The organism is Enterobacter cloacae complex sp. 6730903 (genome assembly GCF_048283985.1).
Lineage (GTDB): Bacteria > Pseudomonadota > Gammaproteobacteria > Enterobacterales > Enterobacteriaceae > Enterobacter > Enterobacter hormaechei_C.
Genome location: NZ_JBLVXX010000010.1, coordinates 95,798 through 143,622 on the forward strand (window position 1 = coordinate 95,798; position 47,825 = coordinate 143,622).

The 47,825-nt window shown below is 56.4% G+C and carries 43 protein-coding genes and 2 pseudogenes; 18 read left to right on the plus strand and 27 right to left on the minus strand.

The features are described 5' to 3' along the window. Nucleotides 1-102: 102 nt before the first annotated feature. On the minus strand, nt 103-948 hold the full coding sequence (nhoA, locus tag ACNQ0W_RS07630; protein ID WP_062933003.1) for an N-hydroxyarylamine O-acetyltransferase: 846 nt from the start codon (nt 946-948) through the stop codon (nt 103-105). Nucleotides 949-1,053: 105 nt separating this feature from the next. Here nhoA and ACNQ0W_RS07635 point away from each other — a divergent pair, with 105 nt between their 5' ends. Further along, nucleotides 1,054-1,626 carry a flavin reductase family protein gene (locus tag ACNQ0W_RS07635; protein ID WP_015570464.1) on the plus strand — a complete coding sequence of 191 codons (573 nt, stop codon included), beginning with the start codon at nt 1,054-1,056 and terminating at the stop codon, nt 1,624-1,626. 48 nt (nt 1,627-1,674) lie between these two features. Here ACNQ0W_RS07635 and fusA read toward each other — a convergent pair whose 3' ends face one another. Beyond that, nucleotides 1,675-3,774, minus strand: coding sequence for an elongation factor G (fusA, locus tag ACNQ0W_RS07640; protein ID WP_032671178.1), 2,100 nt, complete (start codon nt 3,772-3,774; stop codon nt 1,675-1,677). Between the two features lie 161 nt (nt 3,775-3,935). Here fusA and ACNQ0W_RS07645 point away from each other — a divergent pair, with 161 nt between their 5' ends. Then, on the plus strand, nt 3,936-4,235 hold the full coding sequence (locus ACNQ0W_RS07645) for an ArsR/SmtB family transcription factor (protein ID WP_062933002.1): 300 nt from the start codon (nt 3,936-3,938) through the stop codon (nt 4,233-4,235). Here the strand turns inward: ACNQ0W_RS07645 and ACNQ0W_RS07650 are convergent. The 13 genes and pseudogenes from ACNQ0W_RS07650 to ACNQ0W_RS07710 all read right to left on the minus strand — a co-directional run bounded on the left by ACNQ0W_RS07650 (nt 4,228) and on the right by ACNQ0W_RS07710 (nt 15,702). After that, on the minus strand, nt 4,228-4,869 hold the full coding sequence (locus tag ACNQ0W_RS07650; RefSeq protein WP_023296669.1) for a hypothetical protein: 642 nt from the start codon (nt 4,867-4,869) through the stop codon (nt 4,228-4,230). The genes ACNQ0W_RS07645 and ACNQ0W_RS07650 overlap by 8 nt on opposite strands. Before the next feature lie 90 nt (nt 4,870-4,959). Then, nucleotides 4,960-5,961, minus strand: coding sequence for a Kdo(2)-lipid IV(A) acyltransferase (locus tag ACNQ0W_RS07655; RefSeq protein ID WP_062933001.1), 1,002 nt, complete (start codon nt 5,959-5,961; stop codon nt 4,960-4,962). 186 nt (nt 5,962-6,147) lie between these two features. Further along, nucleotides 6,148-6,378 (minus strand): tautomerase PptA, encoded by a 231-nt coding sequence (gene pptA, locus ACNQ0W_RS07660; RefSeq protein WP_003857012.1) that lies wholly within the window; start codon nt 6,376-6,378, stop codon nt 6,148-6,150. A 37-nt stretch (nt 6,379-6,415) separates the two neighbouring features. After that, nucleotides 6,416-7,033 (minus strand): glutathione S-transferase family protein, encoded by a 618-nt coding sequence (locus ACNQ0W_RS07665; protein ID WP_062933000.1) that lies wholly within the window; start codon nt 7,031-7,033, stop codon nt 6,416-6,418. A 41-nt stretch (nt 7,034-7,074) separates the two neighbouring features. Beyond that, nucleotides 7,075-7,962, minus strand: coding sequence for a transporter substrate-binding domain-containing protein (locus ACNQ0W_RS07670; protein WP_062932999.1), 888 nt, complete (start codon nt 7,960-7,962; stop codon nt 7,075-7,077). Between the two features lie 9 nt (nt 7,963-7,971). Next, nucleotides 7,972-8,745, minus strand: a complete 774-nt coding sequence (locus ACNQ0W_RS07675) for an amino acid ABC transporter ATP-binding protein (protein ID WP_045334928.1) — start codon at nt 8,743-8,745, stop codon at nt 7,972-7,974. After that, nucleotides 8,729-9,655, minus strand: coding sequence for an amino acid ABC transporter permease (locus tag ACNQ0W_RS07680; RefSeq protein ID WP_047728456.1), 927 nt, complete (start codon nt 9,653-9,655; stop codon nt 8,729-8,731). The genes ACNQ0W_RS07675 and ACNQ0W_RS07680 overlap by 17 nt, the downstream gene beginning before the upstream one ends. A gap of 9 nt (nt 9,656-9,664) precedes the next feature. Then, nucleotides 9,665-10,174: a GNAT family N-acetyltransferase gene (locus ACNQ0W_RS07685; protein ID WP_062932998.1), complete on the minus strand. Its 510-nt coding sequence runs from the start codon at nt 10,172-10,174 to the stop codon at nt 9,665-9,667. A 9-nt stretch (nt 10,175-10,183) separates the two neighbouring features. Then, a pseudogene (locus tag ACNQ0W_RS07690) lies at nt 10,184-12,447 on the minus strand (NtaA/DmoA family FMN-dependent monooxygenase). Nucleotides 12,448-12,463: 16 nt separating this feature from the next. After that, the gene (locus ACNQ0W_RS07695) at nt 12,464-13,585 is read right to left on the minus strand and encodes an amidohydrolase (protein ID WP_017382285.1); all 1,122 of its coding nucleotides are present in this window, start codon (nt 13,583-13,585) and stop codon (nt 12,464-12,466) included. After that, nucleotides 13,582-14,583: an MsnO8 family LLM class oxidoreductase gene (locus tag ACNQ0W_RS07700; RefSeq protein ID WP_017693372.1), complete on the minus strand. Its 1,002-nt coding sequence runs from the start codon at nt 14,581-14,583 to the stop codon at nt 13,582-13,584. Before ACNQ0W_RS07700 ends, ACNQ0W_RS07695 begins: the two co-directional genes overlap by 4 nt. Nucleotides 14,584-14,692: 109 nt before the next feature. Further along, nucleotides 14,693-15,232: a shikimate kinase gene (locus tag ACNQ0W_RS07705; RefSeq protein WP_062932996.1), complete on the minus strand. Its 540-nt coding sequence runs from the start codon at nt 15,230-15,232 to the stop codon at nt 14,693-14,695. 71 nt (nt 15,233-15,303) lie between these two features. Beyond that, nucleotides 15,304-15,702 carry a cupin domain-containing protein gene (locus ACNQ0W_RS07710; RefSeq protein WP_062932995.1) on the minus strand — a complete coding sequence of 133 codons (399 nt, stop codon included), beginning with the start codon at nt 15,700-15,702 and terminating at the stop codon, nt 15,304-15,306. 112 nt (nt 15,703-15,814) lie between these two features. Here ACNQ0W_RS07710 and ACNQ0W_RS07715 point away from each other — a divergent pair, with 112 nt between their 5' ends. Together ACNQ0W_RS07715 and ansP are read left to right on the plus strand one after the other, a co-directional pair. Beyond that, entirely contained in the window at nt 15,815-16,705 is an 891-nt protein-coding gene (locus ACNQ0W_RS07715; protein WP_062932994.1) for a LysR family transcriptional regulator, read from the plus strand. A 327-nt stretch (nt 16,706-17,032) separates the two neighbouring features. Beyond that, nucleotides 17,033-18,529, plus strand: a complete 1,497-nt coding sequence (gene ansP / locus ACNQ0W_RS07720; protein ID WP_062932993.1) for an L-asparagine permease — start codon at nt 17,033-17,035, stop codon at nt 18,527-18,529. 92 nt (nt 18,530-18,621) lie between these two features. Here ansP and ACNQ0W_RS07725 read toward each other — a convergent pair whose 3' ends face one another. Beyond that, nucleotides 18,622-19,683 (minus strand): YncE family protein, encoded by a 1,062-nt coding sequence (locus ACNQ0W_RS07725; protein WP_062932992.1) that lies wholly within the window; start codon nt 19,681-19,683, stop codon nt 18,622-18,624. Between the two features lie 246 nt (nt 19,684-19,929). Between ACNQ0W_RS07725 and pqqU the strand changes: the two genes are divergently transcribed. Continuing rightward, complete coding sequence (pqqU, locus tag ACNQ0W_RS07730; RefSeq protein ID WP_062932991.1) at nt 19,930-22,047, plus strand: TonB-dependent receptor PqqU; 2,118 nt, start codon at nt 19,930-19,932, stop codon at nt 22,045-22,047. A gap of 122 nt (nt 22,048-22,169) precedes the next feature. Here the strand turns inward: pqqU and ACNQ0W_RS07735 are convergent, their stop codons facing one another. The 3 genes from ACNQ0W_RS07735 to ACNQ0W_RS07745 all read right to left on the minus strand — a co-directional run bounded on the left by ACNQ0W_RS07735 (nt 22,170) and on the right by ACNQ0W_RS07745 (nt 24,774). After that, complete coding sequence (locus ACNQ0W_RS07735) at nt 22,170-22,838, minus strand: GntR family transcriptional regulator (protein WP_047051057.1); 669 nt, start codon at nt 22,836-22,838, stop codon at nt 22,170-22,172. A gap of 259 nt (nt 22,839-23,097) precedes the next feature. After that, nucleotides 23,098-24,132 (minus strand): NADP-dependent oxidoreductase, encoded by a 1,035-nt coding sequence (locus ACNQ0W_RS07740; RefSeq protein ID WP_047051056.1) that lies wholly within the window; start codon nt 24,130-24,132, stop codon nt 23,098-23,100. A gap of 66 nt (nt 24,133-24,198) precedes the next feature. Continuing rightward, nucleotides 24,199-24,774 (minus strand): helix-turn-helix domain-containing protein, encoded by a 576-nt coding sequence (locus ACNQ0W_RS07745; RefSeq protein ID WP_062932990.1) that lies wholly within the window; start codon nt 24,772-24,774, stop codon nt 24,199-24,201. Nucleotides 24,775-24,921: 147 nt separating this feature from the next. Between ACNQ0W_RS07745 and ACNQ0W_RS07750 the strand changes: the two genes are divergently transcribed. Both ACNQ0W_RS07750 and ACNQ0W_RS07755 read left to right on the plus strand, forming a co-directional pair. Beyond that, complete coding sequence (locus ACNQ0W_RS07750) at nt 24,922-25,440, plus strand: GNAT family N-acetyltransferase (RefSeq protein ID WP_047051054.1); 519 nt, start codon at nt 24,922-24,924, stop codon at nt 25,438-25,440. After that, nucleotides 25,437-25,886, plus strand: coding sequence for a DMT family transporter (locus ACNQ0W_RS07755; RefSeq protein WP_045334946.1), 450 nt, complete (start codon nt 25,437-25,439; stop codon nt 25,884-25,886). Before ACNQ0W_RS07750 ends, ACNQ0W_RS07755 begins: the two co-directional genes overlap by 4 nt. A 3-nt stretch (nt 25,887-25,889) precedes the next feature. Here the strand turns inward: ACNQ0W_RS07755 and ACNQ0W_RS07760 are convergent, their stop codons facing one another. Continuing rightward, nucleotides 25,890-26,123, minus strand: a complete 234-nt coding sequence (locus ACNQ0W_RS07760; protein ID WP_047051052.1) for a YdcY family protein — start codon at nt 26,121-26,123, stop codon at nt 25,890-25,892. A gap of 101 nt (nt 26,124-26,224) precedes the next feature. Then, a pseudogene (locus ACNQ0W_RS07765) lies at nt 26,225-27,822 on the minus strand (ABC transporter substrate-binding protein). Nucleotides 27,823-28,103: 281 nt separating this feature from the next. On the opposite strand from ACNQ0W_RS07765, the gene ACNQ0W_RS07770 reads away from it, so the two are divergent. Genes ACNQ0W_RS07770 through ACNQ0W_RS07780 form a run of 3 tightly spaced genes read left to right on the plus strand, consistent with a single transcriptional unit; the run spans nt 28,104 to nt 34,598 of the window. Next, the gene (locus ACNQ0W_RS07770; protein WP_062932988.1) at nt 28,104-29,441 is read left to right on the plus strand and encodes an SrfA family protein; all 1,338 of its coding nucleotides are present in this window, start codon (nt 28,104-28,106) and stop codon (nt 29,439-29,441) included. A 4-nt stretch (nt 29,442-29,445) separates the two neighbouring features. Next, entirely contained in the window at nt 29,446-32,427 is a 2,982-nt protein-coding gene (locus tag ACNQ0W_RS07775; protein WP_062932987.1) for a virulence factor SrfB, read from the plus strand. Next, nucleotides 32,424-34,598 (plus strand): virulence factor SrfC family protein, encoded by a 2,175-nt coding sequence (locus ACNQ0W_RS07780; protein WP_062932986.1) that lies wholly within the window; start codon nt 32,424-32,426, stop codon nt 34,596-34,598. The genes ACNQ0W_RS07775 and ACNQ0W_RS07780 overlap by 4 nt, the downstream gene beginning before the upstream one ends. Nucleotides 34,599-34,631: 33 nt before the next feature. Here the strand turns inward: ACNQ0W_RS07780 and ACNQ0W_RS07785 are convergent, their stop codons facing one another. Together ACNQ0W_RS07785 and ACNQ0W_RS07790 are read right to left on the minus strand one after the other, a co-directional pair. Then, entirely contained in the window at nt 34,632-35,390 is a 759-nt protein-coding gene (locus tag ACNQ0W_RS07785; protein ID WP_062932985.1) for an alpha/beta fold hydrolase, read from the minus strand. Between the two features lie 86 nt (nt 35,391-35,476). After that, a complete protein-coding gene (locus tag ACNQ0W_RS07790) occupies nt 35,477-35,650 on the minus strand; it encodes a GhoT/OrtT family toxin (RefSeq protein ID WP_003856960.1) in 174 nt (57 codons plus the stop codon). A gap of 243 nt (nt 35,651-35,893) precedes the next feature. Here ACNQ0W_RS07790 and ACNQ0W_RS07795 point away from each other — a divergent pair, with 243 nt between their 5' ends. From ACNQ0W_RS07795 to ACNQ0W_RS07805, 3 genes are read left to right on the plus strand one after another with little or no spacing between them, the layout of a single operon-like run. Beyond that, nucleotides 35,894-36,220 carry a DUF1971 domain-containing protein gene (locus ACNQ0W_RS07795; protein ID WP_015570441.1) on the plus strand — a complete coding sequence of 109 codons (327 nt, stop codon included), beginning with the start codon at nt 35,894-35,896 and terminating at the stop codon, nt 36,218-36,220. A 27-nt stretch (nt 36,221-36,247) separates the two neighbouring features. After that, nucleotides 36,248-36,601 (plus strand): DUF1971 domain-containing protein, encoded by a 354-nt coding sequence (locus ACNQ0W_RS07800; RefSeq protein ID WP_003856958.1) that lies wholly within the window; start codon nt 36,248-36,250, stop codon nt 36,599-36,601. Between the two features lie 3 nt (nt 36,602-36,604). Next, nucleotides 36,605-36,787, plus strand: a complete 183-nt coding sequence (locus tag ACNQ0W_RS07805; protein WP_003856955.1) for a DUF1869 domain-containing protein — start codon at nt 36,605-36,607, stop codon at nt 36,785-36,787. A gap of 35 nt (nt 36,788-36,822) precedes the next feature. On the opposite strand, the gene patD is transcribed toward ACNQ0W_RS07805, so the two are convergent. The 3 genes from patD to ACNQ0W_RS07820 form a co-directional block, all read right to left on the minus strand. Beyond that, nucleotides 36,823-38,247 carry an aminobutyraldehyde dehydrogenase gene (gene patD / locus ACNQ0W_RS07810; RefSeq protein WP_062932984.1) on the minus strand — a complete coding sequence of 475 codons (1,425 nt, stop codon included), beginning with the start codon at nt 38,245-38,247 and terminating at the stop codon, nt 36,823-36,825. A gap of 139 nt (nt 38,248-38,386) precedes the next feature. Continuing rightward, nucleotides 38,387-39,811 carry a PLP-dependent aminotransferase family protein gene (locus ACNQ0W_RS07815; RefSeq protein WP_017693361.1) on the minus strand — a complete coding sequence of 475 codons (1,425 nt, stop codon included), beginning with the start codon at nt 39,809-39,811 and terminating at the stop codon, nt 38,387-38,389. Between the two features lie 82 nt (nt 39,812-39,893). Next, nucleotides 39,894-40,082, minus strand: coding sequence for a hypothetical protein (locus ACNQ0W_RS07820; RefSeq protein ID WP_017693360.1), 189 nt, complete (start codon nt 40,080-40,082; stop codon nt 39,894-39,896). 393 nt (nt 40,083-40,475) lie between these two features. Here ACNQ0W_RS07820 and ACNQ0W_RS07825 point away from each other — a divergent pair, with 393 nt between their 5' ends. From ACNQ0W_RS07825 to hslJ, 4 genes are all read left to right on the plus strand, one after another. After that, the gene (locus tag ACNQ0W_RS07825; RefSeq protein ID WP_062932982.1) at nt 40,476-41,870 is read left to right on the plus strand and encodes a cytochrome ubiquinol oxidase subunit I; all 1,395 of its coding nucleotides are present in this window, start codon (nt 40,476-40,478) and stop codon (nt 41,868-41,870) included. Nucleotides 41,871-41,875: 5 nt separating this feature from the next. Continuing rightward, entirely contained in the window at nt 41,876-42,886 is a 1,011-nt protein-coding gene (gene cydB / locus ACNQ0W_RS07830) for a cytochrome d ubiquinol oxidase subunit II (protein WP_062932981.1), read from the plus strand. Beyond that, nucleotides 42,886-43,014, plus strand: coding sequence for a DUF2474 domain-containing protein (locus tag ACNQ0W_RS07835; RefSeq protein WP_017693358.1), 129 nt, complete (start codon nt 42,886-42,888; stop codon nt 43,012-43,014). Before cydB ends, ACNQ0W_RS07835 begins: the two co-directional genes overlap by 1 nt. A gap of 123 nt (nt 43,015-43,137) precedes the next feature. Continuing rightward, entirely contained in the window at nt 43,138-43,575 is a 438-nt protein-coding gene (hslJ, locus tag ACNQ0W_RS07840) for a heat shock protein HslJ (protein ID WP_062932980.1), read from the plus strand. A 1-nt stretch (nt 43,576) separates the two neighbouring features. Here the strand turns inward: hslJ and ACNQ0W_RS07845 are convergent, their stop codons facing one another. Beyond that, on the minus strand, nt 43,577-43,843 hold the full coding sequence (locus ACNQ0W_RS07845) for a DUF333 domain-containing protein (RefSeq protein ID WP_003856935.1): 267 nt from the start codon (nt 43,841-43,843) through the stop codon (nt 43,577-43,579). A gap of 270 nt (nt 43,844-44,113) precedes the next feature. On the opposite strand from ACNQ0W_RS07845, the gene nifJ reads away from it, so the two are divergent. Further along, nucleotides 44,114-47,638, plus strand: a complete 3,525-nt coding sequence (nifJ, locus tag ACNQ0W_RS07850; RefSeq protein WP_062932979.1) for a pyruvate:ferredoxin (flavodoxin) oxidoreductase — start codon at nt 44,114-44,116, stop codon at nt 47,636-47,638. Nucleotides 47,639-47,825 lie beyond the last annotated feature (187 nt).

The following is a 47,825-nucleotide window of genomic DNA, read 5'->3' on the forward strand; positions in this document are numbered from 1 at the left end:
TGTGTGTGCCAGGGGGGTTTTTTTTTGGGGGGGGGCGCCGACGCCCAGCCCCCACCACCCCCCCCCGCCCGCCGCGGCCCCCCCCCCCCCCCCCCCACCGGGCTATTTCCCTGCCTGCGGATGCGTATCAAACCCCGCCATCACCGCCGTCAGCTCGGCCAGGGTAAAGCCGTGCTTCGGGTCATCAACGCCCAGGCCAAACCGCGCCTGCATCAGCTTATACAGCGCCTCCGCATCCGGCAAATGGATCTGCTCCTCCACATGACCGTTCTGCCAGTGGGTAAAATTAAAGTTGGTCAGCGTCAGCTTGCCCCCGTCCGGTAGGTGGCGACACATCAGCAGATGATGACGGAAATGGGACTGCGGCCAGTGCGCCGACCAGAAGTTTCCCATCACGTAATCGTTGAAATACTGGGTCGCCAGGTCGAAATGGTACATCGACTGCCAGTGCTCGTGATGGCGGAATTGCAGTACCCAGTCGTTACCCTCGCTTAGCAAACGATAACTCCCGTGCGGGGTGTCCTGCTCCTCGTTGGCGATCAAACGAATCGGCGCCGTCAGCGTTTGTCCGCCAAATCCCACATCGGCGATCCAGCGCTCGCCGTTCAGTTCAACCAGCAGCAACCGGTGCGTGCGTGGCGGCATCTGCGACGGATTAGCCAGCACAACCCGCCCCAGCACGCTGCGCACCGTAAACCCGACTTCGCGCAACACCCGCTCAAACAGGCCGTTTTGCTCGAAGCAATATCCCCCCCGACGCGCGGTGACCAGTTTATCCACCAGACACGCGTCATCCAGATGGATTTCACGCGGCAAAACGACATCGATATTTTCGAAAGGGATGGCGCAGTTATGGTGTAAATGCAGCCCCCGCAGGGTATCGATATCAACCTGTACGGGCTGCTGCCAGCCCGTGCGGGCGAAATAAGCACTCAGAAATGGGGACATGATTTGCTCCAGGATGTGATATCCCCTGTTTATAAACTATTTTCCCTTATGCATATGCGTAAAAGTGCTTTTTCGTCATACTCATCGTGTACATGAGGAGATCCTATGAGCCACTTTCGCCCTGTTGAATTACGTCACGCCAGCCGCCTTCTGAATCACGGTCCAACCGTGCTCATCACCAGCCGGGATGAGACCATCGATCGTCGCAACGTCATGGCCGCCGCATGGTCTATGCCGGTGGAATTCGAACCCCCGCGTATTGCGATTGTGGTAGACAAAAGCGCGTGGTCACGGGAGTTGATCGAACGCAGCGGGAAATTCGGCATTGTGATCCCCGGCGTGGCGGCAGCCAACTGGACCTGGGCGGTCGGCAGCGTCAGCGGGCGCGACGAGGATAAATTTAACTGCTACGGGATCCCGGTTATTTATGGCCCTGAGCTTGGCCTGCCGGTTATAGAAGAGAAATGTCTGGCGTGGATGGAGTGCCGGTTATTACCTGTAACCTCTGCGGCAGAGAAATATGACACTCTGTTTGGCGAAGTGGTTTCCGCCGCGGCGGATGAACGCGCATTTGTCGCCGGACGCTGGCAGTTTGACGGGGATAAACTGAATACGCTGCATCATCTGGGAGCGGGCACGTTTGTCGCGAGCGGGAAAATGGTGAAGGCGCTGGATTAACGCTTCTCAAAAAAGAAAAGCCCTCTTCCTGAGGAAGAGGGCTTTTTATTACTTCACACGCTTCGCAATGATCTCATCCGCCACATTCCTCGGAGCTTCCGCAAAATGATGGAACTCCATCGTATACGTCGCGCGCCCCTGGGACATCGAGCGCAGCGTGGTGGCGTAGCCAAACATCTCAGCCAGCGGGACGTCAGCGCGAATAATCTGGCTGCCGTACTGTTCTGCCATTCCCTGCACCAGGCCGCGACGGGAGGAGAGATCGCCCATAATGTTCCCGGCGTACTCTTCCGGCGTTTCCACCTCAACGTGCATCACCGGCTCAAGAATAACCGGATCCGCCCGCCTGGCGCCCTCTTTGAAGCCGAGGATCGCCGCCATGCGGAAGGCCATCTCCGAGGAGTCAACGTCATGGTAGGAACCAAACGTCAGGGTCGCTTTCACATCCACCACCGGATAGCCCGCCAGCACACCCGTATTCATGGCTTCTCGCAAGCCTTTTTCCACCGACGGGATGTACTCCCGCGGCACCACCCCGCCTTTGGTGGCATCTTCAAACACAAAACCACTCCCGGCGGCTAACGGCTCAAGGCTCAGGACCACATGACCGTACTGCCCTTTCCCGCCGGACTGTCGGACAAATTTACCTTCTATATCCTTCACCGCTTTACGCAGGGTTTCACGGTAGGTGACCTGCGGACGACCAATGTTCGCCTCAACGCCAAATTCACGCTTCATGCGGTCAACGATGATCTCCAGATGCAACTCGCCCATCCCGGAGATGATGGTCTGTCCGGACTCTTCGTCCGTGTGCAGGCGAAACGACGGATCCTCCGCAGCCAGGCGCTGTAGGGCGATCCCCATTTTCTCCTGATCGGCCTTGGTTTTCGGCTCAATCGCCAGCGAAATAACCGGGTCCGGGAACTCCATCCGTTCAAGGGTGATCACCGCATTCGGGTCGGTCAGCGTGTCACCGGTGGTAACGTCTTTCAGCCCGACACAGGCTGCGATATCCCCTGCGCGCAGCTCGTCCACCTCATGGCGATCGTTGGCATGCATCAGCACGATGCGCCCGATACGTTCTTTCTTACCCTTCACCGGGTTGTACACCGCGTCGCCTTTACGCAGTATGCCGGAATAGACGCGGATAAAGGTCAGCTGGCCAACGTACGGATCGCTCATCAGCTTGAAGGCCAGCGCCGAGAACGGTTCATCATCGCTTGGGTGGCGCTCAGCATGCTGTCCGTCTTCGTCTACCCCATCAATAGCGGGCACGTCCAGTGGAGAGGGCATCAATTCAATCACCGCGTCGAGCATGCGCTGCACGCCCTTGTTCTTGAAGGCGCTGCCGCACAGCATGGGCTGTATTTCGCCGGAGATAGTCCGGATCCGCAGCCCTTTGATGATTTCCGCTTCATCCAGTTCGCCCGTCTCAAGGTACTTATCCATAAGCTCATCGCTGGCTTCTGCCGCAGCCGAAACCATTTTTTCTCGCCACGCCTGGGCGGTGCTCAGCAGATCGTCAGGCACTGGCGCATAGCTAAACGCCATGCCCTGCGTCGCATCATCCCAAAGAATAGTGCGCATCCTGATGAGATCCACCACGCCGGTGAAGTGTTCTTCTGCCCCCACGGGGATCACAATCGGGACCGGATTGGCTTTCAGCCGCTCCTGCATCATCCGCACCACGCGGAAGAAATCCGCACCCGGGCGGTCCATTTTGTTGACGAATGCCAGGCGCGGGACGTGATATTTATTCGCCTGACGCCAGACGGTTTCCGACTGCGGCTGCACGCCGCCGACGGAGTCATAGACCATCACCGCGCCGTCGAGCACACGCATGGAACGTTCCACCTCAATGGTGAAATCCACGTGCCCGGGGGTGTCGATAATATTGATGCGGTGCGGTTCAAAGCCTCTGTCCATACCGGGCCAGAAACAGCTTACCGCCGCCGACGTAATGGTGATCCCGCGCTCCTGCTCCTGCGCCATCCAGTCGGTGGTTGCCGCGCCATCGTGTACTTCACCCAGCTTGTGGCTCATCCCGGTGTAAAACAGGATGCGCTCAGTGGTGGTTGTTTTGCCGGCATCGATATGCGCGGAGATACCGATGTTGCGATAACGTTCGAGTGGAATGGGTCGGGGCATGTTATTTCCTTAAGTCTTCATGACTGGTTTGTGACGACCGGGATGGTCGCGTGTTCGTTCGTTTGTTATAATAGTCCTATTGTACGAGTATTATCGAACTATTTTTTAACGGTTGACCTATTGTTGATATAGCTCAATCTCACGCGAGACGCAGGAAAACGATGATCCCAAACCACCCGGAACCTGAACAAATAGTGTTGGAAAATGTGCTGTTCGCCCTCGGCAACCCGCTGCGATTAGCGATTATCCGCAGGCTGGCCGACGGCAGCGAACTGAGCTGTAACGCGCTGCGCCCGGAAGAGGTGGTGAAATCTACTATGACTCACCACTGGCGCGTGCTGCGCGACAGCGGTGTGATCTGGCAGCGCCCGCAGGGGCGCGAGAATATGATCTCACTGAGAAGAGAGGATCTGGACGCCCGCTTTCCTGGGCTGCTGGCGATCTTGCTCGAGGCTAAGTAGCGGCAGCGTCCTCAAGACGATATACCGGAATACGCCGTGTTGTTCCGGTAAGGGTGTCGAACACCTCCGTATCGGACGTCACTATTCTCATCCCGGTCTTCCTTAACCGCTGCACGTCGGCGGCTATGCGCTGGAGGCCAAACCAGAAAAGCCCGTCAAGCGCGGTGACCGCAAGCCCCTGCTCCAGCGCCAGCTGGAGGCGCTCGCGGGGGGCTTTCACCTGCTGAGCGATTTGCCGGTAAGGCACTTCCGATCCGCCGGACGCATCGATTCGCTGAATACGGGTCTTCAGGTGGTAGGTAAATTCATCGGGAATGCCGTTCAAATCCTGTTTAAGGCTGTAGACGCAGCCAAACCGCTTGCCGTTGAACAGGACATTTTTTTGACTGAGCTGAAACTCATTTCTGATGCCATCAATCAGCTGCGGTGCGCGGGTAAGAAGTAACCGGAAGGGAAGCTCAAAGCTGGTCACATAATCCACGTTCAGCAGCGCGAGACGCAGCCGCTCTTCTGCCCCGGATTTCTGGTCATGACACTCGCGCATCACCTCCGCCCACTGACGCGTCAGACGTTCCGGCTCGCCGGCTTCGGTGAGGAGGTATTTTTCAAGATGATAATCGACTCTTCCGGTCATGGGGGCATCCCGTCAATGTGGATGCGGTAATTCTATCCAGCGCGGCCGGATTTATAAAGGGCGGAGCGCACCGGCATCCGCCCTGCCGGGCTACTGCTGGATACTCGACCGGTCCGAAATATCGCTGGCAGATAAGGTTCTTGCAGAAGATACGACCTGTTTTTTGCGTTTATACCGGTCCGGCTGGCCTTCTGGGCGGGTTTTGAACCGGCGATGCAGCCACATATATTGCTCAGGCGCCATCATCACGGCGCGCTCAATTGCTCTGTTCATCTGCGTGGCTACCGACGCTTTATCCCCTCCCTGCAAGGTATCGCTGATATCTTCCAGAATAATCAGCTCATACCCTGTGCCGTCTGCTTTTCGGCGCGGTACAAACGGGATCACGGCCGGTCTGGCACTTTTCACCAGCATGTAGCTCCCGGCAGTTGTCGCGGCGTCCGGGACGGCAAAAAACGGCACAAACACGCTATTCGTTTTGCCATAGTCGTGATCCGGGGCATACCACAGGATCTCGTTTTGCTTCAGCGCGCGGATCATGCCCTTCAGGTCATAGCGGTCAAGCATGGTTTTATTGGAACGCAGACGACCGCGCGTTTGCAGCCAGTCGAGCAACGCATTATTGTTGGGACGATACACACCAATACCCGCGTTGAGCATGCCAAAGATGCGTGCGCCTAATTCCAGCGTGAGAAAATGCATGCCAATGAGCACCACGCCCCTTCCTTGCGCCCGCGCCTGTTCCATATGTTCGTAGCCGGTCACGCTGAAGTGTTTCCGCACGCGCCAGTCAGGCCAGAACCACGCTATGCCGGTTTCGATGACGCCCATTCCAACCGATTCAAAATTACGCTCGAGTAAACGCTCGCGCTCGTCCTCTTTCATATCAGGAAAACAAAGCTCAAGATTTCGTCTGGCGATCTCCACGCGGCGTGGAAGCAGGCGCATGGCCAGACGCCCAAGCCCGTGACCTGTTTTTAACAGCAGCGGATACGGAAGCTGAACCGTGCACCAGAGTGCGGCAATGCCTGCCCAGCTGAGCCAGTAACGAGGATGAATAAACGCGAGTGAAAACTGAGGTAATTTTGTCATGGAAAAATTATCCTTTTACTAATTTGTACTTTATCTGGTGCAGTTGCAGTGTTTACCTGCTGATTTAACGGATATTGTTCGGATGGATGAATTGTAGCGGAATCGTTATGGTTTTTATTATCGATTTTTGCGAAAGGGAATAAAAGTGGGGATCGCCGGGTGATATTGCACCACCCGGCAGGCAAGTTACATCGAATAGCCGGGCTTCTTAATCAGTTCATCCAGTTTCGGGCCGATCTCGGTATCCCAGACCTGCGCCTTCCAGTCAGCTTCCTGAACCTCCTGAAGCGCCACGGAGATTGAACGATCTTTACTGTTCAGGTGACGGGCGATCGCTTCGGCGATATCCGCCGCCAGGGCCGTTTTTTGTTCGTCAGTCAGATCGCGTGGAAAACATTTGATGTCAACGTGTGGCATGGGCAGGGCTCCTTTTATAGATGAGCGCTCCACGTTATCAGATTATATCGTTAGCTTTTAGCACCTTGTGCAGTTCCGGCAGCGCACAGACGGCATCCGCGACGGCGGTAATATTAGGCGTGTTGGTGGCAAACCACTCATGACGTGGCCCCCAGGTACGCGCAACGGCAATATAGACGTCAAGCAGCGTCAGCTGTTTGCCAAACGCAAACGGCGAGGCGCTGAGCTGGCTGTCGAACCACAGATAGAGCGATTTTCGGTACTCAATGCAATTTTTCTTCAGCTGTTCCGGGGCATCAGGCACCCAGCGTTCCGGGTAGTCTGCATACGTAAAGGTGGGATAGACATTAGCCACAAACCAGATGAGCAGGCGCTGAAACTGCTGGCGCTCGGCCTGCCCAACGGGCGGCGCGAGGTCGGGACGTCTGTCGAGCACCATCAGGGCGATCGCCGCGGTTTCCGTCACGATCGCCCCGTTTTCCAGCTCCAGCGTCGGCACCTGGCACAGCGGGTTCAGTTTCAACAGCAATTCGCGCTGCGGGCCGGGCTGGTCAAACCCGTCCACGTTGACGAACTGATACGGGATGTCTGCCAGAGTCAGCATCACTTCACTGATTGCCGATCCCCAGCCGGGTATGCCATAGAGTTTGATCATGTTGCCCCCTCAGGGATGAAAACCCTAAGTGTAGAGCACCATTAGTAGGTTATCCCGGGCGGATTAACGTCTGAATACGTCACCGCTTCGCCCGCCTCCCCCCAGCGCGCCAGCACCTTTTGATACTCTCCGCGCTTAATCGCACCGTTCAGCGCAGCCTGCAACGCATACACCAGCCCATTGCCTTTTTTGGTTGTGGTGGCGACATAGGCTTTCTTCGGTCCTAATCCCACGACGCGGGTTTTGCCGGTTAACGCGGCTTTATAGGCAGAAACGGACTGCGGTCCAAAGAACACATCCGCCCTGCCGGACTGAATATAGAGATTGCCTGAGGCGTCGTCGGTCAGATAAACCGGCAACGTAGGCTCACGCCCGGCCTTTTTATTCTCTTCGTTCCAGCCCAGCAGAATACGCTCCTGATTGGTGCCTGACCCGACAATCACCTTTTTACCGGCCAGATCTTTCGCACGGGTGATCGACTGTACGTTGCTGGTGGATTTCACCGAGAAGGCCAGGGAATCGACGCGATAGGTCGCAAAATCGAACTTCGCCTTACGTTGCTCGGTGACGGCGATATTCACCAACGCCACGTCATAGCGCCCGGAAGTGATCCCCAGCGGCCAGTCTTCCCACGCCGTTGGCACCAGCTTCAGCTTCAGCCCCAGGCTGCCCGCCAGCAATCGGGCGATATCCGGGTCGCTGCCAATACGGGTGCGGTTATCACTGGCCAGCAGCGCCAGCGGCGGAGAATTCAGGGCTGAAATCGCCACCGTGAGGGTACCCGGCTCAACAAATTTATAGTTCGCCGGGATTTTCGCCACTGCCTGTTGATCAACCGTCACCGGCAGCGGCTGTTCGTTGGCCTTTAAATCAATGCTGGCGTGGCTCGCCGTCGTGAAGACCAGCCCCGCCAGGAGTCCATATTTCATCTGCGCTCCTTACAGCACTTTTGAGAGGAACTGGCGCGTTCGCGGATGCGACGGTCGGTTTAAGACGTCGTCGCTGCTGCCCTGCTCCACAATTTTACCGTCGACCATAAATACCACCTGGTCCGCCACTTCCCGGGCAAAGCCGATCTCATGGGTGACCACCACCAGCGTAGTGCCGGAACGGGCGAGCTTTTTAATCACGTCCAGCACTTCGCCAACCAGTTCCGGATCCAGCGCCGAGGTGGGTTCATCAAACAGCATTACGCGGGGGCGCAGCGCCAGCGCGCGGGCAATGGCGATACGCTGTTGCTGGCCACCGGAGAGATGACGCGACCAGGCATCGGCTTTATCGCGCAGTCCTACCACATCCAGCAGGCTGTAGGCGTTTTCAACAGCCTCTTTTTTAGTGAATTTTTTATGCGCGATGGGTGCTTCAATCAGGTTTTCCAGCACCGTGAGATGCGGAAAAAGATTGAAGTTCTGAAACACGTATCCAACGTTGACGCGCTGTTTCAGGATCTCTTTCTCTTTTAGCTCGTAGAGTTTGTCACCCTGACGGCGATAGCCGATGTAATCCCCGTCAATCTGAATAAAGCCTTCGTCTACGCGCTCCAGATGGTTAATGGTGCGCAGCAGCGTCGATTTTCCCGATCCAGAGGGACCGAGGATCACCGTCACGGAGCCCGGCGGGATCTCAAGCGTGACGTTATCGAGCGCTTTATGTCGGCCAAAAAACTTACTGACGCCGGTAATGGAAATGTGTCCTTCAGGAGAGGCTTGCATGAACGGGCTCCTGTGCTGGCGAAGTGGTGACGGAACGCGCGCGACTGGTCGCCCGGTTGTGGTTTACGGCGGAGCGGCGCTCGCTGCGGGCGAGTCCACGCTCAATAACATGCTGGATGGCAGACAGTACGGTGGTGATCACCAGATACCAGACGGCGCCCACCATCAACAGCGGGATCACCTCCTGGGTGCGGTTGTAGATCATCTGGATCGTGTAGAACAGTTCCGGCATCGCCAGCACGTAAACCATCGCCGTCCCTTTGGCGAGGCTGATGATTTCGTTAAACCCGGACGGCAGAATGGTGCGCAGCGCCTGGGGGAGAATGATGCGCACCGTGCGACGCCATGCCGGCAGACCCAGCGCAGCGGCCGCCTCATACTGACCGTGGTCGACCCCAAGGAAGCCCCCGCGAATGATCTCCGCAGTATAGGCGCTCTGCACCAGCGTCAGCCCCACGATGGCGGTAGAAAACTGCCCGAGAACGTTGATGGTTTCAAAGCTGCCCCAGGTAATGCCGGTAAAAGGCACGCCGAGAGAGAGCGTGTCGTAGAGATAGGAGAAGTTATAGAGGATAATCAGCACCACGATCAGCGGCAGGGAACGGAACAGCCAGATGTAACCCCACGCCAGGCTGCTCAACAGCCATGATGACGAGAGCCTCGCCAGCGCCAGCATGCCGCCAATCACCACGCTCAGTACGGTGCTTATCAACGTCAGCAGCAGCGTCTGGCCGACGCCTTCGAGGATCACCGGGTCGAAGAACCAGCGGGCAAATACCGCCCATTCCCAGCGCGGATTAAAGGCCACGGACTGGATCACGACCGCCAGCACAAACAGCGCCACCACGGCGCCAGCAGCGCGCAGCGGATAACGTGCCGGGACCACTTTTATGGTTTCAACGTTGCTCATCGTCGCTCCTTATGCGGTTTTGCTGAGCGCTTCGCGGATCAGCGTCTTGGTGAAACGCAGCCGACCGTCGAACGGCGGCTGGCTATACTCTTCCGGATCACGGTTAAGATCGAACTGCGGCTGATACCCCTGGCTGAGATAGAGCCGCACCGCCTCCGGCTGGCGAAACCCCGTGGTCAGGTAGATGTGGCTGTAGCCCGCCAGCACCGCCCGGCGCTCCAGCTCCTGTACCACGCGCGCGGCCAGCCCCTGCTGGCGCAGCGTTTTATTCGTCCAGATGCGTTTGATCTCTGCGGTATGTTCGTCGAAGGGCTTGTACGCACCGGTGGCGATGATCTCGCCATCGCGCTCCAGGACGATAAACAGCCCCTGCGGCGCCAGGTACCACTCTGTCAGCTCGACTTCCGCATCTTTTGAAAAGTAGTCGCCGTAAAGAGCGGCGTATTCACCGAACAGCCCCTCGATAATGGGCTGAAGATCGGCATCTTCCGGCGAAACGTCACGAAATTGTTCGCGCATAGCGCCTCCTCAATCGCCCAGACCCGCCGGGTTAACTTCGGAACTGGGGATACGCTCCACGCCTTCTCCCCAGCGGTTCAGCACTTTGTCGTAATCGCCGTTCTTGATCGCGCCGTTCAGCGCGGTCTGAACCGGTTCGACCAGGCCGCTGCCTTTTTTCAGCGTCACCGCGATATGCGCCGCCTTCGGCCAGCCGCCGTCGACGCTGCCGACCAGTTTGGTTTTACCGTTAAGCGCCGCTTTCCAGGCGCCGATCACGTTCGGACCAAAGTAGGCGTCCGCACGTCCGGACTGAAGCGCCAGCGTTTGGGCCGCGTCGTCTTTGGTGTAGATCGGCGTAAAGGGTTTAAGCCCTTTTTTGAGGTTCTCTTCGTTCCATGCCAGCAGGATGGCCTCCTGGTTGGTGCCGGAACCCACGATGATGCGCAGCCCGGCGATATCCTCTGCCTTCACAAGCGAGTTGATCGGGCTGGTGGATTTCACGTAGAAGCCAAGAGAATCCTTGCGGTAGGTGGCGAAGTCGAACTTCTCTTTGCGCGCTTTGGTGACGGTGATGTTGCTGATAGCCGCGTCGTATTTACCGGAGGCAACCCCCAGCGGCCAGTCCTCCCAGGAGGTGGGAACCACGTTCAGCTCCAGTCCGAGGCTGTCCGCCACCAGACGCGCAATGTCGACCTCACTTCCCAGCAGAGTTTTGTTGTCGTCGGAAAAGACCGTCAGCGGCGGTTGATTCAGTCCCGCCACCGCCACGGTAAATTTCCCCGGCACGGCAAAGCGATAGTCTTTCGGCAGTTGCGCGATCGCATCGCTGTTTTTGGCGGTATTGATCGGCGTTTTATTGGCCTCAATGCTCACGCCGGTGCCGTTAATATTGACGTTCTCTGCCCAGACGGCAGGGGTAAAGGCCAGCGCAAGCGCCAGAATAAGCGATGATTTCTGCATAGCATTTTTCTCTTTTATTGTTGTATGAACTGATTTTTGGGCTCGTCTAAGCCCAGACTTTCGCGCAGCGTGGTGCCGGGATAGTCGGTGCGGAACAGGCCGCGCGCCTGTAAAACGGGCACCACCTGGTCGACAAAGCGCGGGAAAGTGTCCGGCGTGCCGCCCTGAATGATGAAGCCATCCGCCGCCTTCTCTTCGAACCAGGCCTGTAAACCATCGGCCACCTGCTCCGGTGTGCCGGAAAAACGCGGGCGCGGCGATGCGGCTTCCAGCGCGACCTGACGCAAAGTTAAGTTGCGCTCACGGGCGTTACGCTTGATTTCATCGGTGGTGCTGCGGAAGCTGTTTTTGCCCAAGTCGCCAATATCCGGGAACGGCGCGTCGAGGGGATACTGGCTGAAGTCGTGATGCTCGAAATAACGTCCGAGGTAATTCAGCGCATCATTTATGGAGACCAGTGCCGCCGTAGTTTGATACTGGTTTTCTACGTCATCGGCGTCGTTTCCGACAATCACGCTGACGCCCTGGAATATATGTAAATCCCCTGCGCGACGGCCGTGACTTTCCAGCTGCTGTTTAACATCGCGGTAAAAAGCCTGGGCTTCTTCCCGCGTGTCATGGTGGGTAAAGATGGCGTCAGCATGTTTTGCCGCCAGCTTTTTACCGTCGTCGGACGCGCCAGCCTGAAAGACAATCGGACGTCCCTGCGGCGTGCGGCCAATATTCAGCGGGCCGGAAACCTGGAAGAAATCACCGTGGTGATCCAGCGTATGCAGTTTCGACGCATCAAAGAACTGTCCGCTCTCTTTATTGCGGATAAAGGCATCCCCTTCCCAGGAGTCCCACAGCCCTTTCACCACGTCGAGATACTCATCGGCAATGCGGTAGCGCAGCGCATGCTCCGGGTGTTTTTCGCGGGAGAAGTTCTTCGCTGACCCTTCCAGCGGCGACGTCACCACGTTCCAGCCCGCGCGTCCGTTGCTCAGGTGATCGAGGCTGGCGAACTGACGTGCAACGGTGAAAGGCTCGCTGTACGAGGTGGATAACGTGCCGACCAGCCCCAGGCGCGAGGTGATACTCGCCAGCGCGGACAACACCGTCAGCGGCTCAAAGCGGTTTAAAAAATGCGGAATGGATTTCTCGTTAATATAAAGACCGTCAGCCACAAATATAAAGTCGAGCTTGCCCGCTTCTGCTTTTAAAGCCGTTTCTTTGACGAAATCAAAATTAATGCTGGCATCCGCGACCGCCGCGGGATGGCGCCAGGCAGACATATTTCCGGATGCACCATGCAAAATGGTCCCCAGCCGCAATTGACGATGTGCAGACATATTCACCTCAAATTAATTAAACGTGTTGCAGGGCTTTTTCCGCGAGCTGTGCAAAATAGCGGGCAGCGGGTTCGATTAATGCTTCGTCCGGGTTAAATGCCGGGTGATGTAACCCAAACGGACTGTTGCTGCCAATGCTGACAAACGCGCCGGGTATGTTTTGCAGATAGACCGCGAAATCCTCCCCGCCCATGTGCAGTTCCGCATGCCGGGTTTCATATCCCGCTTCGCGCGCGACCGAGGTGGCAAACCCGGCCCAGTGCTCATCGTTCACCAGCGCGGTGGGCCCGGCGTACCAGGTGATGTTGATCTGCGCGCTAAAGGCGCTGGCAAATCCGGCGGCGATTTCACCGACGCGCGCTTTTACGTTCTGCTGCACTTCCGTGCGGTGCGTGCGCAGCGTGCCCTCCAGCTCAACGCTTTCCGGCAGCACGTTCCAGGTATTTCCCCCGGCGATGCGCGTCACGCTCAGAACAACCGAATCCAGCGTGTTGACGTTACGGCTGGCAACGCTTTGCAGCGCGGTCACCAGCTGGCTTGCCAGCACGATGGCGTCGTTGCCTTCATGGGGACGTGCGGCATGCGCGCCTTTGCCGGTTACGTGAATAACGAAGCGATCGACGTTGGCATAGAACGGGCCGCCGCGCGTGGCAAACTCGCCGACCGGCAGTGAAGGCTCGTTATGCATCCCGAAAATCGCGCGTACGTCGCGTAACGCCCCGGCCCGCACCATGCTTTTCGCTCCGCCGAAATTTTCTTCCGCAGGCTGGAACAGGATCCGCACGCGACCGTTGAGCGAGGCTTCCCGCTCCTTCAGCTTTAACGCGGCGCCGAGGATCACGCTGGTGTGAATGTCGTGTCCGCAGGCATGCATCACCCCGGCGCGCCGGGAGCTAAACGGCACCCCGCTGCGCTCGTCGATGGGTAACGCGTCGATATCGGCGCGCAGCGCAACCAGTGCGTTGCCCGTGCCGATCTCCGCAACCAGCCCGGTCTGGAGATCGTAAGGCAGCGGGGCAATCCCGGCTGCCGTCAGCCACTCGCGCAGGCGCGCCGTTGTTTCTACCTCCTGACCAGAGAGTTCAGGGTTCTGGTGCAGCTCACGGCGCCAGGCAATCAGTTGTTCGCTAAAGCTCATACGGTAACCTCCCTGTTAAGACGCGCCTCGGCCAGCAGTCGCAGAGACTGTACGCGCGTTGCGCCATCAGCGACCGGCGTGTCGATGATAAATTCGTCAATCCCCCACTGCTGATGCAGCGCGTTGAGCTGTTCAAGCACCGAGGCCGCCGTTCCGGCCAGCAGAGACTGCGCCCGACGCGCGATGCGCACCGGTTCACTCCCCGCCTGCCGCGCAAAGGCGTAGGCCTGTTCTTCGCTGGCCACGGTGACACGCTGTCCGTTTGCCAGCTCCACGCCCCACACTTCAACCTTCTGCGCCAGCGCATCGGCTTCAGCCTGGGTTGGGGCAACAATGACCTGCACGGCCACAATCACCTCCCGGACGCTGTGTTGACGCCAGGCTGTGACGACCTCGCGCAGCAGCTCAGGATCGCCGTTCAGATGGGCGGCAAAGACAAAATGCCAGTCGAGGGAGGCCGCCAGCAGCGCGCTTTCGGTGCTGGCGCCCAGCAGAAATCCCCGGGCAGGCACCGGCGGCAGCGGCGTGGCGCGAACGTCCTCCTCCGCTGACTGATTTTCAGGGCGGATCCAGCGATCGAGCTGCGTCAGTTGTTCAGCAAAACTGCCTTTTTCCTGCGGATTAAGGCCGTGCTGCAAGGCGCGGGTAGAGAGCGGCAGACCGCCGGGCGCTTTGCCAACGCCCAGATCAACCCGGCCCGGCGCAATGGCGGCCAGTACGTTAAAATTTTCGGCAACTTTATAGGGGCTGTAATGTTGCAGCATGACGCCGCCTGAGCCTACGCGAATGCGTTTTGTTTGCCCGAGGATCCAGGCAATCAGCAGCTCCGGCGAGGGGCTGGCAAGCTGCGGGGTATTGTGGTGTTCGGCAATCCAGAAGCGGTGATAACCCAGCGTTTCTGCCTGTTGCGCCAGTGCTAAGGTTCGCGCCAGCGCATCGGCGGCTGTTTCGTGTTCTGCGACGGGGCTTTTATCCAGAATGCTGATTCGCCATGACATGTTGCGTTCTCGTTTGACTTAACATGTCGTCATTATTAAAGGCGGATTTCACCTCTGAGAAACAATTAATTTACATTTGGATTGCCGGAAAACGGCAATAGAGAGTCTGTCATCGGCGTGATTTGAGCGATGTAATGAGTCTTTCCGCATCCTGCCGTCGGGTAATGCGGAGAAAGTGAATGTGTGCGTACTGCGGGTTTTGCATATCCGCCTCATATCGTTTGCGGTTGCTGCGCCAGGTTTTGATCGTCCAGATGATAATAGAGTCCTTGCTAAGGAACGACCGACGAAAGCTTTCGCGGTTCCCCGTGCCAGGCCAGAGCTCCTGTTTGTGCCAGGCGCGTCTGGAGGCCCGCGTCACCGCCTGCCAGAGCGTGCGGATAAACCCACGATCTATCCACACCACCAGATCGACGTTGCGCCACTTAACGTCGCGTGTGCGGTTGTAATTCCCGTCCAGGACCCAGTCAGGCGAGGCGGCGAGCGCTTTTTCCAGGGTTGCAAGAAACTCATCATCCGGTGTTCCCTGCCAGTTCGCTCGCCAGAAAAGCCTGTCCATCTCAATGTAAGGGATAGCCAGCGCCTCCGCGATTCGCCTGCCAAACGTGCTTTTCCCACTTCCGCTGGTGCCTATGATATTGATTTTCACCGTTCCGCCTGCACATGCTGAAGAAAACGGATCGAATCATAACGTTAATAATTTGTTTACGAAACGCCAGGCTACTCGTTCGGATACTGCTCATCGGTGACCTTCTCCAGCCATGCCACCGGGCTCCCGTTGACCGCTTCTGCGATGGCGATATGGGTCATGGCCGTCTGCGCGCTTGCGCCGTGCCAGTGCTTCACGCCGGGTGGGATCCAGGCGATATCACCCTGATTCAGCGGTTCCGCCTCTTTCCCCCACTCCTGTAACCAGCCGCGCCCCTGCGTCACGATCAGCGTTTGTCCAAGAGGATGCGTATGCCAGGCGGTACGTGCGCCGGGTTCAAAGGTGACGGTCGCGCCGCCGACTTTTGCCGGTTCAGTCGCCTGGAAAGGTGCGTCAATGCGCACGCAGCCGGTAAACCAGGCCTCTGGCCCCTGAACAGAAGGTAACGAACCGCTACGGATAATTTTCATGATTAACTCCTCGTTTGCTGTTGCGTTAACAGTAGCGTAAAGCCATGGGGAGCATTAGAGTGCATAATCAGAAAGGAACCATGAATTCAATTCATAAATCGAGTAAACCGCCATGTTAAAAGACAACTTCAACGATCTGCTTTCCTTTATGGTCGTTGCCCGGGAGCGCAGCTTTACCCGCGCCGCGGCGCAGCTTGGGGTATCTCAGTCGGCACTCAGCCACGCAATGCGCAATCTGGAAGCGAGGCTGGAAGTCCGTCTGTTAACCCGCACCACCCGTAGCGTGGCCCCTACCGAGGCCGGCGAGCAACTCTTTATGCGCTTAAGCCCCCATCTGCTGGAGATCGAGCAGGAACTCACCGCGCTGCGTGATACCCGCGACAGACCTGCCGGGAATATTCGCCTTACCGCCGGGGAGCATGCCATGTCTGCGGTGCTGTGGCCTGTGCTTATACCCTTTATGGCGCAGTATCCTGACATCAACGTTGAAGTCACGGTGGACAATGGGCTGACTGATATTGTCGATGGCCGCTTTGACGCGGGGGTGCGTCTGGGTGAGCAGGTGGCGAAAGATATGATTGCCGTACGTATTGCGCCGGACATGCGCATGGCGGTCGTCGGGTCGGCAGAGTATTTGCAACGTTTCGGCGTACCGGAAACGCCGGAGCAGCTTGATCAGCACCGCTGCATTAATATGCGCCTGCCCACACGCGGCGGATTATATGCCTGGGAATTTGAACGGGACGGACGTGAGCTGCGCGTGCGGGTTGACGGCCAGCTGATCCTCAACAGCCTGCCGCAGCGCATCGATGCCGCCGAAAACGGTCTGGGGCTGGCGTACGTCCCGGAAGATGCGGTTCAGGACGCCCTTGCTGAGGGCCGGTTAGTGCGTGTGCTTGAAGCCTGGTGTCCGGTTTTTACGGGATACCATCTGTATTATCCGAGCCGCCGCCAGCACACGACCGCATTTGCATTACTCATTGCAGCCCTGCGGCATTCATAGTCTCTACCTATAGGTAACTATTAAGTAAACCTGATGATTAAATCACCATTCGCCGACCTTTTTGCCTAAAAAAACGCCACGATTCAGCGCGTTGTGATCCCCGTCTGCTCTGACCACACGATTTCCTTCGACGTGCATCACTTTCGGCACGGTTATATTTTGCGTCGCTTATCAATTGCGGGTAGGATGCCTCGCCATGTTTTGCCTTATCCATACACAGAATGACTGGAAAGGCAGCATGTGTCTGCGCAGAAGCAATCGTTTGTTTCGGCATCTGCCAGGCAGGACTATCACGTTAATGGTTCAGACAGGCAAACAGGTAACTCAATGAAAACAAGCAATAAAAGCGCAGCCGATCATCATGCTGCGAAACGTCGCTGGTTGAACTCTCATGAAGAGGGCTATCACAAGGCGATGGGCAACCGTCAGGTGCAGATGATCGCCATCGGCGGCGCTATCGGTACAGGTCTGTTTTTAGGTGCAGGCGCACGTCTGCAAATGGCTGGCCCCGCTCTCGCCCTGGTCTATCTGGTGTGCGGGATCTTCTCTTTCTTCATCCTTCGCGCCCTCGGCGAACTGGTACTCCACCGCCCTTCCAGCGGCAGCTTTGTCTCTTACGCCCGCGAGTTTCTTGGTGAAAAAGCCGCGTATGTCGCGGGCTGGATGTACTTCGTTAACTGGGCGATGACCGGTATCGTCGATATCACCGCCGTTGCGCTGTATATGCACTACTGGGGCGCGTTTGGTGATGTGCCGCAGTGGGTGTTCGCCCTCGGGGCGCTGGCAATTGTCGGGACCATGAACATGATCGGCGTGAAATGGTTTGCCGAAATGGAGTTCTGGTTCGCGCTGGTGAAGGTACTGGCCATTGTGATCTTCCTGGTGGTCGGGACCGTATTCCTCGGCACCGGTAAACCGCTGGACGGTAACGCAACCGGCTTCCACCTGATTACCGATAACGGTGGTTTCTTCCCGCACGGCCTGCTGCCAGCGCTGGTTCTGGTGCAGGGGGTAGTGTTCGCCTTTGCCTCCATCGAACTGGTCGGTACGGCGGCAGGTGAATGTAAAGATCCGCAGACGATGGTGCCAAAAGCCATCAACAGCGTGATCTGGCGTATCGGTCTGTTCTATGTGGGTTCCGTGGTGCTGCTGGTTCTGCTGCTGCCGTGGAATGCATACCAGGCGGGGCAAAGCCCGTTTGTGACCTTCTTCTCTAAGCTGGGCGTGCCGTACGTGGGCAGCATCATGAACATCGTGGTACTGACCGCCGCGCTCTCCAGCCTGAACTCCGGGCTCTATTCGACGGGTCGTATCCTGCGCTCCATGTCGATGGGAGGGTCTGCGCCGAAGTTTATGTCGAAGATGAGCAAGCAGCAGGTGCCTTACGCGGGTATTCTGGCCACGCTGGTGGTGTATATCTTTGGCGTGTTCCTGAACTATCTGGTGCCGTCTCAGGTGTTTGAGATCGTGCTGAACGTCGCTGCGCTGGGCATTATTGCCTCCTGGGCCTTTATCGTGGTGTGTCAGATGCGTCTGCGCAAAGCGATCAAAGAAGGAAAAGCGGCTGACGTCAGCTTCAAGCTGCCGGGCGCACCGGTAACCTCCTGGCTTACCCTGCTGTTCCTGCTGAGCGTGCTGGTGCTGATGGCCTTCGACTACCCGAACGGTACTTACACCATCGCCACAATTCCGCTGCTGGCGGTTCTGCTGATTGCTGGCTGGTTCGGCGTGCGTAAGCGCGTTCACGAGATCCACAGCACCGCGCCGCTTCATCACGACGATGAAAAGCACGACGCACCGCTGGTAGAAGAAACCTCGCGTTAATAAAAAAGCCGGATGGCGGCTTCGCCTTACCCGGCCTACATCTCATGGTTTTGTAGGCCCGGTAAGCGCAGCGCCACCGGGCAATTCCACCATCACAGCGCGATACGAATCACATCGTCAGGCTGGGTCGCTTCCTGCTGACGGGTTGATTTCTGTTTCACCGTCACGTACAGCGTTTTACCATCCGCAGACAGCGCCAGGCTGTTCGGGTAAACCGGGGTATCATAAGTTTTGGTCACTTTGTAGGTTTTGGCGTCAATCACACTCACCTTACCCGCCTCGCGGTGCGTCACATAGGCTTCGTTACGCGCCGGGTTAAACAGTACGGCCAGCGATGCTGGCGCGGCGATTTTCTGCATCACGCTGCCATCTTTCAGATTCACCACCAGCACTTCTGGCTGTTTTGAATCCGTCACAAACGCACGCTGGCCGGCAGTGTCCAGGCTCAGGTTCAGGTAGAAGTGCTCTTTTCCGTCATCCTGCACTTTTTTACGGCTGAGAATTTTGTTGGTTGCCGTATCAATGGTCACCAGCTCGCCGTCCGCATTGGTGGTATACAGGCGTTTTGCCTTCGCATCCAGCGCCAGCCCGGTGCTGAACGTGCCGGTGTTCGTGATGGTGTCCTTCAGCTTCAGCGTTGCGCCATCAACAACCCAGATCACGCTCTGCTTGCCGATGCCGGTAATGTACACCGTATTGGTCGTGTCATCGGCCACCAGCTGGCGCGGCTGAAGCGGCTTCACCGTGTCGCTACGCTTGCGATCGTCCAGCACCAGGCGCCCTTTCACCTCGCTCGTTTTGGCGTCAATCGCCGTCACGGCGCTGTTGACGGTGTTACCGAACCACAGCGTCTGGGTGGCGTTATCGATCGTGGCGCCAAACGGCTTGAGATCGTTATGAATCGCCTGCGTCACTTCCAGCGTGACCGGATCCAGACGATAGACCACGCCGCCCTTATCGGTTTTGCGGCTTTGTGACGTCGCAACCCACAGCGCGTTTTCCTGCTGGCTGACGGCCATTTCATACGCGCCCTTGCCGACCGCTTTGCGCAGCATCTCTTCAGCGGCATGAACCTGGAACGTACCGGCAAACAGTAAAGAGCCCAACAGCAGAGACCCACGCAGGCGCGGCGAGCACAGATGACGTAAAGACATAACAATTCCTTTTTAAATGAGGAGATTTACCGCTGACATCACTTCCGGTGGGCAAAGTCATCGCTTTGCCGCTATTTTAATGAGAATAGTAATCATTAATGAGTTGAATGTGGAGTATTTCTTTCCTTCAAAGCCTTACATTCACGAAATGTGCGGTTATAGTTTTCATAACATTTACAAAGGATTTAACATATATACACAGGTTCCAGTTGATTTGGTTCGAATTTTTCTTAACCGGTTTACTCCATGAAAATTATTACTGCCCGTAAGGCATCACTACCACTACTCTTCGTTCCCGTCATTTTTGGCCCGCTGAGTGCGATGGCCGCGGATGAACAGACCCTGATCGTCAGCGCCACGCCGCAAACCGTCTCCGAACTGGACACCCCTGCCGCAGTCAGCGTGGTGAGCGGCGAGGATATGCGACATGCCACACCGCGCATCAACCTTTCTGAAACCCTTGGGAGCGTACCAGGCCTGCAAATCCAGAACCGCCAGAACTATGCTCAGGATCTGCAACTTTCCGTTCGCGGATTCGGCGCGCGTTCAACCTTCGGCGTACGCGGGATCCGCATGTACGTGGACGGCATTCCGGCAACCATGCCCGACGGCCAGGGGCAGACGTCAAACATTGACCTCAACAGCATTGAGAGCGTCGACGTGCTGCGCGGCCCCTTCTCTGCCCTGTACGGCAATGCCTCCGGCGGCGTGATCAACATCAACACCCAGACCGGACAACAGCCAGCCACAATTGAAGCCAGCAGCTATTACGGCAGCTACGGCACCTGGCGTTACGGCATGAAGGCCACCGGTGCGGTGGGCGACGGGACTCAGGCGGGGGATGTGGACTATGCGGTATCCACCACCCGTTTCACCAACCATGGCTATCGTGACCACAGCGGCGCACGGAAAAACCTCGCCAATGCGAAGCTGGGCGTGCGCATTGATGATGTCAGCAAGCTAACGCTGATTTTTAACAGCGTGGACATGAAAGCCAACGATCCGGGCGGACTGAGCTATCAGGAATGGCAGAACAACCCGCGTCAGTCACCCCGTGGCGATCAGTACAACACGCGGAAAACCATTAAGCAGACCCAGGCCGGGCTCCGCTATGACCGTCAGCTGAGCGAACAGGACGACCTCAGCGTGATGATGTATGCCGGTGAGCGTGAAATGACCCAGTACCAGTCCATTCCGGCGTCCACTCAGCGTGACAATCCTGCCCATTCGGGCGGCGTAATTGATATGCAGCGCCACTATCAGGGTATTGATACCCGCTGGACCCACCGCGGCGAGCTGCTGGTGCCGGTAACGTTTACCACCGGCCTGAACTACGAAAATATGAGTGAAAATCGTCGCGGGTATGAAAACTTCGTGATGAACAACGGCGTGCCGGATTATGGCGTGAAGGGTAACAAACGCCGTGACGAACGTAACCTGATGTGGAACCTTGATCCCTACCTGCAAACCCAGTGGCAGCTCACGCAAAAGCTGTCCGTTGAGGCGGGCGTGCGTTACAGCTCCGTCTGGTTTGACTCCAACGATCATTACATTACCCCGCAAAACGGTGATGACAGCGGTGACGCCAGCTACCATAAATGGCTCCCGGCAGGTGCGGTGAAATACGCCGTGACCGACGCCTGGAACCTGTATGCCGCGGCGGGACGGGGATTCGAGACCCCGACCATCAACGAACTCTCCTACCGTCCTGATGGCAAAGGCGGCCTCAATATTAACCTGCAACCGTCAACCAACAACACCTATGAGATTGGCAGCAAAACCCGTATCGGCAATGGCATCCTGACGGCGGCGCTGTTTCGCACGGATACCGACAACGAGATTGTGGTGGACGAAAACAAAGATGGTCGCACGACCTATAAAAATGCGGGGAAAACGCGCCGTCAGGGTGTGGAAATTGCGCTCGACCAGCAGTTTGCCGAGAACTGGAAGCTGAAAATGGCGTGGACCTATCTCGATGCGACCTACCGTACCAACGTCTGTAGCAATGCAGACTGTAGCGGCAACCGGATGCCGGGTATCGCCCGTAACATGGGGTATGCGTCGTTTGGCTGGGAGCCTGAGGAAGGCTGGTACGCGGGGGCAGATGCCCGCTACATGAGCGACGTGATGGCAAACGACACCAATACCGCCAAAGCGCCCTCTTATACCGTGGTCGGTCTGAATACCGGGTATAAACTCAATTACGGCAAATGGGGAATGGACATCTTTGGTCGCGTCGATAACCTCTTTGATAAAGAGTACGTCGGTTCAGAGATAGTTAACGCTGGCTACAATCGCTATTACGAACCCGCCCCTGGCCGTAACTATGGCGTGGGCCTGTCAGTCTCTTATCGCTTTGAGTAAAACATTCTCCGGCAGCGCACGTTGCCGGTAAAAAATAACATCATTCCCGGTAGCCTTAAGCGCCGGGAATATACTCAGGGAAGTTTAAAACGAATAAAAAAATAAGTGCGCCAGTGCGATCCTTAACTGTAGTATTGCCGTTGCAGGAGGATATTGGCTTCATCAATGGCGCGGTCGATCGCTTCCCGACTGGCCGTCACGTCCCTTTGCTCAAGCGCAGAAAGCAGATCGGCATAATGATAGGTCGTTGCAGGGATATCTTTCATCTCTTCGTGCAGGTAGTTGATACACGGACCAATCCGTACCCAAAGCTGCTCAATCAGCGAGTTCAGGGTCGGCATTTCGGCATACTGATAGAGCGTAAACCGGAACACGCGGTTGGCATGGATCGCCTTCTGCACGTCACCCTGATGCATGGCGGTGCTGAAGTTATCTGACAGCGCGCGTAATGTATCCAGTTTGGTTTCGGTCATATTCTGACACGCCGCCGCAACGGCCATTGGCTCAAGCTGTTTTCGGATGGCGTTAATTTCGTTATAACGCTCCAGCGTAACCTCCGGCACTAAAAACGCCTGAGCAGGCGTGGCCTGTAATGCGCCTGCCGACACCAGGCGCAGCAGGGCTTCGCGCACCGGTGTAATGCTGGTGCCTAATTTATCGGCAATCTCTTTCGTGATGAGTCGAGCCCCAGGTTTTAATGAGCCCGTAATTAACGCCCCCTTTAAACTGTTCTCAACTTGCATCGTCAGACTGATTCTTTGTGCTTTTTCCAGATTTTCCAAATCAAGCATGTTTAATTCCCGTAGCCAAAACAAAATGCCATTTTCAGCGACTGTTTAAAAAAACATCGCCGGTTTGATATATCCTGTATCGTCATGCCTGGTATGAAGGGCGCGCGTTAAAATAAAATTTGTTCAGTTAATATTACGTTTACCACTACTGGCTCAGCTGGGCCGATGGCGCGCAATGCTTATGGATTAATTAAAGACAATATATCGTATCTTCACAAATAATTATGGCGGACTTTGCCCGCCATAACCGATGCTCTGTTTAGTCCGCCGCCACGCGGATCACGACCTTGCCGAAGTTTTTCCCTTCCAGCAGCCCAATCAGCGCCTCTGGCGCCGCGTCCAGCCCTTCGGTGACCTGCTCGCGATAGTGAATTTTGCCTTCCTGCACCCAGCGACCCATTTCCTGCTGGAACTCGTCGATACGATGACCATAGTCCTGAGCGATGATAAAGCCCTGCATGCGGATGCGTTTTTTCAGGATGGTCCCCATCAGTAGCGGCAAGCGATCCGGACCCTCCGGCAGGTTGGTCGCGTTGTAGCCGCTGACCAGTCCGCAAACCGGGACGCGCGCGGAGGTATTTAGGAGCGGCAGCACGGCGTCAAAGACTTTACCGCCGACGTTTTCATAATACACGTCAATGCCCTGCGGGCAGGCTTTCGCCAGCTGTTCGGCAAAATCATCCGCATGGTGATCCAGACAGGCGTCGAAACCGAGCACGTCGACCGCATGACGGCATTTCTCCTCCCCGCCAGCCACGCCGATGACCCGGCACCCTTTGATTTTACCGATCTGCCCCACCGTTGCGCCGACCGGCCCCGTGGCTGCGGCCACGACAAGCGTTTCCCCCGCCTGAGGCTGGCCGATATCAAGCAGCCCCATATACGCGGTAAAGCCCGGCATCCCCAGCACGCCGAGTGCCCATGAAGGGTGCGACGGGTTTTCGCCCAGCCTGACCAGCCCTTTCCCGTCGGAAAGTTCATACTCCTGCCAGCCGCTGTAGCCCAGAACCCACTCGCCCTCTTTATAATCCGGATGGCGGGAGGTCTCGACGCGGCTTACCGTGCCGCCCACCATCACCGCGCCAATCTCGACAGGAGGTGAATAGGACGGCGCATCGCTCATACGGCCCCGCATGTACGGATCAAGCGAGAGCCATACGGTGCGTAATAACACCTGCCCCTCTGCGGGCGTGGGGATCGGCTGCTCTTCCAGGCGGAAATTTTCGGCAACCGGTGCGCCGTGTGGACGAGAAGCCAGTACCCAGCGTCGGTTTTGCGTAGTTGATTGACTCATTCATCGCTCCTTAGTGCTGAAAATGTCATTCAAGTCTGGCACGTTATCCTGCGGATCGCCTTTGCATTATGAGCCGGACTGATTAAGCCGCACGACCAGATACAGGCACGATTCATCCGTTTCGTTGATAAACCGGCAGTCGTTCGGCGGCCCGAGTTCCAGACAATCTCCGGCCTTCATTTCATGGCGGGTATCCCCCTCCAGAAAGACCAGTTCACCTGCCTGCAACCAGATCAGCTGTCGCGCCAGCGCATAAGAGGAGGCGGGCATCGGCACATCGCTGCCTGCGGGCAGTTCCACCTGGACGAGGTCGATAGGCATATCGCTGCGCGGCGACACATGGCGACGCAAATAGTGGCTTTGCGGATCGCGCCAGACGGGCTGGTTCGCCAGACGTAACAGTTTGCCCTCCTGCATTTCCGCGCGCGCAATGAGCGTAGACATGCTAATACCGAAGGCACCGGATAACCGGGCAAGCAGCGTCGCCGTTGGGCTACTGTCACCCCGCTCAATCTTATGGATCATGGCGCGTGAGATACCTGCCCGTTCGGCCAGTTCGCTTAATGACCAGCCCCGCGACTCGCGTTCAAGGCGTATACGGGCGCTAATGCGTTGATTCATATTGTCTGTCATTGTGTTCATGACGTCATACTATAGTGTACGGATGGTTTTTCGGGGCAGTTTTGTGACAAAAAATAGGGATTTTGTCGTAGCGATGCAATACAAGAACTGTGTAATATTGTGAGTAAATCGTACTACTATAGTGAACAACACAGCCAGAGGTTAACCATGATTGTTCGTCATGCCTGTAAAGAAGATTGTGCCGCTATCGGTGAAATTTATAACCATGCGGTGCTGCACACCGCCGCCATCTGGAACGATACAACTGTCGACACCGATAACCGTATTGCATGGTTTGAGGCGCGTACGCTGTTGGGTTATCCGGTGCTGGTCAGTGAAGAAGAAGGTGTTGTGACGGGATACGCCTCATTTGGCGACTGGCGAGCGTTCGACGGTTTTCGCCATACGGTGGAGCACTCGGTTTACGTTCATCCCGATCACCAGGGCAAAGGCATTGGTCGACTGCTAATGACGGAATTAATCAAGGAAGCCCGCCAGATTGGTAAACATGTGATGGTTGCCGGTATTGAGGCGCAGAATCGGGCGTCGATTCATCTGCATGAAACCCTGGGCTTTATTACCACCGGAAATATGCCGCAGGTGGGAACCAAATTCGGTCGCTGGCTGGATTTAACCTTTATGCAACTCCAGCTCGATGAGCGCAGCGATCCGGATGCTCTGCCATGAATCAATCGTTGACGTTAGCGTTTCTGGTGGCCGCCGGGATTGGGCTGGTGGTGCAAAACACCCTGATGGTGCGCATTACGCAATCCTCTTCCACCATTCTTATCGCCATGCTGCTGAACTCGCTGGTGGGGATTGTGCTGTTTGTCAGCATTTTGCTGGTGAAAAATGGCCTGGCGGGGTTTAGCGAACTGGCATCAACGGTGCGCTGGTGGACATTAGTCCCCGGCCTGCTGGGGTCATTTTTTGTCTTTGCCAGTATTAGCGGGTATCAGAATGTGGGCGCGGCAACGACCATTGCCGTGCTGGTGGCAAGCCAGCTGATTGGCGGCCTGGTGATGGACATCCTCAAGAGCAACGGCGTCCCCCTGCGCGCGCTGGTTGGCCCGGTCTGCGGCGCAGTGATGCTGGTGGTCGGCGCCTGGCTGGTGGCACGGCGCCAGTTTTAACCCTTACAGAATAGTCCCACCCTGCGTGAGATGGGCATGGCGCGCCTCCGCCTCTTCTTTATGCTGCTTACCATGATGCGCAATCGCGGTACGCAGGCGCTGCTGCTGGGTATAGCGATCTTCACGACTGAGGTCTGCATCATCGCTTAATTCGATCAGCAGTTCGTTCATGTGGGTAATTACGCTCTCTTCGATGGCAGCATCGACGCGGGCGATAACATCGTTTAAATGTGACATTGTCACTCCTTTTCACGTGCCTGGCGGCGCTATGCTTACCGGGCCTACGGGTGGTAACTGTAGGCCGGGAAAGGTGTAGCCGCCGCCCGGCAAGAATACGATCAGTTCAGCTTCGCTTTCGAGAAGTCACTGCCCATCAGACTCACGCTGTACCCGGTCACATTGCTGCGGGTCGCGTAGAACGTTTTGCCGTTAGCTAACGCAATCCACGGCGCCTGCTGGTAGAAAATCTCCTGTGCCTGGCCATACAGCTTCGCACGTTCGTCCGGTTGCTGGTCAGTTTGGCCTTTTGCACCAGTTCATCATACCCCTTATCACACCAGCGCGCGGCGTTAGATCCGGTTTTGATGCTGTTACAACCCAGCAGCACATCGGCGAAGTTGTCCGGATCGCCGTTATCAGACATCCAGCCGAACAGCGCGGAATCATGCTCGCCTTTACGCATGCCGGAGAGATATTCCCCCCACTCGTAAGAGACGATTTTCGCCTTAACGCCCACTTTCGCCCAGTCAGCCTGGATCATCTCCGCAATGCGTCGCGAGTTCGGGTTGTACGGACGCTGAACCGGCATGGACCAGAGGGTCACTTCCGCGCCCTTCTCCAGACCCGCCTGCTTCAGCAGCGCTTTCGCTTTTTCCGGATCGTAGCCGTAATCCTTCAGGTCTTTATTAAAGCCGAGCATGTTCGGCGGGATCGGCGATTTAGCGACCGTACCAGACCCCATAAAGACCGCGTTCACAATGGCCTTTTTGTCAGTCGCGTAATTCAGCGCCTGGCGCACCAGCACGTTATCAAACGGTTTTTTCTCCGTGTTAAACGCCAGGTACCCCACGTTCAGCGCATCCACCGAGTGCAGGGTCAGGTCTTTGTTTTTCTTGATCGCTTCAAACTGCACTGGCGACGGCGCAGGAATGATCTGACACTCGTTCGTTTGCAGCTTCGCCAGACGCGTCTCAACGTTTGGCGTGATGGAGAAGATCAGGTGTTTGGTCGGCACCTCACCGTCCCAGTAGTTCGGATTGGCGACGTAGCGGATCAGCGAATCCACCTTGTACTGCTGAAGCACATAGGGTCCGGTGCCGATTGGCCAGGTGTCCACATTTTCAGGTGTCCCCTTTTTCAGCATCGCGTCCGCGTACTCGGCAGAGAGGATCGAGGCGAAGTCCATTCCCCAGTCGGCCAGGAACGCCGCGTTGGGTTCGCTCAGCGTGAACTGAACGTGATAATCGTCGATTTTTTTCACATCCTGAATGAGCTTGTCGAGGCCCACGTCATTAAAGTATTCGTAATTGCCCTGGGAAACATTGTGATAGGGATGCTTAGGGTCTTTCTGACGCATAACGGAGAAAGTAACGTCATCAGCGTTAAAATCACGGGTCGGTTTGAAGTATTTATTGCTGTTGAATTTCACCCCTTTACGCAGGGTAAACGTGTATGTTTTGCCGTCTGGCGAAATGGTCCACGACTCGGCCAGAGAAGGCACCGGCGTGTTTTTTACCGGGTCGAAGTTAATCAGACGGTTATACAGCGTTTGCGAGCTGGCGACAAACGAGGGGCCAGAGCTGGCGATCTGCGGGTTAAACGACTCCGGCGATGCCTCGGAGCAGTAGATAATGGTGTCTTTGTTTGCCGCCCATGCGGCGCTTGCCGGTAGCAGCGCGCTCAGCGCGAGGGCGAGCACGGTTTTCCCTGTAGACATGGTTATTACCCTTTCGGTTTTATTATAGTGAACAGTAATAACAGCACAGACGTTTTGGCCTGACAAATAACGAATCACTATCAGGTTATTCTAAAGCCGTACATTCGCTGGTTTTAGCATCACCCCGCAGAAACCGATTTGCCTTAAGGTTCATTATTCGTCAAGCACAACCGTCACGATCAATGCCGCAAGAAATCATCCCTTTTGTCGTCTCCTCCGCCGTTTGCTTGCTTACCTGTTTCGTTACATTAATGGCGTGAAGAAGTCTACAGGACCAAATCGTGGCAAAAACACTTTTACGCAGCGGTAATCTGGATGATTTTCAGGCCGTTGGCGGCGGCGGACAGGCCGTTTTTGAATCAGCGCTGCAAATCCGCGAAGCGCTTCGGTTGCGCAAACAGCAGGCTATCGTCGATTGCCTGGCCATTCCTCAGGTCAACGACGGCGGCGATCGCGTTGACTGGTACTCCCCGGTTGAGGGAACCGTCTCCAGCTGGAAGGCGGCGGATGAAGATGATCGTTATCGCGCCCTGCGCTATCTGGAAAACACGCTCGCCAGCGTGGAGTCGCTGAGTAAAAAATGCCTTCAGTCACCGAAAACGGCGCAGCAACTGTTTGGCTCTCTGCTCTCAAAAGCCTTTCAGTATCCCGGTGAAAACTTTGTTTTCCTGGTGGATGGCAAGCCGGTGATCTGCTTCTGGGGTTTCGTCAACCTTAACGAAAACGCGCGCGACGACGTGCTGGACTGCCTGCGCGAATCGTTGGTCCCTGAACCTGAGCCAGTGGTGATTAACGAGCCTGAACCTGAACCGGAGTCAGAACCGGCCCCGGTGGTGACTTTTGCGCAGGCCGACGCGCCGCTTATCACGCCTGTGACTACCGTCCGTATCACCGACGATGAACTGTATAAGCCAGAGCCGGTGCGCATAAACGCCGCGCCGCCAGAGCCCGCACCGGCGGCCATACAGAAAAAACGTCGCTCCCCCCTGTGGTTGCTGCCGGTTGCCGCCGTCATTATTGCAGCCATCGCCACCCCGCTGCTCTGGCCAAAACAGGCCCCGATCGCAGCGCCTGTTGCCACACCAGCGCGAGCGCCTGTCGCCATTGCTCCGGCCCCCATAAAGTCGGTTGAGCCGCTTGAGCTGAAACTCCCGCTGCACCAGGCCGAAGTGGTAGAGCCGAAGGTGAAAACGCCTGCCCCGGCAGCCGAACCGGTGGTCATTACCGCGATACCGAAAGATGCGATGGTGATGGAGGCAAACCAGGTCAAAGCGGGGTTAACGCGCTTCCTGAACGGCACCTGGCGCGCTTTTCTCGATGTGCAGGATCCGCTCACCGGCAAACCGCCGTCGCTGCGCTACCAGATCCAGAACAATAAAGGTTTCGCCCGGGTCGTGCATGGCGACAACATTGTCTGCCGGGTAGACGTCTTTTCCGGATTACACAGCAACGGCGAGCTGTTGATCAAAACGCGCGGAAACGCGCGTTGCACCGACGGTTCACGCTATCCGATGCCGGAAGTGACCTGTAAGGCGGGTGCCAGCGACGTGGCGGAATGCACCGCACGTTACGATGCCAGCACCGTCGTTCCTCTGACGTTCAAGAAAGCAGGTGTCTGATCCTATGCTGGTTAATCTTTGCGACTATAAACAGAGCGTGACGCTGATTGCTAACAGCGGCGTGCAGTTTCTCGATTTTGGCCTGACTCCGCAGGACACCGCCAGCAACGGGCGTTTCGTGCGTAAAACGGCAAATGGCCCGCTGCTGCGCCTGGATTTTGACCTGGTTAACGGCCGGTACACGCTGCCTGCCACCGATGGCGGGCAGCCGGAAGTGGTCAAGCCTGAAAGCACCATTCCACTGCATGACTCCCTGACTGTGCTGGACGGCGTCTGGCTGCCGCTCCCTTTCCTGCGCTTTAACCCGCCGCGGACGTTTGTTGAAGGCCCGGATAACTGGGCGCGCGTCCAGGTACGAAAGCTTTCCACCCCCGACGCGGCTGGCAATACGCACCGGGTCACCGTCGCGCTCGACAGCCAGATTGCAGAGCATGCGACGTCTGCCCTGTCGCCGGTTGAAAACGATATCCTGAACGGCACGCGTTTCGCGCTCGCCTGGCGCGACAGTGAGGTTGAAAGTTTCCTCGACCAGACCTGGATTGACGGCTGGCTGCGCGAAGCCTTCACGCAGTTTGCTGACGGGGTTGAAAAACGCTCCGAGCGCGAGCTGCATCAGGCCATGCGCAGCTTTGAATATCAGGCGCACTGGCTCAACCTGCTCTCCATGCTCGGTGAACAACTCACCGTGCCGGAAGTAAAGTTTGTCACCCATACCCTGAGCACCCCTGCCATTCCTGTCGATCTGATCCTTGACGTAGGCAACACCCATACCTGCGGCGTGATTATTGAAGATCATGGTGATGCCAACGACGGCCTGCGCCAGACGGCTGAACTTCAGGTACGATCGCTGAGTGAGCCGCAGTTCCTGAATGAACCGCTGTTTACCAGCCGTCTTGAATTTTCCGAAGCGCGTTTTGGCAAGCAGCACTTCTCGGTGGAAAGCGGCCGGGAGGATGCATTCGTCTGGCCGTCGATTGTCCGCGTGGGTGATGAAGCGCGTAAGCTGGCGATGCAGCGTCTGGGCACGGAAGGCAACAGCGGCATCTCCAGCCCGCGTCGCTATCTGTGGGACGAGACGCCGGTGGTGCAGGACTGGCGCTTTAGCCAGATGAACAGCAAAACTCAGCGCGAACCGCTGGCAACCGCGTTTCCGCTGATGAACCTGATGAACGACGACGGGGAACCGCTCTTTACGCTGCCGCAGGATGAACGCCTGCCGGTATTCTCTCCGCAGTACAGCCGCAGCACCCTGATGACGCACATGCTCTGCGAGCTGCTGGCTCAGGCGCTTGGCCAGATTAACAGCGTGGCCACCCGCCTGCGGCTCGGCTTCCCGGCCTCTCCCCGCCAGCTGCGGACGCTGATCCTCACCCTGCCTTCGGCGATGCCGAAACAGGAGCGCGAGATTTTCCGTCGCCGCATGTTCGAAGCCATCGCCATCGTCTGGAAAGCGATGGGCTGGCACCCGCAGGATGAAGACTTTGCCAGCCGCAAGCAGCAGGAAAAAAGCGTGGTGCCGGTTCCTGAGATCCAGATGGAGTGGGACGAGGCCAGCTGCGGCCAGCTGGTGTGGCTGTATAACGAAGCCATTTCCCATTTCGGCGGCCAGACCGAGGCCTTTTTCGCCTCCCTCGCCCGTCCGGATCGCGCGCCTGAGCCTGGCGTCCAGCCGGGGCGTGCGCTGCGCGTGGCCTCGATTGATATCGGCGGCGGCACGACGGATATGGCTATCACGCACTATCAGTTAGATGATGGTTCCGGCAATAACGTCAAAATCACCCCGCAGCTGCTGTTCCGCGAAGGGTTTAAGGTCGCTGGCGATGATACGCTGCTGGACGTGATCCAGCGCTACGTTCTGCCCGCCCTGCAAACCCAGCTTCAGAAATCCGGCATAGCCGATGCTTCCCAGCTGATGGCATCCCTGTTCGGCGACTCCGGGCGGATCGATACCCAGGCGGTCCTGCGCCAGCAGACGGCGCTTCAGCTCTTTATGCCGATCGGTCACGCGATCCTGGCGGCGTGGGAATCGAGCGATGTTGACGATCCGCTGGCCGGGCTGCACGCCACCTTTGGCGATCTGCTTGCGCAAAAACCGACGCGCAACGTGATGAATTATCTCCAGCAGGCGTTCGATCATGCTTTGCCTGCTGGCTCAGAACACTTTGATCTGTTCAGCGTACCGCTGCACGTCAGTTTCCGGGAGATGCGGGACGCGATGCTGGCGGGTCAGTTCACGCTGGCCGCTCCGCTTCATGCGGTATGTGAGGCGATCTCTCACTACAGCTGCGATATTCTGCTGATCACCGGACGGCCAGGCTGTCTGCCGGGCGTTCAGGCCCTGATTCGCCACCTGCAACCGGTGCCCGTCAACCGCATCGTCTGGCTGGATAAATACCAGGTTCATGAATGGTATCCGTTCAGCCAGCAGGGACGGATCGGCAACCCGAAATCCACCGCTGCGGTGGGAGCGATGCTTTGTAGCCTGGCGCTGGATCTTCGTCTGCCGCGCTTTAACTTTAAAGCAGCGGATATTGGCGCGTACTCTACGGTGCGCTATCTGGGCGTGCTGGATAACACGATCAATACCCTGCGGGACGAGAACGTCTGGTATCATGATATCGACCTCGATAAACCCGGCGCGAAACTGGACGCCCGTCTGCACTTCCCGCTGCGCGGCAACGTTACGCTCGGCTTCCGGCAGCTGGCCAATGCCCGCTGGCCCGCGACGCCGCTCTATACCCTGAGCATCAACTCAGCCGAACTGGCGAAAGCCATTGCGGGCGACGGCGTACTGAACGTGCGCCTGAAGCTGCGTGGCGGCACTAAGCAGGAAGGCCCGGAATCTTTCGAGCTGAGTGATGCCTGGCTACAGGACGGCACGCCCGTGCCGCCGGATGCCCTGACCTTTAAACTGAATACTCTGGCCGATCGCCGACACAGCGGCAGCCACTACTGGATCGACAGCGGGAGCGTATACCTCAAATGACTGCGACGACTGCCACCACTCAGGCCTTAATCGGGTGGATCAACGAGACGCGACAGCACGCCCCGATGCTGGATAACGAAGCCGACGCCCTGCTTGCCCGCCTTAACGCAGTAAGCGCGCGTGAAGAGGCGCTCGATCGCGCCCTTGTCAGCCAGGGCAGCATCGGCTTATACGGCCACTCGCAGGCCGCAAAAGCGCACCTGCTGGCTGCCCTGTGCGGCAGCGGCGACGAACGGCTGAACGTTACGCCGGGTCAACGCACGTTTGATTACTTCTCGCATATTAACCCCGGGCATGCACCGACCAACATGGCCGTGCGTTTCAGCAGAGCGTCCCGCGAGGTCGCAGACGACGCGTTTCCCCTGCGCCTGCGCCTTGTAACGGAGGCCGAGCTGGTGCAGCTGTTTATCGCGCGCACCACGCTGGATCCGCAGATCCGCGCGGTGGATAAATCGGTAATTGAAGCCCGGCTTGAGAAGTGGCGGGCGCTGCGTCAACCGCAGAGCGTGCCGGGAATGACGGCGCGGGAAGTCGCGACCATTGCCCGGTTCTGGCAAAGCGTAGTACCCGGCGCTAAGCAGCATATTGATGATGCCCTGTGGCATCAGTTTGCCCTGCTGGTTCCGTCGCTTGATCTCAGCACCCGCGCCAGCGTCTGGTCTCTGCTGTGGGGTGAGCAGCAGGAGTTAACCCAGCAGTGGCTTAAATTCGCCCAGGTGCTGCATCAAACCAGCCATGCCAGCGCGCTTGCGGCGCCGTTGAGTCTGCTGGTGGACAGCTTTGGTCTGCCGTGTGAAGGTTTCCTTACTCACGGGGCGTTTACCGTGCCGGAAGCACAGGAAACACTGCTTCATCCGGTAAAAAACGGCGAGCTGCTTAACGCCATTAGCCTGCCCGTCGATGTACTGACATCTCTGACCCGAGAAGTGGTGCTGCCCGTTGAGAACTGCGTACTGGATAACGTTGACGTCATTGATATCCCTGCCATTTCTGAGGAAAACACGCCGCTGATGATGCAGGCAAAATGCCTGTGGTTGCTGGAACATTATCGTCAGCACATTCAGCCGGATGTCCTGGTTATCTGCAATGCCACGGCGCACCACCAGCAGACCGCGAAAACGGCCAGGCTCCTGCAAAACTGGGTCAAAGAGACGCAGCCGGTTGAAGAATCCGCGTTGCCAGGGCTGGTCTGGGCCATTACCCCTCATGATGCGCGGTTTACCACAAAGCAGAATCTGGACGAAGCGGTGCAGCAATTGCTGGGCCAGCCGGGTCTGCGCTGGGGCACGCTTCAGGCGCTCGATACCCACAGCATGCAGCGGGTGATTGAGTGGCTGTCGCAGGCTACCCTGCCAGCACAGCGCCAGAAGCGTCTCCGCGCGCTGAAAAGGCTGTTACAAGAGTCTCTGTCGACGCTGATGCGCCCATATGTCGCGCCTCTTACTCAGGAGCCAGGCGCAGGGCGGGCAATGGCCGAAAAAATGGTCCGAACGCTGCAAGGCAGTGCCGCTCGTCATGGTGAACTGCTTGAGGGACTTCTTCCGCCGTTAAACGCGTTTGAGACGCTGCTGACCGTTCACCAGCCTCGTGAGGAACAGGTCAACGGCCTGTTTAACGATGTTATCGATCTGTTTGCGGAAGAGACGCAGGAAAATCCAGGCGCGTTGCAGACCAAAGACAAGGCGCGGCTGGCCCATAACGTGTGGGTTAACCATCTTCGTCAGTGGAGTCGCAACGACGCGGCGGCTGCCCGTCTGGGCCTGGACGCAGAGGTACTACAGCAGATTGCGGATGTTCTGATCGTTACCAGCTACCGGCTGGATCTGCCGCTGCAACTGCAACGCATTGCAGAAAAAGATAAAAGCAGTGCCGCGCAGTTGCATGCCGCGACAGGCAATTTCATTAGCTGGCTTGGCTATGAACTGACGCCCGTCGCTGAACGGCCTGCAAGCCGGATCCGCAAAGGTCAGCCAATTTTTGTGACGCCCGTTGTGAGCAGCGCTTCACCCCGTCTTACCCGGCTTGGCGAGCAGCCTGTCCATGCGGCAACAGCCTATGTTTATGACTGGCTGGTTGCGCTCTACACCCGCGCGATTGAGAACGTGGATTATCAGTGCCCGTATGACGTTCAGCCTGCTGCGCGGAAAGCCTTGTCTGCCTTGCTGTCTTAATCATTGCAGCCCGCAGCAATGCGGGCTACCCCTTCATGAGCCGTTTATGAAGCCAGATAAAGTCTGAGCCAACGCTGACGGGTTTTCCCAGGACATTGAATGGCCCGCATCAGGGATAATTTTTACAGCAACGCCGTTTTGTTGCAGACGATTAAAATCGTCATCAGGCAGGGAGCGCTCACCAAAGACTAACATTACCGGGCAGCGCAATGACAAGAACAGGTGTTCCCAGTCAGGTTTAACGCCCTCGACCAGGCTTGTTGCGCCGCGCCAGACGGCCCGGGGAGCATTGCTTTGAAGGCTTCCAGCCCACGGCGACGTTTCCGCCCGAAGCATGTCATCATAGCCCTGAGCCAGAAAATGTTGTTCCGTTTGGGCCGCAATTGCTCGGCTGAACATCCCGCCACCCGCATGAAAATTGGGTTCAGACACTATCAGGCCCTTAACGCGCGACGTTAACAGTGCTGCCGTTTCGATCGCGATACTCCCCCCCATGCTATGACCATACAGCCAGAGACTATCCAGGCCGAGATGGTTTAACAGTTCAACCACCACCTGCGCCTGTTCGCTCGTGCGATAACGGTAGTTGTCAGGTTTGTCACTGTAACCGCTACCGGGAAGATCGATCAGAATGGCTCTGCGCCCCCCGAAACGGGTATCACAGACAATACGAGGATATTCATACGACGATGCACAGCCCAACCCGTGGATAAACACAACCGGGTCACCGAAACCGGGAAGATCCTGCCAGCGCACAGTGCAGCCTGCATGCTGCGAATAGAAACTGTTCATAAGCACTCCATGTAGGACAGACTGTATATTTATACAGCCTGAATGTATGGAATGCTATGTCTGGATGCCGATTCTGGAAGCGTGCTTCAGAAAAGAGAGATCAACAGGGCAACAGGAAAGCTCATCGGCCAGGTGGAACCCACCAGGAATGCGCTCAACAGGCGAATACGTTTACGATCTTTAGACAGGAACCAGGTGATTAATGCGCAGATGGAGGCCATGATTGCGTAGAACACCAACATCTTTTGATACAACGTCATTCTGTTTACCTGAGCCGAAAAATAACCGCACGCAATATGCGTCATATGTTGACACAGATCAAGTTTTTTCGTTACATCATAACCACTTAAATACTAAGGATAATAACAACTGAGTATCTTGTGTAACAACGCCGGGTAAAGCAAAACGGTTATTATTGATAAGGTGCATATTAAATGCACTTTTTGATAAATCCATCCCCGCAGAAAGCAGTTTAATAACAGCAGGCTTTTAAGGGAGGAAACATGCTACGCATTCCGCAGAGTTGCATTCACACCCGTTCCACGCCTTTCTGGAACAAAGAAACGGCCCCCGCCGGCATTTTTAAACGTCACCTGGATACGGGCACGCGTCCGGGCGTTTACCCTCGCCTGTCGGTGATGCGTGGCGCAGTGCGTTATCTGGGCTATGCTGATGAATTCACACCTGAGCCTGACAGCGAGCTCGTCATTGAAGCGGGTCGTTTCGGCGTTTTCCCGCCAGAGAGATGGCACCACATTGAGGTGATGACCGACGACACCCTGTTCAATATTGAATTCTTTGTTGAACCTGAGGTGCTTAAATCCCTTTAAGCACCCGCCAACATGAAGGAAACTATGATGTTACGTATTCCTGAAAACTTTGTTCATACCCGCTCGACGCCGTTCTGGAATAAAGAGACCGCCCCAAAAGCGCTTTTTACCCATCACAACACCAAAGCCGGCGTGTACGGTCGGTTGTCCGTCATGCAGGGTGCGGTGCGTTACTTTGGCTTTGCCGATGGCGACGCCACCGAGCCCGATCTGGAAGTGGTTATTGAGGCCGGTTCTTTTGGCATCTCCCCACCGCAAAAATGGCACCGCATTGAGCTACTGACCGACGACACCTATTTTAATATCGACTTTTTCGCGGATCCTGCCGTCACGCTCAGCGGTGCGGGCATCGGTAAAGTGGTCAACACGCATAAGGAGTAAATAATGGGTAAGGCTACCTATACCGTGACCGTCACCAACAACAGCAACGGCGTGTCGGTGGATTATGAGACAGAAGCGCCAATGGAGCTGTTGATCCCGGACGTCGCGGCAGATGTCGTGAAGGATCTGGTGAACACCGTTCGCGCCTACGATACGGAAAATGAACACGAGGTCTGTGGCTGGTAAGCTGAATCGCCCGGCACTGCGCCGGGCATGTGAGTTTAGTGTTTGATCATTACATGCCGGACTACCGTGTAATCCTCAAGTCCGTAGACCGACATATCTTTGCCATAACCGGATAACTTCATCCCGCCGTGCGGCATTTCGCTTACCAGCATAAAATGGGTATTGACCCAGGTGCAGCCATACTGCAACCGCGCGCTGAGTCGATGGGCGCGTCCGACGTCTTTTGTCCAGACGGACGAGGCCAGGCCGTATTGCGAATCGTTGGCCCAGTTTAGCACCTGCGCTTCATTCTCAAATTCTGTCACGCTGACTACCGGGCCAAACACTTCGCGCTGGACGATCGCATCTTCATGCTTCGCCCCGGCCAGCAGCGTTGGCTGGAAGTAATATCCTGCCCCCTCTTTTTTACTGCCACCGGTGACGACGCGGATATGTCCTAGGGCTTTGGCTTCATCCACGGCAGCACAAACGCGGGAAAGATGCGCTGCGGAGCTGAGCGGGCCCAGCTCCGTTGACGCATCGTCCGGCGCGCCCATTTTCAGGCTGGCAACGGCTGCGCCCAGCTTTTCGACCAGCGCGGGGTAAATCCCCTTCTGGGCATAGATACGACAGGCTGCGGTACAATCCTGACCAGCATTGTAGAAACCAAACGTACGCACGCCTTCAACCACGGCATCCAAATCTGCATCGTCAAAGACAATGACCGGGGCTTTTCCGCCCAATTCCATATGGGTACGTTTCACTGAAGATGCGGTATGCCCGATAATATGTTCTCCGGTGGCAATAGAGCCAGTGAGAGAAACCATACGGACTTTTTCGTGACCGGTCAGCGGATCTCCTACGGTTTTTCCGCGACCAAACAGCACGTTCAGCACACCTGGCGGGAAGATATCTTTCGCCAGTTCCGCCAGCTTCAGCGCCGTCAACGGGGTGATTTCAGACGGCTTGATGACGACACAGTTTCCCGCCGCCAGCGCGGGTGCCAGCTTCCACGCCGCCATCATCAGAGGATAGTTCCAGGGGGCAATAGAGGCGACAACGCCAACCGGGTCGCGGCGGATCATCGAGGTATGTCCTTCGAGGTATTCTCCGGCAGCCAGCCCGTTCAGGCAGCGGGCTGCCCCGGCAAAGAAGCGAAACACATCGACCACGGACGGGATCTCGTCCCCCTGGACACAGTGCAGCGGTTTCCCGCAGTTAAGGGACTCCAGTTTTGCGAACGCGTCAGCGTTGGCTTCTATCACATCAGCCAGTTTCAACAGACATTCGGCGCGCGTTTTCGGCGTCGTTTGCCCCCACTCTGTGAACGCGCGATCGGCAGCATGGACGGCAGCGTCCACCTGTGCTGCCGACGCTTCAGCCATCTCCAGCAGCACTTCACCCGTGGCAGGATTATAAACCGCCTGCTTCTCACCTTCGCCGGTCACCAGTTCACCATTAATCAGCAATTGATTTTGCATAGCATCGTCCTGTTGAAATCGACATTGTTTTCGCTGTCAGCACACGTTCTGGCGGGCAGAAACGTGACAACGTCACGTTACCAATCCGCACTCCCTTACTAAAGGTAGACCGCGCGTCATGTCGCTTCAGGAATTTTCATCAAGGTGTGACTGGGTGCAGCATCATTTCGCGGATTAACCCCGCCAGCTGGACGACCGCCTGCTCCTCCCGCTCGCCCCAGCCCCATGAGGTATTGAAACGGAAAAACGGTGTCCAGATATTGGAGGTAGAAAACATCTTGCCGGGCGCAATGCTGATTTGATGGGTTAACGCCTTCTCACTCAACCGCCCCGCATCCAGCTGTTCAGGCAGTTCCAGCCATAAAAAGTAGCCGCTGTCGTTGTGATGGATTTTGACACCAGCAGGCATATGGCGCAAAAGCGATTGCCAGGCCTGCTGTTTGCGTTCAGCAAGCGTGCGTCGCAGGCGACGAAGGTGGGCGTCGTAACGTTTGGTCGCCAGGTAATCCACCAGCGCCAGTTGCATGGGAGAGCTGGTGGACAACGTACTCATCAGCTGCAACTGCTGAATACGGCGCGCATGTTTTCCCGCCGCCACCCAGCCAATACGGAAACCAGCCACCAGACACTTGGAGAATGAGGAGCAGTGCAACGTCATATCCTGCTTATCCCAGGCCTTTGCCGGAAGCGGCTTTTCGCGGCCAAAGTAGAGTTCGCTGTAAACATCGTCTTCAATCAGCGTGACGTTATGCCGGGTGAGTAAGGCCACCAGCTGAGCTTTCTTCTCTGCACTCAGCGTGAAGCCGAGCGGGTTCTGACTGTTGGTCATCAGCCAGCAGGCTTTCACCGGATAATCATTTAACGCCTGCTCAAGGGCACTGAGATCGATGCCCTCACGCACGTCAGTGGCAACCGACAGCGCTTTCAGTTTCAGACGTTCAAGCGCCTGGAGTGCGCCATAAAAACAGGGGTTTTCAACGATAACCCAGTCCCCTGGTTCAGTCACAGCCTGCAAACTGAGGTTGAGCGCCTCAAGCGCCCCCGCGGTGATCACAATTTCATCCGGGGAGATATTCATTCCCTGCTGAGCGTAGCGACGGGCAATGGCATGACGTAAGTCGACGTTACCCGGCGGCAGGTTTTCAATCACGCTCATGGCGGTAGCCGTTTTGCTGACGTTAGCCAGCGATCGGTTGAGTTGCTGAAGCGGGAAAAGGCGCGGATCGGGAAATGCCGAGGCAAAAGGGACAACGGAGGGGTCGCGGCTGGCCTGTAGCACGTCGAAAATATAGGTGTTGATGTCGACCACTTCATCGCGCATCACCTGCGCGGGCGGTGCAGGCTGGTGTGTGGTCGGGCGGGCGGCAACGTAATAGCCTGACTGCGGTCTGGCAACAATTCGCCCCTGACTTTCCAGCATCTGATACGCGTGGCCCACGGTCATAAAACTCATGCCGCTGCTTGCCACCTGCTCTCGCAGAGAAGGCAGCTTATCGCCCGGCAACCATACGCCAAGCTCAATCTGCGAGATAATTTGTTGCGCCAGACGCTGGTATTTTTTCATCAGATTCTCCTTATTGCTGACAGTGTATATCAGCAGGAGAAAAAGAGAAGATTTTGCTAACTGTTATAGGAAACGCGGCAGATTACTTGCGGTACTCTGTAATGTGATTCTGAGCAGAACGCGCTGCGGCCAGGTGGTCGAGCGTGATCATCGACGATTTGCAGAAAATGCATTTCGCGCCGAACGGATTTTTGTCAGACACATCAAAAGCTGAGGTGCGGTACTGCGAGCCATGACAGCATGGGCAGCGGAAATGGATATAAGAAGTCATAGGATTCTCCTGTAAACGTAAAAACGTAAATTACTCATGAGCCGATCAGGCAAAAAATGGTTCGATACAAAACGAATCGGAATGTAGATAAAGACCCAAGAGAGGCTGCGGAGAGGCACAACGTGATGAGAACTGCTTTATAAAACTACGTCAGATATTTATTTGGATTCAAAACCAGAAATCCATTAACGCATGTTGCTGGCGACAAAGCAAGCTGTTTAATGCGTAAAAATCATAAAAAGAAATTTTTTATTCTTCCTTGTTAACTATATCAGCCAGATAAAGTTCAGCTTTTCCCACAACTGTTATAGATAATTTATCAAATTCTGCTTCTGATATCTTATTTGCCCCCTCTCTATCATAACAGTACACCGTTTAACATTGAGGCAGTGCATGTTTGGTTTAGATGCGTTTCATCTTGCGCGAATACAGTTCGCCTTTACCGTATCCTTTCATATTATTTTTCCGGCGATAACCATTGGCCTGGCGAGCTATCTCGCCGTGCTGGAAGGGCTGTGGCTGAAAACAAAAAATCCCGTCTGGCGCTCGCTGTACCATTTCTGGTCGAAGATCTTCGCCGTCAACTTTGGGATGGGCGTGGTCTCCGGCCTGGTGATGGCTTATCAGTTTGGCACCAACTGGAGTGGGTTTTCGCAGTTCGCGGGCAGTATTACCGGCCCCCTGCTGACCTATGAAGTGCTTACCGCATTCTTCCTTGAGGCGGGGTTCCTCGGGGTGATGTTGTTTGGCTGGAATAAGGTCGGGCCGGGGCTGCACTTCTTTTCGACCTGCATGGTCGCACTGGGAACCCTCATGTCTACGTTCTGGATCCTCTCGTCAAACAGCTGGATGCAGACACCGCAAGGGTATGAAATCATCAACGGTCAGGTCGTTCCGGTGGACTGGTTTGCCGTGGTGTTTAACCCCTCCTTCCCTTACCGCCTGCTGCACATGTCGATAGCGGCATTTCTCAGCAGCGCACTGTTTGTCGGTGCCTCCGCAGCCTGGCATTTGCTGCGCGGAAACAACACACCCGCGATTCGCACCATGTTCTCCATGGCGTTGTGGATGACGTTGATCGTGGCACCCGTCCAGGCGCTGGTGGGTGATATGCACGGGCTTAATACCTTGAAACACCAGCCAGCGAAAATAGCCGCCATTGAAGGCCACTGGGAGAATCCGCCGGGTGAGCCTACCCCACTGCTGCTATTTGGCTGGCCAGATATGGAGCAGGAACGGACCCGTTTTGGCCTGGAAATTCCCGCGCTCGGCAGCCTGATCCTGACCCACAGTCTCGATAAACAGGTTCCGGCATTGAAGGAGTTCCCGAAAGAAGATCGCCCGAACGCCACCATTGTCTTCTGGTCTTTTCGCATCATGGCCGGCCTGGGGATGTTGATGCTGCTCCTGGGCGTGACGGCGGTCTGGCTGCGTTACAAACAGCGCCTTTATACCTCACGTTCCTTCCTGTGGTTTGCCCTGCTGATGGGGCCGTCCGGGCTGATCGCGATCCTCGCCGGATGGGTAACAACGGAGGTCGGCCGCCAGCCGTGGGTCGTCTATGGTCTACAGCGTACGAAGGATGCGGTCTCCGCGCATGGCGATCTGCACATGAGCGTCAGTTTGCTGGCCTTCTTCGTGGTTTATACCGCGGTGTTCGGCGTGGGTTACAGCTATATGGTGCGTCTGATTAAAAAAGGGCCGCAGCCCCATGGATCCTTCGCGACTGAATCCGATGGCCGCCCTGCTCGTCCGCTTTCTGCCGTCACCACTGAATTTAAGGAGTAACCGTAATGGGTATCGATCTTTCCATTATCTGGTTCGTGATTATCGTTTTCGCCACATTGATGTATATCGTGATGGACGGTTTTGATCTGGGGATAGGTATCCTGTTTCCGGCAACGCCGAATGCGGACGATCGCGACGTGATGGTCAACAGCGTGGCTCCCGTCTGGGATGGCAACGAAACCTGGCTGGTGCTTGGCGGTGCGGCCCTGTTTGGCGCCTTTCCTCTCGCCTATGCGGTTATCATCGACGCGCTAACCATTCCACTGACAATAATGCTGATCGGGCTTATATTTCGTGGCGTCGCCTTCGAATTTCGCTTCAAGGCCACTCCGGTGCACCGCCCGTTCTGGGATAAGGCCTTTATTGGCGGATCAATTGTGGCTACCTTCAGCCAGGGCATCACCGTCGGCGCGGTCATTCAGGGGTTCAGCGTCACCGGTCGCGCTTACAGCGGTGGTCCGTTTGACTGGTTTACCGCGTTCAATTTTTTCTGCGGCGCGGGTCTTGTGGTGGCTTACGCGCTGTTAGGATCAACGTGGCTGGTAATGAAAAGCGAAAATGCCCTGCAACAGCGGATGCGTCAGGTATCGAAAGTGCTTCTGCTCCTGCTTCTGGTATTCATTGCGGTAATCAGTATCTGGACCCCTCTCGCCCAGCCAGCCATTGCTGCGCGCTGGTTTACGCTGCCGAATCTGTTTTATCTGCTGCCCGTCCCTGCGCTGGTTGCGATCCTGAGTCTGTGCCAGTGGCGCTGCCTGAACGATCCTGCGAGCCATACTCTGCCGTTTATCATGACGTTAGGGCTGGTTTTTCTTGGCTTTAGCGGGCTTGGGATCAGCATCTGGCCGCATATCATCCCGCCGGACATTACCCTGTGGCAGGCCGCTGCGCCAGCCCAAAGCCAGGGCTTTATGTTAGTGGGTGCACTGTTGATCATTCCCGTGATTCTGGTCTACACCTTCTGGAGTTATTACGTTTTTCGCGGAAAAGTACAGCATGGGGAGGGTTATCACTGATGCAACAACCAGTATGGAAACGTTTGATGTGGCTTGCCATCATCTGGGGCGGCAGCGTCCTGGCGCTGGCCTGCGTAAGTATGCTCTTTAAAATGCTGATGGCCGCAGCCGGATTTAAATCGCACTAACTCACTGACCGGGTGCGCCGCCGCCCGGTCCCTTCCCGCACTTTCAGATAAACCCCATTAACACCCAGGAGAGTATGGTTACACTGAAAAAATATTTACAGCATTGATAGTTTGAGAAGAAAAATGAAAAAGCTCGCGGCAGTAAGTTTAATCAGCCTCGCACTGGCTGGATGCGTTAATCCTGGTAAAGCCTCCGTTCAGACCGATCAGTTAGAGAATCACCGTTTCGTTCTGGAAAATGTGGATGGCAAAGCGGTTAAAGGCGGGAAAACGCAGCCTGAAATTCGCTTCAGTGCGCAACCCAATATCAGCCTGATTAACAACATTGTCGTCTCCGGCACAATGTGCAACGGCTTCAACGGCCAGGGGAAACTGTCCGAAGGCGAGTTGACGGTCAAAACGCTGGCAATGACGCGGAAACTCTGCACCGAGCCGCAGCTAAATGAACTGGATCAGACCATCGCCGATATGCTACGCACAGGCGCACAGGTAGACCTGACCGAAGACCAGTTAACGCTGGCGACAGCCAATAAAACATTGATGTTTAAGCGAGTTGGATAACTCAGTAACTTCCGCACGAACCTACGGCAAGCGACTGCTCACTACAGCGTTTGCCATTTGGCAATGCGCACATGCCGATGGCGGAGCCGTCAAGCTGACGGGCAACGGAGAGTGAACCGCCGATCATTGCGCAGTTGGCCTGACCTGAACTGGACATCGCCGCTCGCATACCCGGCGTAACGTGTGCCGCTGTCGCCTGCTGTACAGGTTCATTGCTGCATGCCGACAACAGTAACGCGGCACATCCGACCCAAAATGCTGAACGCATACCTTCCTCCCCATAATTAACGCGAAACCTATGCATAATAGGCATCACGCGCCGCATCGTCGAGAGCGGATGTGCGTATTTATGCGCCCTGGTAACAATTTCTCGCAATTTTTTAACGCGAATAGCCATCGAGTCATTGATACAGCGCATCCCAAGGACACAAAAGCGAAAATCGTAAAACCTGAGCTTTGCTAAAATACACAGATAATATTCAGGGTCTGTCGTTGTTTTACAGGCCCCTCTTTTTGCGCAATGTAAGGGTGTTGTCCTATGCAAACTATTGACGGCAATGGTGCAGTCGCGTCTGTTGCGTTTCGTACCAGCGAAGTGATCGCCATCTACCCCATCACTCCCAGCTCCACGATGGCTGAACAGGCTGACGCCTGGGCGGGTAATGGGATAAAAAACGTCTGGGGCGATGTCCCGCGGGTTGTAGAGATGCAGTCCGAAGCCGGTGCCATTGCCACCGTGCATGGTGCGTTGCAGACCGGTGCCCTGTCGACCTCGTTCACGTCATCTCAGGGGCTGCTGTTGATGATCCCCACGCTTTACAAGCTGGCAGGGCAATTAACGCCGTTTGTGTTGCACGTTGCCGCACGCACCGTAGCCACTCACGCTCTCTCTATTTTTGGCGACCACTCAGACGTGATGGCCGTGCGTCAGACCGGCTGCGCTATGCTCTGCGCCAGCAGCGTGCAGGAAGCACAGGACTTCGCGCTGATTTCGCATATCGCCACGCTGAAAAGCCGTGTGCCATTTATTCATTTCTTCGATGGTTTTCGCACGTCCCACGAGATCAATAAAATCGTTCCACTGCCGGACGACACCATTCTGAATCTGCTGCCGCAGGCGGACATCGATGCGCATCGCGCTCGCGCCCTCAATCCGGAACATCCGGTGATCCGGGGTACCTCTGCAAACCCGGATACCTATTTCCAGTCCCGCGAGGCGACGAACCCGTGGTACAACGCGGTCTATGCGCACGTTGAACAGGCGATGGACGATTTTGCCGCTGCGACGGGCCGCGAATATAAGCCGTTTGAATATTACGGTCATCCGCAGGCCGAGCGCGTGATCGTCCTGATGGGCTCCGCCATCGGCACCTGTGAAGAGGTGGTTGATGAGCTATTGACGCGTGGAGAGAAAGTTGGCGTGCTCAAAGTTCGCCTCTACCGTCCCTTTTCAGCGAAACACTTACTCGCAGCCCTGCCGGACAGCGCGCGTGCCGTGGCGGTACTGGACCGCACCAAAGAGCCTGGCGCACAGGCTGAACCACTTTATCTGGACGTGATGACCGCTCTGGCTGAGGCGTTTAACCGCGGTGAGCGCGAAACGCTGCCGCGCGTCATTGGCGGACGTTATGGGTTGTCTTCCAAAGAGTTCGGGCCGGAGTGCGTCCTGGCGGTATTTGCTGAACTCCGCGAGGCAAAACCGAAGCCGCGCTTTACGGTCGGCATTTATGATGACGTGACTAACCTTTCTCTGCCCTTGCCGGAAAACACCCTGCCCTCCAATGCGAAACTGGAAGCGCTGTTCTACGGTCTGGGCAGCGACGGCAGCGTCTCGGCGACCAAGAACAACATCAAAATTATCGGCAACTCCACGCCGTGGTATGCGCAAGGGTATTTCGTCTACGATTCCAAAAAAGCGGGCGGACTGACCGTTTCCCACCTGCGCGTCAGCGAACACCCGATCCGCTCGGCATACCTGATTTCTCAGGCCGATTTTGTTGGCTGTCACCAGCTCCAGTTCATTGATAAATATCAGATGGCCGAGCGCCTGAAGCCCGGCGGTATTTTCCTGATCAACACCCCTTACAGCGCCGATGAGGTCTGGGCACGCCTGCCCCAGGAAGTCCAGGCAGTGCTTAACCAGAAACAGGCGCGCCTGTATGTCATTAACGCCGCGAAGATCGCCCGCGAATGCGGCCTGGCCGCGCGCATCAATACGGTTATGCAGATGGCGTTCTTCCACCTGACTAATATTCTGCCGGGCGACAGCGCGCTGATGGAACTCCAGGGGGCGATCGCCAAAAGCTACAGCAGCAAAGGTCAGGAGCTGGTTGAGCGCAACTGGCAGGCGCTGGCGCTGGCCCGCGAATCGCTGTTCGCGGTGCCGTTGCAGCCGGTCAATGCCAGCAGTCCGAACCGACCGCCAGTGGTATCTGACGCCGCCCCGGATTTCGTCAAAACCGTCACGGCGGCGATGCTTGCCGGACTGGGCGACACCCTTCCCGTCTCTGCGCTTCCGCCTGACGGCACCTGGCCGATGGGTACGACCCGCTGGGAAAAACGCAACATTGCCGAAGCGATCCCTATCTGGAAAGAAGAGCTGTGCACCCAGTGCAACCACTGCGTGGCGGCCTGCCCGCACTCCGCCATTCGCGCCAAAGTGGTGTCGCCAGAAGCGTTAGATGGTGCGCCGGAAAGTCTGCACTCGCTGGATGTAAAATCCCGCGATATGCGTGGTCAGAAATATGTCCTACAGGTGGCGCCGGAAGACTGTACCGGCTGTAACCTGTGCGTCGAGGTGTGCCCGGCGAAAGATCGTCAGGACCCGTCAATCAAAGCCATCAATATGATGTCGCGTCTTGAACATGTTGAAGAAGAGAAAGTGAATTATGATTTCTTCCTCGACCTGCCTGAAATCGATCGCAACAAGCTGGAACGCATTGACATTCGTACCTCGCAGCTCATCACCCCGCTCTTCGAGTACTCCGGGGCGTGCTCCGGCTGCGGCGAAACACCATATATCAAACTGCTCACTCAGCTTTACGGCGACCGGATGCTGATTGCCAACGCGACGGGCTGCTCGTCGATCTACGGGGGTAACCTGCCGTCCACGCCGTACACCACCGACGCGAACGGTCGCGGCCCGGCGTGGGCAAACTCGCTTTTCGAGGACAACGCAGAATTTGGTCTGGGATTCCGTCTGACGGTCGATCAGCACCGCGCCCGCGTAATGCGTCTGCTGGCACAGTTTGCCGATAAGATCCCGGCAGAACTGAATGATGCCCTGCATGCGGAGGCCACACCTGACGTTCGTCGCGCGCAGGTTGCTGAACTGCGCAACGCGCTTCAGGGTGTTGAAGGGGCTGAACAACTCCTGACTGATGCTGACGCGCTGGTTGAAAAATCTGTCTGGCTGATCGGCGGCGACGGGTGGGCCTACGATATTGGTTTCGGCGGTCTTGATCATGTCCTGAGCCTGACCGAAAACGTCAATATTCTGGTGCTTGATACTCAGTGCTATTCCAACACCGGCGGACAGGCCTCGAAAGCAACGCCATTGGGGGCGGTCACCAAATTTGGTGAGCACGGCAAGCGCAAGGCGCGTAAAGATTTGGGCGTCAGCATGATGATGTATGGACACGTCTACGTCGCGCAGATTTCGCTGGGGGCGCAGCTCAACCAGACGGTGAAAGCCATTCAGGAAGCGGAAGCGTATCCAGGCCCGTCGCTGATTATCGCCTACAGTCCGTGTGAGGAGCATGGCTACGATCTGGCGCTCAGCCACGACCAGATGCGTCAGCTCACCGCAACCGGCTTCTGGCCACTGTACCGCTTTGACCCGCGCCGTGCCGATGAAGGGAAATTGCCGCTGGCGCTGGATTCGCGTCCGCCGTCAGACGCCCTTGCCGAAACCTTACTTCAGGAGCAGCGTTTCCGCAGGCTGAACGCCCAACAGCCTGAAGTAGCAGAGCAACTATGGAAGGATGCGGCAGCGGATCTTCAGAAGCGTTATGACTTCCTGGCGCAACTGGCAGGGAAAGCCGAAAAGTCGACCAGTGAATAACCTGTATGCCCGGCTTGTCCGGGCATTTTTTTGCCATAAAAAAGCCCGATGCATGTGCACCGGGCGAATCCAGAAGATCGGTGAAAATTGTCTCAACGTTCTGAACAATATTCACGTGAATTATGGATGAAAAAATCTTAAAGGCATATAACGGCGTGGAGATTACCTTGTTTTCCACGTAATTAAT

Bases quoted from the DNA above. Each gene is read 5' to 3' on its own strand.
- ACNQ0W_RS07800 (WP_003856958.1), top strand. From the start codon at position 36,248: ATGTTACGTATTCCTGAAAACTTTGTTCATACCCGCTCGACGCCGTTC.
- ACNQ0W_RS07795 (WP_015570441.1), top strand. From the start codon at position 35,894: ATGCTACGCATTCCGCAGAGTTGCATTCACACCCGTTCCACGCCTTTC.
- ansP (WP_062932993.1), top strand. From the start codon at position 17,033: ATGAAAACAAGCAATAAAAGCGCAGCCGATCATCATGCTGCGAAACGT.
- ACNQ0W_RS07755 (WP_045334946.1), top strand. From the start codon at position 25,437: ATGAATCAATCGTTGACGTTAGCGTTTCTGGTGGCCGCCGGGATTGGG.
- ACNQ0W_RS07695 (WP_017382285.1), bottom strand. From the start codon at position 13,585: ATGAGCTTTAGCGAACAACTGATTGCCTGGCGCCGTGAGCTGCACCAG.
- cydB (WP_062932981.1), top strand. From the start codon at position 41,876: ATGGGTATCGATCTTTCCATTATCTGGTTCGTGATTATCGTTTTCGCC.
- ACNQ0W_RS07725 (WP_062932992.1), bottom strand. From the start codon at position 19,683: ATGTCTTTACGTCATCTGTGCTCGCCGCGCCTGCGTGGGTCTCTGCTG.
- ACNQ0W_RS07825 (WP_062932982.1), top strand. From the start codon at position 40,476: ATGTTTGGTTTAGATGCGTTTCATCTTGCGCGAATACAGTTCGCCTTT.
- ACNQ0W_RS07670 (WP_062932999.1), bottom strand. From the start codon at position 7,962: ATGAAATATGGACTCCTGGCGGGGCTGGTCTTCACGACGGCGAGCCAC.
- nhoA (WP_062933003.1), bottom strand. From the start codon at position 948: ATGTCCCCATTTCTGAGTGCTTATTTCGCCCGCACGGGCTGGCAGCAG.
- ACNQ0W_RS07835 (WP_017693358.1), top strand. From the start codon at position 42,886: ATGCAACAACCAGTATGGAAACGTTTGATGTGGCTTGCCATCATCTGG.
- ACNQ0W_RS07760 (WP_047051052.1), bottom strand. From the start codon at position 26,123: ATGTCACATTTAAACGATGTTATCGCCCGCGTCGATGCTGCCATCGAA.
- ACNQ0W_RS07650 (WP_023296669.1), bottom strand. From the start codon at position 4,869: ATGACCGGAAGAGTCGATTATCATCTTGAAAAATACCTCCTCACCGAA.
- ACNQ0W_RS07790 (WP_003856960.1), bottom strand. From the start codon at position 35,650: ATGACGTTGTATCAAAAGATGTTGGTGTTCTACGCAATCATGGCCTCC.
- ACNQ0W_RS07735 (WP_047051057.1), bottom strand. From the start codon at position 22,838: ATGCTTGATTTGGAAAATCTGGAAAAAGCACAAAGAATCAGTCTGACG.
- ACNQ0W_RS07745 (WP_062932990.1), bottom strand. From the start codon at position 24,774: ATGAACACAATGACAGACAATATGAATCAACGCATTAGCGCCCGTATA.
- ACNQ0W_RS07785 (WP_062932985.1), bottom strand. From the start codon at position 35,390: ATGAACAGTTTCTATTCGCAGCATGCAGGCTGCACTGTGCGCTGGCAG.
- ACNQ0W_RS07780 (WP_062932986.1), top strand. From the start codon at position 32,424: ATGACTGCGACGACTGCCACCACTCAGGCCTTAATCGGGTGGATCAAC.
- ACNQ0W_RS07845 (WP_003856935.1), bottom strand. From the start codon at position 43,843: ATGCGTTCAGCATTTTGGGTCGGATGTGCCGCGTTACTGTTGTCGGCA.
- pptA (WP_003857012.1), bottom strand. From the start codon at position 6,378: ATGCCACACGTTGACATCAAATGTTTTCCACGCGATCTGACTGACGAA.
- ACNQ0W_RS07805 (WP_003856955.1), top strand. From the start codon at position 36,605: ATGGGTAAGGCTACCTATACCGTGACCGTCACCAACAACAGCAACGGC.
- ACNQ0W_RS07715 (WP_062932994.1), top strand. From the start codon at position 15,815: ATGTTAAAAGACAACTTCAACGATCTGCTTTCCTTTATGGTCGTTGCC.
- ACNQ0W_RS07655 (WP_062933001.1), bottom strand. From the start codon at position 5,961: ATGACAAAATTACCTCAGTTTTCACTCGCGTTTATTCATCCTCGTTAC.
- ACNQ0W_RS07645 (WP_062933002.1), top strand. From the start codon at position 3,936: ATGATCCCAAACCACCCGGAACCTGAACAAATAGTGTTGGAAAATGTG.
- patD (WP_062932984.1), bottom strand. From the start codon at position 38,247: ATGCAAAATCAATTGCTGATTAATGGTGAACTGGTGACCGGCGAAGGT.
- ACNQ0W_RS07815 (WP_017693361.1), bottom strand. From the start codon at position 39,811: ATGAAAAAATACCAGCGTCTGGCGCAACAAATTATCTCGCAGATTGAG.
- nifJ (WP_062932979.1), top strand. From the start codon at position 44,114: ATGCAAACTATTGACGGCAATGGTGCAGTCGCGTCTGTTGCGTTTCGT.
- ACNQ0W_RS07740 (WP_047051056.1), bottom strand. From the start codon at position 24,132: ATGAGTCAATCAACTACGCAAAACCGACGCTGGGTACTGGCTTCTCGT.
- ACNQ0W_RS07635 (WP_015570464.1), top strand. From the start codon at position 1,054: ATGAGCCACTTTCGCCCTGTTGAATTACGTCACGCCAGCCGCCTTCTG.
- hslJ (WP_062932980.1), top strand. From the start codon at position 43,138: ATGAAAAAGCTCGCGGCAGTAAGTTTAATCAGCCTCGCACTGGCTGGA.
- ACNQ0W_RS07820 (WP_017693360.1), bottom strand. From the start codon at position 40,082: ATGACTTCTTATATCCATTTCCGCTGCCCATGCTGTCATGGCTCGCAG.
- ACNQ0W_RS07750 (WP_047051054.1), top strand. From the start codon at position 24,922: ATGATTGTTCGTCATGCCTGTAAAGAAGATTGTGCCGCTATCGGTGAA.
- ACNQ0W_RS07665 (WP_062933000.1), bottom strand. From the start codon at position 7,033: ATGATCAAACTCTATGGCATACCCGGCTGGGGATCGGCAATCAGTGAA.
- ACNQ0W_RS07710 (WP_062932995.1), bottom strand. From the start codon at position 15,702: ATGAAAATTATCCGTAGCGGTTCGTTACCTTCTGTTCAGGGGCCAGAG.
- fusA (WP_032671178.1), bottom strand. From the start codon at position 3,774: ATGCCCCGACCCATTCCACTCGAACGTTATCGCAACATCGGTATCTCC.
- ACNQ0W_RS07680 (WP_047728456.1), bottom strand. From the start codon at position 9,655: ATGAGCAACGTTGAAACCATAAAAGTGGTCCCGGCACGTTATCCGCTG.
- ACNQ0W_RS07775 (WP_062932987.1), top strand. From the start codon at position 29,446: ATGCTGGTTAATCTTTGCGACTATAAACAGAGCGTGACGCTGATTGCT.
- ACNQ0W_RS07675 (WP_045334928.1), bottom strand. From the start codon at position 8,745: ATGCAAGCCTCTCCTGAAGGACACATTTCCATTACCGGCGTCAGTAAG.
- ACNQ0W_RS07685 (WP_062932998.1), bottom strand. From the start codon at position 10,174: ATGCGCGAACAATTTCGTGACGTTTCGCCGGAAGATGCCGATCTTCAG.
- ACNQ0W_RS07700 (WP_017693372.1), bottom strand. From the start codon at position 14,583: ATGTCATGGCGAATCAGCATTCTGGATAAAAGCCCCGTCGCAGAACAC.
- pqqU (WP_062932991.1), top strand. From the start codon at position 19,930: ATGAAAATTATTACTGCCCGTAAGGCATCACTACCACTACTCTTCGTT.